The organism is Fibrobacter sp., from assembly GCA_024399065.1.
Lineage (GTDB): Bacteria > Fibrobacterota > Fibrobacteria > Fibrobacterales > Fibrobacteraceae > Fibrobacter.
On the sequence record JAKSIB010000030.1, the window covers coordinates 1 to 42,506 of the forward strand.

Annotated in this window: 38 protein-coding genes and 1 tRNA gene; 13 read left to right on the plus strand and 26 right to left on the minus strand. The window is 48.6% G+C overall.

The window, feature by feature from the left end; translation table 11 throughout:
- Positions 1-351 precede the first annotated feature (351 nt).
- From MJZ25_12615 to MJZ25_12625, 3 genes are all read right to left on the minus strand, one after another.
- On the minus strand, positions 352-765 hold the full coding sequence (locus MJZ25_12615) for a hypothetical protein (GenBank protein MCQ2125015.1): 414 nt from the start codon (positions 763-765) through the stop codon (positions 352-354).
- Positions 766-840: 75 nt separating this feature from the next.
- Complete coding sequence (locus tag MJZ25_12620) at positions 841-1,902, minus strand: S1C family serine protease (GenBank protein ID MCQ2125016.1); 1,062 nt, start codon at positions 1,900-1,902, stop codon at positions 841-843.
- 20 nt (positions 1,903-1,922) lie between these two features.
- Positions 1,923-2,498 carry a hypothetical protein gene (locus tag MJZ25_12625; protein ID MCQ2125017.1) on the minus strand — a complete coding sequence of 192 codons (576 nt, stop codon included), beginning with the start codon at positions 2,496-2,498 and terminating at the stop codon, positions 1,923-1,925.
- Between the two features lie 604 nt (positions 2,499-3,102).
- Between MJZ25_12625 and MJZ25_12630 the strand changes: the two genes are divergently transcribed.
- Positions 3,103-3,246 carry a hypothetical protein gene (locus MJZ25_12630; GenBank protein ID MCQ2125018.1) on the plus strand — a complete coding sequence of 48 codons (144 nt, stop codon included), beginning with the start codon at positions 3,103-3,105 and terminating at the stop codon, positions 3,244-3,246.
- Between the two features lie 27 nt (positions 3,247-3,273).
- Positions 3,274-3,657: a PIN domain-containing protein gene (locus MJZ25_12635; GenBank protein ID MCQ2125019.1), complete on the plus strand. Its 384-nt coding sequence runs from the start codon at positions 3,274-3,276 to the stop codon at positions 3,655-3,657.
- A gap of 176 nt (positions 3,658-3,833) precedes the next feature.
- On the opposite strand, the gene carB is transcribed toward MJZ25_12635, so the two are convergent.
- The 8 genes from carB to MJZ25_12675 form a co-directional block, all read right to left on the minus strand.
- A complete protein-coding gene (gene carB / locus MJZ25_12640) occupies positions 3,834-7,052 on the minus strand; it encodes a carbamoyl-phosphate synthase large subunit (GenBank protein MCQ2125020.1) in 3,219 nt (1,072 codons plus the stop codon).
- 16 nt (positions 7,053-7,068) lie between these two features.
- Positions 7,069-7,254: a hypothetical protein gene (locus MJZ25_12645; protein MCQ2125021.1), complete on the minus strand. Its 186-nt coding sequence runs from the start codon at positions 7,252-7,254 to the stop codon at positions 7,069-7,071.
- A 91-nt stretch (positions 7,255-7,345) separates the two neighbouring features.
- A complete protein-coding gene (locus MJZ25_12650) occupies positions 7,346-7,537 on the minus strand; it encodes a hypothetical protein (protein MCQ2125022.1) in 192 nt (63 codons plus the stop codon).
- A 241-nt stretch (positions 7,538-7,778) separates the two neighbouring features.
- Complete coding sequence (locus MJZ25_12655) at positions 7,779-8,087, minus strand: HU family DNA-binding protein (GenBank protein ID MCQ2125023.1); 309 nt, start codon at positions 8,085-8,087, stop codon at positions 7,779-7,781.
- Between the two features lie 116 nt (positions 8,088-8,203).
- The gene (locus tag MJZ25_12660; protein ID MCQ2125024.1) at positions 8,204-9,331 is read right to left on the minus strand and encodes an AI-2E family transporter; all 1,128 of its coding nucleotides are present in this window, start codon (positions 9,329-9,331) and stop codon (positions 8,204-8,206) included.
- Complete coding sequence (locus MJZ25_12665; protein MCQ2125025.1) at positions 9,331-10,050, minus strand: hypothetical protein; 720 nt, start codon at positions 10,048-10,050, stop codon at positions 9,331-9,333. Before MJZ25_12665 ends, MJZ25_12660 begins: the two co-directional genes overlap by 1 nt.
- Positions 10,051-10,053: 3 nt before the next feature.
- Positions 10,054-10,785: a hypothetical protein gene (locus MJZ25_12670; protein MCQ2125026.1), complete on the minus strand. Its 732-nt coding sequence runs from the start codon at positions 10,783-10,785 to the stop codon at positions 10,054-10,056.
- 5 nt (positions 10,786-10,790) lie between these two features.
- Entirely contained in the window at positions 10,791-11,306 is a 516-nt protein-coding gene (locus tag MJZ25_12675; protein ID MCQ2125027.1) for an rRNA adenine N-6-methyltransferase family protein, read from the minus strand.
- A gap of 91 nt (positions 11,307-11,397) precedes the next feature.
- Here MJZ25_12675 and MJZ25_12680 point away from each other — a divergent pair, with 91 nt between their 5' ends.
- The gene (locus MJZ25_12680; protein MCQ2125028.1) at positions 11,398-12,222 is read left to right on the plus strand and encodes a tetratricopeptide repeat protein; all 825 of its coding nucleotides are present in this window, start codon (positions 11,398-11,400) and stop codon (positions 12,220-12,222) included.
- Positions 12,223-12,505: 283 nt separating this feature from the next.
- Entirely contained in the window at positions 12,506-14,074 is a 1,569-nt protein-coding gene (locus tag MJZ25_12685) for a biotin attachment protein (protein MCQ2125029.1), read from the plus strand.
- 157 nt (positions 14,075-14,231) lie between these two features.
- Here the strand turns inward: MJZ25_12685 and MJZ25_12690 are convergent, their stop codons facing one another.
- The 4 genes from MJZ25_12690 to MJZ25_12705 form a co-directional block, all read right to left on the minus strand.
- The gene (locus MJZ25_12690) at positions 14,232-15,101 is read right to left on the minus strand and encodes a hypothetical protein (protein MCQ2125030.1); all 870 of its coding nucleotides are present in this window, start codon (positions 15,099-15,101) and stop codon (positions 14,232-14,234) included.
- A gap of 111 nt (positions 15,102-15,212) precedes the next feature.
- Positions 15,213-17,729 carry a hypothetical protein gene (locus MJZ25_12695; GenBank protein ID MCQ2125031.1) on the minus strand — a complete coding sequence of 839 codons (2,517 nt, stop codon included), beginning with the start codon at positions 17,727-17,729 and terminating at the stop codon, positions 15,213-15,215.
- The gene (locus MJZ25_12700) at positions 17,729-18,982 is read right to left on the minus strand and encodes a hypothetical protein (protein ID MCQ2125032.1); all 1,254 of its coding nucleotides are present in this window, start codon (positions 18,980-18,982) and stop codon (positions 17,729-17,731) included. Before MJZ25_12700 ends, MJZ25_12695 begins: the two co-directional genes overlap by 1 nt.
- A 190-nt stretch (positions 18,983-19,172) precedes the next feature.
- Entirely contained in the window at positions 19,173-20,366 is a 1,194-nt protein-coding gene (locus MJZ25_12705; GenBank protein MCQ2125033.1) for a histidine kinase, read from the minus strand.
- Between the two features lie 222 nt (positions 20,367-20,588).
- Between MJZ25_12705 and MJZ25_12710 the strand changes: the two genes are divergently transcribed.
- The 6 genes from MJZ25_12710 (at position 20,589) to MJZ25_12735 (ending at position 27,480) form a co-directional block, all read left to right on the plus strand.
- Positions 20,589-21,443 (plus strand): RNA polymerase sigma factor RpoD/SigA, encoded by an 855-nt coding sequence (locus MJZ25_12710; protein MCQ2125034.1) that lies wholly within the window; start codon positions 20,589-20,591, stop codon positions 21,441-21,443.
- A gap of 125 nt (positions 21,444-21,568) precedes the next feature.
- The gene (locus MJZ25_12715; GenBank protein ID MCQ2125035.1) at positions 21,569-23,392 is read left to right on the plus strand and encodes a S41 family peptidase; all 1,824 of its coding nucleotides are present in this window, start codon (positions 21,569-21,571) and stop codon (positions 23,390-23,392) included.
- Positions 23,393-23,413: 21 nt separating this feature from the next.
- The gene (locus MJZ25_12720) at positions 23,414-24,187 is read left to right on the plus strand and encodes an ABC transporter permease (protein MCQ2125036.1); all 774 of its coding nucleotides are present in this window, start codon (positions 23,414-23,416) and stop codon (positions 24,185-24,187) included.
- The gene (locus MJZ25_12725; protein MCQ2125037.1) at positions 24,187-24,513 is read left to right on the plus strand and encodes a DUF721 domain-containing protein; all 327 of its coding nucleotides are present in this window, start codon (positions 24,187-24,189) and stop codon (positions 24,511-24,513) included. The genes MJZ25_12720 and MJZ25_12725 overlap by 1 nt, the downstream gene beginning before the upstream one ends.
- A gap of 13 nt (positions 24,514-24,526) precedes the next feature.
- Positions 24,527-26,473 carry a DNA topoisomerase (ATP-hydrolyzing) subunit B gene (gene gyrB, locus MJZ25_12730; GenBank protein MCQ2125038.1) on the plus strand — a complete coding sequence of 649 codons (1,947 nt, stop codon included), beginning with the start codon at positions 24,527-24,529 and terminating at the stop codon, positions 26,471-26,473.
- Between the two features lie 2 nt (positions 26,474-26,475).
- Positions 26,476-27,480: a polyprenyl synthetase family protein gene (locus MJZ25_12735; protein MCQ2125039.1), complete on the plus strand. Its 1,005-nt coding sequence runs from the start codon at positions 26,476-26,478 to the stop codon at positions 27,478-27,480.
- Between the two features lie 74 nt (positions 27,481-27,554).
- Here MJZ25_12735 and MJZ25_12740 read toward each other — a convergent pair whose 3' ends face one another.
- The 4 genes from MJZ25_12740 to MJZ25_12755 form a co-directional block, all read right to left on the minus strand.
- A complete protein-coding gene (locus MJZ25_12740) occupies positions 27,555-28,490 on the minus strand; it encodes a magnesium transporter CorA family protein (GenBank protein MCQ2125040.1) in 936 nt (311 codons plus the stop codon).
- Between the two features lie 152 nt (positions 28,491-28,642).
- Positions 28,643-31,273 (minus strand): protein translocase subunit SecD, encoded by a 2,631-nt coding sequence (secD, locus tag MJZ25_12745; GenBank protein MCQ2125041.1) that lies wholly within the window; start codon positions 31,271-31,273, stop codon positions 28,643-28,645.
- A 76-nt stretch (positions 31,274-31,349) separates the two neighbouring features.
- Positions 31,350-32,648 carry a glycoside hydrolase family 13 protein gene (locus tag MJZ25_12750; GenBank protein MCQ2125042.1) on the minus strand — a complete coding sequence of 433 codons (1,299 nt, stop codon included), beginning with the start codon at positions 32,646-32,648 and terminating at the stop codon, positions 31,350-31,352.
- A 56-nt stretch (positions 32,649-32,704) separates the two neighbouring features.
- Positions 32,705-34,678: a 4-alpha-glucanotransferase gene (locus tag MJZ25_12755; GenBank protein ID MCQ2125043.1), complete on the minus strand. Its 1,974-nt coding sequence runs from the start codon at positions 34,676-34,678 to the stop codon at positions 32,705-32,707.
- 99 nt (positions 34,679-34,777) lie between these two features.
- Here MJZ25_12755 and MJZ25_12760 point away from each other — a divergent pair, with 99 nt between their 5' ends.
- The gene (locus tag MJZ25_12760) at positions 34,778-34,972 is read left to right on the plus strand and encodes a hypothetical protein (protein ID MCQ2125044.1); all 195 of its coding nucleotides are present in this window, start codon (positions 34,778-34,780) and stop codon (positions 34,970-34,972) included.
- A 261-nt stretch (positions 34,973-35,233) separates the two neighbouring features.
- On the opposite strand, the gene MJZ25_12765 is transcribed toward MJZ25_12760, so the two are convergent.
- Positions 35,234-35,827 carry a DNA alkylation repair protein gene (locus MJZ25_12765; protein MCQ2125045.1) on the minus strand — a complete coding sequence of 198 codons (594 nt, stop codon included), beginning with the start codon at positions 35,825-35,827 and terminating at the stop codon, positions 35,234-35,236.
- A 268-nt stretch (positions 35,828-36,095) separates the two neighbouring features.
- Positions 36,096-36,168, minus strand: a tRNA-Cys gene (locus MJZ25_12770).
- An 80-nt stretch (positions 36,169-36,248) separates the two neighbouring features.
- On the opposite strand from MJZ25_12770, the gene MJZ25_12775 reads away from it, so the two are divergent.
- Entirely contained in the window at positions 36,249-36,758 is a 510-nt protein-coding gene (locus MJZ25_12775) for a DUF374 domain-containing protein (protein ID MCQ2125046.1), read from the plus strand.
- A 56-nt stretch (positions 36,759-36,814) separates the two neighbouring features.
- Complete coding sequence (locus tag MJZ25_12780; protein ID MCQ2125047.1) at positions 36,815-37,462, plus strand: 3'-5' exonuclease; 648 nt, start codon at positions 36,815-36,817, stop codon at positions 37,460-37,462.
- Positions 37,463-37,659: 197 nt separating this feature from the next.
- Here the strand turns inward: MJZ25_12780 and rpmB are convergent, their stop codons facing one another.
- From rpmB to MJZ25_12805, 5 genes are all read right to left on the minus strand, one after another.
- On the minus strand, positions 37,660-37,881 hold the full coding sequence (gene rpmB / locus MJZ25_12785; protein MCQ2125048.1) for a 50S ribosomal protein L28: 222 nt from the start codon (positions 37,879-37,881) through the stop codon (positions 37,660-37,662).
- A 70-nt stretch (positions 37,882-37,951) separates the two neighbouring features.
- Positions 37,952-38,884, minus strand: coding sequence for a 4-hydroxy-3-methylbut-2-enyl diphosphate reductase (gene ispH, locus MJZ25_12790; GenBank protein MCQ2125049.1), 933 nt, complete (start codon positions 38,882-38,884; stop codon positions 37,952-37,954).
- Positions 38,881-40,071 (minus strand): 3-deoxy-D-manno-octulosonic acid transferase, encoded by a 1,191-nt coding sequence (locus MJZ25_12795; protein MCQ2125050.1) that lies wholly within the window; start codon positions 40,069-40,071, stop codon positions 38,881-38,883. The genes ispH and MJZ25_12795 overlap by 4 nt, the downstream gene beginning before the upstream one ends.
- Complete coding sequence (locus MJZ25_12800; GenBank protein MCQ2125051.1) at positions 40,068-40,682, minus strand: ABC transporter permease; 615 nt, start codon at positions 40,680-40,682, stop codon at positions 40,068-40,070. Before MJZ25_12800 ends, MJZ25_12795 begins: the two co-directional genes overlap by 4 nt.
- Positions 40,675-42,378, minus strand: a complete 1,704-nt coding sequence (locus MJZ25_12805) for an ATP-binding cassette domain-containing protein (GenBank protein MCQ2125052.1) — start codon at positions 42,376-42,378, stop codon at positions 40,675-40,677. The genes MJZ25_12800 and MJZ25_12805 overlap by 8 nt, the downstream gene beginning before the upstream one ends.
- Positions 42,379-42,506: the final 128 nt, after the last annotated feature.

Here is a 42,506-nt window from a genome sequence, read left to right on the forward strand (position 1 = left end):
CGGTACGGGATGCACGGGGGTTGGCTTCGAGAACGAAAACCTTGCCGTCTTCGATGGCGTACTGCATGTTCATGAGACCGCAAAACGCCGCAAGGTGTGTGTTGCGACAGGCCGCTTGCGGGCTGGCATGACCGAACCGAAGACGTTTCTGGAAACGTGGAGGGATTCTGTTTTGCGGGATAATGCAATCTCTTATTGGCGTTCCCCGCGCTCCGCACGGGTCGGGCTATATTTTATGGGGTGCCCGGTTCACTCCGTTCCCGCCCAACCTCATAAAACCGAGCCTGAAGTCTCGGCCCCAAGGGGTCACTATCCCTAACTCGGATGCATGGAAAGAATTATTTCAACATTTTAGGTATTCTTTGATTCCTGCCTTTTTTGTAGAAAATCAAGAATTTCTTCAAAAGACACTGATTTTGCCAAGAATGGTTTAAATTTAAACCCCGTCAGTTTATCTTTCCACTCACAATCTCGCCATAAAATTTGAACATTCAACTGCGTTTCATGAAAAGAAGTCAACTCTTTGCTCGATATACTATGTGGCAGGACACAAAAAATATGGAATCTCTTCGCCTCGGTATTTTTCAAAACAAACCACCACTCTTTTTCCAAAAACTTCTTCTGCGGAGCAAGCCAATAAACCTTTGAAGTTGTATTTAATGTTGCGAATGTATGTTCAGCCTCAGGTTTCAAAATATCCTGATTTATAAGGGAACACAGAGCTATTGCAAATTGTTTTTCAGAATATCCTCCGACTGAAATCATTTATCTCCTTGGTCATCTCCATCTTTTTTATTTCAGCGTTGCCAAATCTTCATCCTTGAAAAAATCAAGAATCTCCTATTTATTACCAACACTTTTCAGCCATTCTGCATCTGCTTTCATAATGGTATAAGTGCAATCTTTAGGCTTTGCTTTCCCAGTATTGTTTATTTTTAGGACATCCAATACACTTCCCAAAAAGTTACTCTTTATAGCATAATTCACATTTTGGGATTTTCCTTCTAGTCGAGATACAACTATTCCTATAATTTTATCTTTTCTAACCAACGGACCTCCTGAATTTCCAGGCTGTACAGCGGCATCAATTTGGTATGTTTTCACATCGTCTTGATAACCCTTACGTGAGGAAATTATTCCCTTTGTAGCCTTAAGACTAAATCCTTGTTTCAAAATTTGAGGATAACCATAAACCGTAACATCCTCCCCAATGTCATAGATTTTTCGATCAATGGCGCACGAAGTAAGTTTCTTGTCTGATTTTAGCACAGCAATATCCAATTCCAAATCTTCATAAATAACACTTAATGTAATATTGCTAGAATCATCCTGGTAATCATTCGTCGCAAAAATTGAATCAGCACCATCTACAACATGCTGATTTGTCACCATAGTCCTTTCATTAATCGCAAAACCAGAGCCAAAACCTGTATTTCCCAAGGACGGAATATAATTTCCCTCAAAGTCAAATAAAATTTTCCAATGATGTTCTAGATAATAGTATGCATAGTCATTTCCCATAATAAATTTTGCAGGCCATACACCACTATAACCATAATAAACTGTAATCCTTTCGTCATTATAATTTACAGTATCTCTTTTTTCTGTAACAACTAAATCATAATTTGAAGAATAATCTTGATCCCTAGTAGTATATCGTGTCGTTATCTTAATCGAATCTCTTTCCCCCGCAACGAACATCAATTCCATTGTTCCGCTAGCAAGGAACGATGATTCTCTTTCATAATTTTCCGTCCGAGTATTATAGTAATCAACAGCAAGCCCTTTAATTGCGTATGATTTATTTTGGTTCACCAGCCACGAAGTAGTTTCGTATGGCGAAGCATGCAGAATGCCAACTACAAAACCTATCAAACATAAATATTTCACGATTTTTCTCATTTCAAGCCCCATTGTTGAATTCAGACATCTTTTTCGCTAGGCAAATATTTATAAATCCCGACAATTGCAACAGAGAGAAGGATTATTGTGGCAAAAAATCCAAACCATTTTTCAACAGACCAATTACTAAACATGCTTTTTTCTTGTTGTAAATTCACAGAAGCTTCTTTTGAAGAGATGGACTCATTAACATGATCAATATTCAGTGTGTCCCTCGATTTATTTTCTTCCACAGAGTCCAAGTTTGCTTTTTGAAAGCTATTTTGAATAGAATCTACTTTAGAATCAATCACATCTTGCAAAGATGTAGGAACTCTTAAAAACAAATTTTCATGGGTATCAGCAACAAACGTTTCATAACGATTTCTTCTTAAAGAATCCCTAGACAACGAATCTATTCTATGGATATTTCGAATACCGGCTCTTGCTGCTCCAAACCCAAGATTCCAATGTTTACCCGCAGTATGCTCCGTGCCTTCAAAAATTCTTTTGACAACCTTCGTTGGAATACGAATCGCAAAAGCGTCCTCCGCAAGAAAAGCAACGCAACATGTAATAAAGACAATCATCAACTTACCCAGCTTCACTTCTCGCATACCTTTCCGTGATTATTTCGGACCCCGAACATGGTAATGTTCCTCGGGAGACTGATATTCTTGATAACGTTTCGTTTTGTCAGCTCGTAAATCCGCTTGGATTCGAACCGCATACGTTTTCATCGTCATATCGGACTCCATCGTTTACACCTATGGAGTCTTCCCCTTATTCAACAAGAAACCACATCTATTTTCTGGAAACGAAAAAAGGACGTGGATCGCTGCATTTACCTAAACGGGGCTCTAGACTGCCTCTAAATGATAAACGCAAACGACCCACGCCCCGAAAGGGCTGTTGCCCATGGCTAACACAACCAAAACACCAGCTTGAAAAAGCCGGAATAGCAAACTGAAACATACCGCGATAAACGGTATGCCTGCGTGAGCGCTCGCCTTGTCCTCATTTAGGTGAAACTGTCTAGATTTCGTTTAGAGAACAAGAGCAAAAACTCTATTTTTCTCCAAATATAACTTAAAACTCACGGATTCAACAATCTACCATTTAAATTTTATATCCAAAAGGCTTGTTTTTATAGCAAAACATCGTTATTTTTGAAAATCGTTCGTATATTTTACGGAAACATTGCCCCAAAAGGCTATAACAATGTTGCAACAGAAAGATGTTAACGAAAAACAGATTCCTCAAGATCAAGCCTTTGACGCTCTAGAAAGAATCATCAAGGCTGCTCCTGAACTGGACTACGAAAAGGAACTTGCATCTTGGCGTGATGAAAGGTTTGCCGGATGAGGGCTCTTATTGACACACAACATCCTAATGGATTACGTTGTAAAACGTGAACCATATTTTGCATTTGCAAGGTCTATTGTTGATGCGAGAAGGCAGAATGTCTTCGATGGCTGTGTCGCAGCCCATTCTTTCACAAACATGTTCTACATTCTCCGCAAGGTTTACGATGACGCCACAAGAAGGGCTGTTCTCTTAAATCTTACAGAGCTTTTCGATGTCGGAGATGTAAATAAGAATGTTATCGTGAAAGCTTTGGAGAATCAAAATTTTCCAGACTTTGAAGATTGTGTTCAAAGCGAGGTTGCTGAAAAATATCGAGCAGACTACATTGTTACTAGAAACCCGAAGGATTTTGAAAATTCCAGGATTTCTTGCATTTCTCCTGAAGAATTTTGCGCTTTGCTAAAGTGATTTTATTGAAATGCGTTAGGCGCCGCAGCCCGTATGGGTTCGGACGCGAAGCGGCTGAACGAAAAAAAGACCGAACTGGATTTTTCCAGCTCGGTCTTTTTATAGCGCAAGGCACCGGCCCGGCCCACTTCGGCAAGCTCAGTGGCCTTGGCCGGGCAACGCCCAGAAGAAGTTAATTAAACTTCTTCAATGGAAGCGTGATACTCTTGCAGAGACTTCACTTCGCCCTTGCCTGCCTTAGCAGCCGCAATGCCCTTGACGGTGTCGAGAGCGGCGGCCAGGGTGGTGATGTAAGGAGTCTTGTACTTGATTGCAGCCTTACGGATGGCGGATTCATCGGCAACAGCGTCGCGGCGAGCCCACGGGGTGTTGATGATGAGGTTCACCTGCTTGTTCAGGATAACATCCAGAACGTTGGGGCGGCCTTCGGCGATCTTGTTCACCACTTCGCACTTGACGCCAGCCTTTTCGTAGAACTTGGCGGTGCCTTCGGTAGCATAGATCTTGAAGCCCAGTTCCTGGAAACGCTGACACACTTCGATAGCCTGGTCGCAGAGGTTGGTCTTGTCGGACAAACTAATCAGCACGGCACCGGAAGACGGGAGGATAGAGCCTGCAGCTTCCTGGCTCTTGTAGTAAGCCAGGGCGAAGTCTTCGGAGAGGCCCAGCACTTCACCGGTGGAACGCATTTCAGGGCCGAGAACCGGGTCAACCTTGGGGAACTTGTCAAACGGGAACACAGCTTCCTTGGCGCCGTGGTGCTTGAACTTCTTGTCCTTCAGCTTCAAATCTTCCAGCTTTTCACCCATCATGAGGCGGGTAGCAAGGCGGGCCATCTGAGTGTTACAGACCTTGGAGACCAGAGGCACGGTACGGGATGCACGGGGGTTGGCTTCGAGAACGAAAACCTTGCCGTCTTCGATAGCGTACTGCATGTTCATGAGACCGCAAACGTGGAGGGATTCTGCAATCTTGCGAGTGTAATCCTTGATGGTCTTCAAGTTTGCTTCGGTAATGGTTACCGGCGGAATAATGCAGGCGGAGTCACCGGAGTGGACACCTGCAAGTTCCACATGTTCCATCACGGACGGAATGTAAACGTGTTCGCCGTCAGAGAGGGCGTCGGCTTCGCATTCCAGAGCGTTGTGGAGGAAACGGTCGATGAGGAGCGGGCGATCCGGGGTAACGCCAACAGCCTTGGCAACGTATTCGCGGAGCATGTTTTCGTCGTAGATGACTTCCATGCCGCGGCCGCCAAGCACGAAGCTGGGGCGGATCATCACAGGGTAGCCACCGATCTGCTTGACGCAAGCGAGGGCTTCGTCGATGTTCGTTGCCATGCCGCTTTCGGGCATCGGGATTTCCAGCTGGTCCATCATCTTGCGGAACAGGTCGCGGTCTTCAGCGATATCGATGGAATCGATGCTGGTACCGAGAATCTTCACGCCTTCGTCGGAGAGAGCGCGGGCGATGTTCAGCGGAGTCTGGCCACCGAACTGCACGATAACGCCAGCGGGCTGTTCCTTCTTGTAAATCTGGAGAACGTCTTCGAGGGTAACCGGTTCGAAGTACAGCTTGTCGGAAGTATCGTAGTCGGTAGAAACGGTTTCCGGGTTGCAGTTCACCATGATGGTTTCGTAACCCATTTCGCGGAGAGCCATTGCAGCGTGGCAGCAGCAATAGTCGAATTCGATGCCCTGGCCGATTCTGTTGGGGCCACCGCCGAGGATCATGATCTTCTTCGGGTTGTTGGTGGCGGTAGATTCGTCCTTGCAGTTGTAGGTAGAATAGTAGTAGTACTGGTCCTTCACGCCGCTAACAGGCACTGCGCACCAGCCTTCAACCATGCCAAGTTCGATACGCTTTGCACGAACGTCCTTTTCGCGGATGCCGAGGATCTTTGCGATGTACTTATCGCCAAAGCCGTCCTTCTTGGCCTGGATCAGGAGTTCGTCAGAAGGCATGCGACCCGGAGTCTTGAGCATCTTTTCTTCAAGTTCAACCAGTTCGCGCATCTGCTGCACGAAGTAAGCCTTTTCGTAAGTTGCTGCGAAAACTTCTTCGTCGGTTGCACCCTTACGGATGGCTTCGTACATCTGGAAGTGACGTTCAGAGGAAGCAGTCTTCATCATGTCGAGAAGTTCTTCCTTGGTCTTCTTGTTAAAGTCCTTAGCAAAGCCAAGACCTGCACGGCCATTTTCCAGACCGCGGATTGCCTTCTGGAGGGTTTCCTTATAGGTCTTACCGATAGCCATGACTTCGCCCACAGCCTTCATCTGGGTGCCCAGGCAGTCATCAACGCCGCGGAACTTTTCGAATGCCCAGCGAGCGAACTTCAGCACAACGTAGTCACCGCTCGGAGTATACTTTTCGAGGGTGCCGTCGCGCCAGTAGTCCATCTGGTCCAGAGTCATGCCAGCAGCGAGCTTTGCAGAAACCAGAGCGATGGGGAAACCGGTTGCCTTGGAAGCAAGAGCAGAGGAGCGAGAGGTACGGGGGTTGATTTCGATGATCACCACGCGGCCAGTCTTCGGGTCGTGTGCGAACTGAACGTTGGTACCGCCGATCACGCCGATAGCTTCAACGATCTTGAAAGCGTCGGTCTTCAGCTTTTCTTCAAGCTTCTTGTCGATGGTGAGGAACGGAGCGGCGCAGAAGGAGTCACCAGTATGAACGCCCACCGGGTCGATGTTTTCGATGAAGCAGATAGCGATCATCTGATTCTTGGAGTCGCGAACCACTTCGACTTCCAGTTCTTCCCAACCGAGAATGGATTCTTCGATGAGGCACTGGTGAGTCATGGAAAGTTCAAGGCCGTTACCACAAATGGTACGGAGTTCTTCGACGTTGTAGCAGAAGCCGCCACCTGCACCACCCATGGTGTAAGCCGGACGAACTACAACAGGGTAGCCGATCTCAGCAACGATCTTTTCGGCTTCTTCAACAGAATGGCAAATGCCGGAGCGCGGGGTGTCGATGCCCAGCTGCTGCATGGTAGCCTTGAAGATTTCACGGTCTTCGCCGCGTTCGATAGCGTCCAGGTTCACGCCGATCACCTTAACGCCGTACTTGTCCAGGATGCCAGCCTTGTTCAGGGCGGAAGACAGGTTCAGGCCAGTCTGACCACCAAGGTTGGGGAGCAATGCCTGAGGACGTTCCTTGGCAATGATCTGCTCCAAGCGTTCGAGGTTCAGCGGTTCGATATAAGTAGCGTCAGCCATGACCGGGTCGGTCATGATGGTTGCCGGGTTAGAGTTCACCAGCACGATCTTGTAACCCTGTTCGCGCAGAGCCTTACAGGCCTGGGTGCCAGAGTAGTCGAATTCGCAAGCCTGGCCAATAACAATAGGACCAGAGCCGATGATGAGAACCTTATCGATACCTTCGATCTTCATTTTTTATCTCCGTGTGTTAACAACTAAAATTCGTGCGGTTTTCGCCGCATAAAAAGAGAGCTGAACCAAAAGGTCCAGCTCCAATAAAATCAACAATCTTGGAAACAGAAAGGGAATGAATAGAAACAGAAGAAACACCAACAGCGGCGGTTCGCTTCGCAGCGCACTTAGCAATGTCTTGGGTCTTCAGAATTTCCATCATCTCTAACTAAAATTCACAAGGTTTAAACTTGCGCAAATATAGTTAGAAATGTAAAACCATTCAACAGTTTTTAACAAAAAATGTAATGCCGTTAATCTTCCCCGGCAGTATCTTCCCTAAAGGAGTCATTCATTCCAGGATCATTACGATCCTTACAGATGGAAGAATCGCGATTATTAAGGCAATCATCATCTTCGCCATCAACCGCGCCCGTGCCACCACATGCAGTAAATCCGGCAACAAGAGCAAACAACAGGAACAATCCCAAGAACTTCTTCTTCATAGGTTTCTCCTTCTTTATAACTTATTGATACACAGCAAGTTATATATAACAAAATATTTCTTTTGTCAATGGGAGATACCCCCCAAAAAACTTTTGAAGACAAAAAAAACGCCCACCCGAAGGTGAGCGTCATAAAGCTTTTTAGGCTAAATAAGGATTACTTGCCTGGCACTGCTTCGCAGCGCCTCGCAATCGGTTCGGTCATGCCGACCATGCGAGCATGGTCGTCGCGACGCCCTCCTTACTTGCTCTTCTTAGCAGCCTTCTTAGCAGAAGCGGTAGCCTTGAGAGCTGCGCCAACCTTGAAGGAAACAGTCTTGGAAGCCTTGATCTTGATGGTAGCACCAGTCTGCGGATTGCGGCCAGTACGTGCAGCGCGTTCCTTAACCTGGAAAGTACCGAAGCCGATCAACTGAACGTTGCCGTCCTTCTTGATGCCAGCAGCGATGCCGTCGAGCACAGCGTCAACAGCGCGGCCTGCAGCGGCCTTGGATTCAATGCCAGCTTCCTTGTTAGCGAGGATAGCTTCGATCAATTCTTGCTTATTCATTTTATAACTCCTTGAGTTGGTTTAAGAATTTATGACTTTATTATACTTTTTTTTTGAATGATAAGTGCGAGTCTTTCAAAAAAAGATGCAAAAAAAACGACACAATCGTTGTAAAATCAAGCCTCGGGGCTAGGTTCGCCCTCGTCCTCCGCAATCTCGTCAGCTTTTTTCTGAATCTTTTCCAAGTAAACTAAGCAGATACAAGTGAACGGAATTGCAACAATCAAGCCAAGGAAACCAAGCAACTTGCCCCAGATAGAAAGGGAAAGCAAAATGCCTACCGGCGGCAGATCCATTGAGGATCCTACGATTTTTGGAACGAGGAAGAAGTCCTGAATAACCTGGACAAGACCATAGATTGCAAGGACAATCACAGCCACTTCCCAGAAAGGCATTGCAGTATCCAACGCATAGACCACCGCCAGCAGCAAGGCCAAAGGAATGGTCGTCAACTGCAAATAGGGAATCATGTTCAACGCACCTGAGAACAAACCGAAGGCAACTCCCATAGGCAGTCCAATGATTCCAAAGCCAATTGCGTACAGGACTCCCACCGTCAGTGCCACCAAGGACTGGGCACGGAAGTAGCTTCCCATGAAGCGATCAACTTCTTTTCCAAAATCAGCTGCATCAATCCTGAACTTTCTCGGAACCAAGCTCTTAGCTCCGCGGCGAAGTTTCGGCATATCCAACATAATGAACACGAGATACATGAAAATCAAGGCCGCACCAGACAACCAGGCAATCAAGTGCGATGTCTTAGACAACAAGCCCCAAGCACTTGGAAGAACGCGGTCAGCCACAGATTGTGCAGACTGCCAAAAGTCAAGGCTACGCATGGACTTCGCAATCTGATCCCACGAAATCATTCCCTTCACAGATTGCCACATGTCTTCAGGAACGAACACAGAAATTCGAGACACCCAGGTGGAATCACTGAACATCTTCGGGATAAGTTCACCCAGGTGTCGGACTTCGTTTACCACCATAGGAACAAACACATAACCGGCCCCAGTAACAATCAAAGCCAAAGCAAATATCACAAGGACAACAGCAATGATGCGATGTTTCAATTTTTCTTGAAGTTTGCAAACCACAGGGTCCAGGATGTAGGCCAACAAGAATGCAGCAAAGAACGGGAACAAGACTCCGCTCAAATAGTTCAGCACCCAAAGCATGGCTCCAATACCAAGAACCACAATAAGGTTACGCATAATTCTATCAATAGTCCATGCGCGTCTCATCAGCGTCTCCTTATCCAAATCAGCGAAGCAATCCACAGCAGAAGCATCAAGCCAAGAACTACGTACATTACCGTAACGAAGCTGTGGTTCTCGCCCCACAGTCTCACACCTCGCAACTTAATTTCATCAGGAATGCCAAGCATGGTTCCTTCGCCGCTGGACACTTCCAGCATCACACCACGCTGAAGGTATTTCATGCCATCGTCCTTATCAAGACCTCGGTCGGCAAACCAACGGTCAGGCACATTCAAATCCTGCAAGGACAATGCGACAACGCCCTTGCCCACTGCAGTTGATTTCTGCAGCGGTCGGTAGCTTGCATACAAGTTATCCTTACTGTATACCGGATCGTTGTTCAGCATGCGGGTAGTCACGTTACGCATGCGTCCTGTTTCAACAAGAACTTCTATGGAATCAAATCTTGAGAAGTCAAAGAAATCTGCAGACGGCCTTTTGTTTACCGACATCAAGTTGAAACCAATGCCAGCATAGGGATAAGCCATTCCAGAATGAATGTTCACATCCGCCGTAATCACGGAATCCGTCTGCTTCAAGTCGCAAACAGAAAAGCCACCCAGGTCGCGGTCCGTCAACGCATAGACTTCATAAACATTAGACGGAAAGATTGTCAGTTCATTGGAGTGAAAACTAAAGAATGCAGCAACCCACAAGGATGCCAAGATTGCAAGTATGGTTGTCGGAGCTGCAAATGATTTCACGTTTTACTTTCCGTCAGATTTCTTTTCGCAGGAATTCTTGCGACCAATGGCAACAACAGTCAAACCAAGAATAATGAACAACACCACACCGAAGGCAAAGTTGCTCACACCCTTAGCGGTTATCTCGTGAATAACCAAGGAATACTTTTGGCCGCGTTTCTGATTCCAACCCGGAGCAATTTCCAAACGGGCAATAGTTTCCTGATGGCGACGGTTCATGGAAGGGTCAACCTTGCCGTCAGTATACCAGAAATCGGGAGTGTAGAAATGCTCCATGGGAACAACAATACGCAGACGTCCATCCTCGAGAGGCACTTCCTTCAACAACAAGCGGAAGGAACGGAGGTTTTCCGGTTTTGTAACATCGGGATCAAAGGCCCAAATCTTGACAAGGACTTCCTTTGTTCCATGAGATTCCACATCAAAAACAACAGAGTCCACGAAAGTCCAGTTACGGTATTTCCCCTTTTCACCCTGACTCAGGTCAAAAACCAAGCCACACCATGCACCGCGCGCCGTATCAGCGCCAAGGGTACAGGAAAAATCCAGAACAGAATCTTTCGCAGAAAATTCAACTTCAGACAAACCACCATCGGCCTTGTCATCATAAGCAACAACAGTCATTCCGTCGGTCAACGGAAAGACGCTTTCAGTAAAGTAACGGTTGGGCAAGGCGAAATACACGCCAAGAACAACAGCAACTATTGCAGCGAGAACTGCATAAGTTTTAGCCATAAATTCTACTTGTCTTCGGGTTCGAGAATCGGTTTCAATCGCAGGTTATACTGCAGCAAATCCATCGGATCCTCATCCGGCATCTTTTCGCCAATAAACTTGTCTACAAGATTGAAAAGCCAGCGGATGAAGAAGAAATGGTGCTTTTCCTCTTTGCCAGGCACCTGGAACGGATGCTCCAGGGTACGCTTAAGCAACGCCACCGTCATGGACGGAGTAAAGTGGAACATCTTGCAGCAAGTCGTCACCTTACCATCGGTACCATAATCCGGAAGCTTACCCTCAACTAACGGTTCCCCATGGTCAATACAGCAAACATTATCGCAAACCGGGTCCTGCACATTCTTGGCAAGCAAAGCCTTCAGCCAAAGTTCACGGGACTTGTCCGAGAGGTCAGAACGGAAAGCCATAGTCTGATCGCAGGGGAAGAACGTGGAATAGCAGTGAGGACAAATGCGGAGGTCGAGATGGAGGATCTTGACTTCAGCAACTTCGGACTTACAATAAGGACATTGACTCATGAAAATGAATATAGCAAAAGGTTCCCACGCGGGGGTAGTTCTCACAGGTCCGGCGGCATCATTTTCAGTCCATTTTTTTATATTAGCAGACATGGCTAAAGTAGTACAAATCACCCCCGAAAATTTTGAAACCGAAATCGCCCAGGCCTCCGAGACCAAGGCCGTGGCCGTTCTTTTCTCTTCCGCCGAATACCCCGACTGCGCACCTTACGCCCAGCTGGTCGGCTCCTTCAGCACCAGCATGGACTTCACCCTGGGCGTCGTCAGTTGCGACGACCGAGCCAACATGCAGCTCATCCAGGCCTTCCGCGTCCGTTCCGTTCCCGAAGTTCATATCGTGGACAAGGGGCAGATTGCAGACGTTATCGCAGGAGTGCTCCCCGAAGCCGACCTCAAGAAGCGCCTGGAAAAGTTCTACACCTCCGACGAAACCCGCACCCAGAATACCCTGGAAGAAGCCATCGCCAACAAGCAGTTTGACGAAGCCCTCCCCCTCCTGAACGAAGCCTTGCAGAAGACTCCTGACGACAAGAAGCTCCTTCTCCTTTGGGCAAAGGCAAGCCTCGGCATGGGCGACACCGAGAAGGCCAAGGAAATTTTGAACAAATTCACAGAAGCCGACGACCAGTACAAGGAAGCCAAGTCCCTGCTGGAACTTCTGGATTTCCACGCCGAAGCCGCCAAGAAGGACGTCCAGGGCAAGGAAGCCATCGTCTATCAGCAGTGCTGCATCCTGGCCGCAGGCGAACAGTTCGAAGATGCCCTCCAGGCATTCCTCAACCTGTATGTGGAAGCTCCGGAATGGAACGACGGGGCAGCCAAGAAGGCCATGCTCACCCTGTTTGGAGTCCTAGGACCCAAGCACGAGCTCACTTGGAAGTACAGAGCCAAGCTGAATACGATTATGTTTATTTAGAGGTTCCAGGCTCGAGGTTCGAGGTGTAGCTTTTCATAATTTGTAACTTCGCGCGACTATATTTTCAAAAGGAGCGTTCCATCCGGAGCGTTCCTTTTTCTTTTTCCCGTTTTTTTTTCAAAATATCGCCCTTATCTTTTTAAAACAATCTTTAAAAACCTCATTTCACGCTTTTAAGGTCACTTATCTCTCGCCTCTCGTCTCTCGTCTCTCGTCTTTACTATATTCACTAGCGTATTTTATTGAATTAATACACCCGGGGTCTTACCCCATAGGATGACACATGAAAAAGATCAAATTCCAGGACACCTCCTTCCGTGATGGTTTCCAGTCTATTTTCGGTGCCCGCGTGTTCGCTAAGGACTTTATGCCGGCTGTTGAAGCAGCATGCCACGCAGGTATCACCCACTTTGAAGCAGGTGGCGGCGCCCGTTTCCAGGCCCTCTACCAAAACTGCGGCGAAGACGCATTCGACATGATGGACGAATTCCGTCGCGTTGTCGGCCCGAAGGCTCGCCTCCAGACCCTCGCCCGCGGTATTAACGTTGTGGCTCTGGCTCCCCAGCCCCGCGACATGATCAAGCTCCACGCTGACATGTTCAAGAAGCACGGCATGACCCGTATCCGTAACTTCGACGCCCTCAACGACGTGAACAACCTGATCTACTCCGGTAAGTGCATTACCGACGCCGGTCTGGAACACGAAGTCGTCGTTACCATGATGGAACTTCCTCCGGGATGCTCTGGTGCACACGACCCCGAATTCTACGAACGCATCCTCAAGAACATCCTGGATGCAGGCGTTCCCTTCGCTTCCGTTTGCTTCAAGGATGCTTCCGGTACCGCAAACCCCAACAAGGTTTACGAAACCTTCAAGCGCGCCCGTAAGCTCCTCGGCGACGACGTAGAACTCCGCATCCATAGCCATGATACCTGCGGTACTGGTGTAGCTCAGTACGTTGCAGCTATCAACGGTGGTGCAGATGGTGTTGACCTGGCTCGTAAGCCCCTCTCTGGTGGTACTTCTCAGCCGGACCTCTTCTCCATGTTCCACGCTCTCAAGGGCTCTGAATTCCAGCTGGCTCTTGGCGAAGACGGCATCGTCGACGATCACATCAAGGAACTCATGGACGCAAACAACGTCGCAGTTGAATGCCTCAAGGACTACAACTTCCCGCCCGAAGCTCGTCAGATCTCTCCGGACGTGATCTTCTCCCCCATGCCGGGTGGCGCACTTACCGCCAACACCCTCATGATGCGCGAAACCAAGACCTTCCACCTGTACGACAAGGTGATCAAGAACATGAGCGAATGCGTGGCTCGCGGTGGCTTTGCTTCTTCCGTGACCCCGGTTTCTCAGTTCTACTTCCAGCAGGCCTACATGAACACCATCAACGAAAACGCTGGTCGTGATCGTTGGTTCAAGATGACTGAAGGCTACGGCAAGATGCTCCTTGGCTACCAGGGTAAGACTCCTTGCGAACCGGATCCGGAACTGGTGAAGATCGCAGCAGACCAGTTCAAGATGGAACCGTTCTCTGTGGCTCATCCGGGCGTTCAGTGCGCAGAAGAAATCCTTGAACCGGGTATTCCGGCTGCAAAGAAGCAGCTTGAAGAAAACGGTCTTCCGGTTAACGATGAAAACATCTTCATCGTCGGCTGTCTCCAGACCAAGGCTGGCAACAAGGGTATCGAATTCCTCAAGGGTAACCGCCACATTGGCGTTCCCAAGAAGGACCCGAACGCAGCACCGGCTGTGGACACCAAGAACATGAAGGCTGGTCAGGCTTCCACTTACCGTATCGCCCTCGGCAACCAGAGCTGGGACGTCCAGGTAAGCACCCTCAAGTAAGGTGAAAGCCACAAAATTCCAGGAGCCACAAGGTTCCTATGGATGCAAGAAGCCCCGCGAATCAAATCGCGGGGTTTCTTGTTTTTTATTAAGCGTGCTAGCGAAAAAAAAACTCGCGACAAGCACGAGTTTTTCGGCAATCAATTTGCGCAACTAATCAGAAAGCGAAGGTTTTGCCAATGTACGCCGTGTAGTTCAGCAAGTCACCCCAAGCCGCACCGCCGTAAAATCCTGTCGGATGCCAATAAGTCAGCTTCCAAGAACGCGTCCACATGCCAGGTCCACCTTTAAGGAACGTGCTTAACTCCAAAGACAAGTTTCCATACTCAGATTGCTTACCAAAGCGAGCCCCCAACCAGGCGACCGTTGCTACGCCAAAGCCATAACGACCATCGGCATCACGAATAATGGGTGCATTGATCGTAATGGGACTAGTCTCTCCAGTTTCCTCATCTATCCCATAAACAACAACGGTGTCTGCGGCCAAATTCCCCCTCTTCTTGTCGTAGGAACCTCCGCCCTGAAACGCCTGTCCTCCAACGGCAAGGCCTGCAAAGAGGTAGGAGCCCATATTGAAATCAAAGCCTATCAATAAGCGTTCCTGCAAATTGGTGAAGTCATAGCGGTCTTTTCCGTCCGAGGTTTTAAGCCATTTTTTGTAGGCCCTATAATAAGTATCGGTCGAATCTAAGCAATCCTCGTCAGTACATGCAAAATTCAACTTACCATGAAAGCCAGACAACGCTGCGTTGAAGAACAAAAAAGAAGCCCCGCCACCCATTCTGTAGGTAAGGGATGCAGTACCACCTGCAGCACCAACATCAGAAACGTTCTCTGTCGCATCAGACAAGGAAACAAAGCCCGTCGCATCCAGAGTCATTTGAGAATCCTTATTGCTAGCATCAGCACGATGAGTAACAGGAGCTGTTTCAACCGCAGCACCCATAGAACGCATTCTCGGCGTACACCCAGTCAGGGATGCAGCCATCAACGCCAGCGTAATCAAAGGCACAATAGATTTAAACATACCATTTCCCCTTTTTATATAGCGTATAGAGAAGGTGTTCCTTTTTACAAAAGCGCACCTTCAACTAAACTATAAATAAATTGGGATTTGAGAAATGTTTTTTTCGCTTATTCAAAAAAACACCTGATTAATTATACACACTTCAGTACTCAATGTGCTCTGGAACACTAATCTTGATGCAGAAAATTTGTTTTGAGGAGTAATAGTCGTGTCAATAACGCTAGACAAGGGTATTTCCTTGCTCACAAACAAGCCATCAGCGGTTCCTCCCTTCAAAGAATACTGCCCCTTTTTGTAGGAGTCAAAGTATAGGGATGTTCCCTGACAAGTTCCTGGCCAATAAGAAACCTTCATTCTTGCATATTTCTCCAAATTTTTCTTTTCATTAAAATCCAAGTAAAATGCGGATCCTATGGCATTGAAATCAGCTCGCAAACCAGTCCCCAATTCATCCGCATACGGAGACAAAACAGTAGATTCCTGCCATGGTCGTGCAAGTACATTTGTATTGGGGTATATGAACTTATCAATCAAAGTCTCGGGTTGCTCTCGATCGTAAGCCTGTCTTTCGAATCGCGGATTTAGAATCGTCACATGGCCGCCGTCTGAATTCAAGACTAGACGGAACCATCTATAATGAGTGCTTACATCTTCGGCAAAATCAATTGGCCACTTCAAGGTATGCATATTCCCATCAACAGGAACATCGACTTCCTGCAGCTGCAATTGACCAGAACCAGACTTGCTCTTCAACAAAAGCAGTTCAGCCTTCATCCAAGACGACTTGGACGAATATGCCGAAATATCAACGACAAAATTTCCGTTGAACGAAACATTCGATCCATTATCAATCAACGCCACCTTATGCCACCCTGCAGGAACATCAAATGAAACCGCCTCGTTCATTTCCGTAGCACTGGTATTGTAATCATACCTTGCATATGCAAATTTGCGAGTCTTAACCAATCCCGCATTTCGAATCGCTTCCGGCATATTTGAAAGGTCCATGCAACTACCATAGGGATTAAACACACCTGTCAAGTTTTCATTGCGGAACGCAGACTTTTCAAAATCATAATCATATTTTGCAACTTCGCACATAAAGCGCCAAATATCGACCTGCATGCCAAGCAAGACATTAGTATCCACTTCACCTGAAGAATGAACAGGCAATTCAATATGACGTCCATTTGTGGGTTCATAAAAACGAGGGTGGGTTGGATCCACAGCAAACATCGCTGTTGCAGAACTTCTCGCTCCAGGATTTTCAAAAGACACATCTGTGTACTTTTCGGTGAACGCACAATTTCGTCTAATGGAAAAATCGTTATTGCAATACAAGTCCATGGCACTGACTGTTGGAATAAACGTACTGTTCTTTTGAAACAGCGTATCATCTTCCCAAGAGGTATTTATGCTAATCTTGGTAGAAGATCCAAATGGTAACGATTGTTTCATATTTTCAGGCATCGCATCTTTAAAACCGTTCCTCAGACTCTCATATATTTTTTGTGAGAACGGATAAGTACTTCCCTGAACAAAATCAAAAGCATTTTGGCTGGAAACTTTTTTTTTCGCATCCATATCATTAAACTTGTAAACCCTATTAAAAGCGATTTGTTTAGAATCAATTTGTTCAGCAGTACTCATTTCACTCTGAGCTCTTCCCAGAACGACACCTCCCTTTTTGGCAATCCTATCTAATTCATAGTATTTCGAAGGATGTACGTCGGAAATACCTTTCAACTGCCCCTGGGCAATTAAAATCGACGGATAATTTCGATGTTCCGCAGCCTTTCTATATTCGCTGAACAAGAAACGACTATCAGACAAATCATCTTCATACGTTGTATCACCCGATTCTTTCGTAATCTCATTGGTCAGCAGCAATTCACTGGCTCCAGGACCTTTAATCAAGTCAGCAAAAGCTTCAGCATCTGCAGAGCCTCCTTTTTTTGACCAGAAATCGATGGTGTGGAAAAGTCCCTTCGGCATCACAGCCCCTTGATGGGGCGAATCCAAGGAACCATAAATACGAATTGGCGCCTCAAGAAAATTACGCTCGATATCATACCTATAGGCTCCATAACGTCCTATGATACCGCCTTGACTTACACCCAAAACAATGATTCCGTCCTGCTGCATATTCGGAAATCCAAAATACCTGTTACCACATACAAAGTGCAGAAGATTTGCGAAATGGAAAGAATTTTCCACCAAGGATTTTCGAACTGTTTCCGAGAATTGAACAAGAATTGGCGTATATCCAAATTCAACAAGCATATCTGTAAGCCCAAACTGCATTGTCTCTTCATAAAAGGACTCCAATGTTCTCAGCGTATCCGTGCCTAAATATATCCCGTCAATAATAAAGATCGGCCGAACAATGTCAAAACCATATCTTTGATTCTTATTTTCCTTGGGGTTTACAACTCGAATTCGAATATCATTTGTAAAAGACGTTCTGCACTGGAATATGTCATAACGATCTCTTCTGGTATTGCCCCTAGGATTTTTGCTCACGCACAATCCTTTGTCTCCATCATCATGAAAAAACAAATCATAACTTCTTGCAAAGACAAAATCTGATAAAACAAATAAGCATAGAATCAAACAAATCTTTTTCATTACCTAACCTCAACTAAAATATCTTGCTCAACCATATAGCCGCCCTCGGCAAGCCTCAACTGAATTTTTTGCTCCCCTGCAGCGGGAAATTCATAGTCAAAATGCGACGCTGGAGCTACAGAATTCCATTTCCCGTCAAAAAAGATTTCTAAGGAAGGCAAATCATTCCTATTGGTGCTGACAAAATACGGATCATAGAACAGACGAATTTTTGAACCCCGTACAAATGCCGTAGGCAGCCCCGCCTGAAGCATTCTTGACTTAGACATTACAGTAGATTCACAAGAAGAATCTGCGCAGAGTCGGTAGGCGTAGTCAACATTTCCCACAAGAATCGGCATTGAACGATTGTTTTCTTCTGACGCAAATATTTCTGCCTCATAAGCTAAAGCTTTCGGATTTGCAATAACACTATCCCGCAAGCGATTTCGATCTAGATAGTACATATTACGAAACCAGCCCTTTCGAGAGCGCAAAGGTGTCAGAGATTCATCACCGACAAATGACTGAATCTGCATATGCTCAATTTCACTTAGAACAATTTGAGCGTCTGTTGAATCTGATATTTTATTGCGTTGTTCTGCGGTGTATGCGGCGCTTGTTTGAGGATACCCACTCTTAGAGAATTTCCCTTCGCGAGCTGCGATTCTTGGACTTATATTTGAATAAACATATTCTGAATCTAGCACCTCATTTTCCGTACGAATCGCAACATTTTTTCCACAAGAAAGTTCGATGTCATCAATAAAGACAATTGTATATTGAAATGCCGGAACATCAAAAATTCCCAAACCAATTTTATCAATTTTCGCAGACGCATCTCCAACAAGATTTGCCACAGGGATTTCAATCAGAGTCGTCGTATTTGCTTCAACAGTCTTGAACGAAACAGCACTTGTTCCAAAGTTTCCCTGAAGCCACAAGCCCACCTTACTCTTTTGCGAAGTTCGAACTTTCGCCTTCAGCAAACCTCCCGTCACCATTTGAGGCAAGGCATCAAAGGAAAGCAAGCCCGTCCAGTCACCAATTTTATCTTTCATTCCAGAGAAACGAATATAAGGCGGATTCATTCCATCCATATCGCCCCAATTCGTCAACCACTCAGGTTTTTCCGGAAAAGTATTCAACGTTCCTTCGAGCGTTCCAACCTCGCCATCTTTGTATAGCGAAATTTCTTGACAATCTTGTGCAAAGCTTGATAAAGACAATACGGTCCCTATCAAGGTTGCGCACCTTGACATCCAATTTTTCATTGGACCTCCAAAAACAGTTATGTGGATCTATCAAAAAATGGCCAACACTCGTTGCACCAATCGCATATAAAAAATGGACTTCAAATAAAAAAAGTACACCCGTTCTTGGCGGCTGTACTTAACAAACTATTTAAATTCCTTGATTAAAGTTAAACAAAGAATTTCACTTTGTAAAGGGACGATGATAAAATTATTTTAAGGTCAACTTTAGCTCGCAAATGTACACATCGTTTTCAACTTTTGCTTCGTACGAGAAATTATTCTTATAAAGTAAGTTCAACCGCTTTGCAAAAGTAGACAAACCTAGCCCACCCACATCATTATGCGATTTACGAGGAAAATTACTGTTTTCCATGCGAACATAAAGTTGGTCATCAATTTGGGCGATGTTTACATGGGCAAAGCTTTTACCAGCAGGATTGACGCAATGCTTCATGGTATTTTCCAATAACGGCATCAGCAAAAGCGGTTCAATTAGTCTAGTCGGATCTTGCAGGTTCTTGCTAAAGGAAAATTCAAAATTATCATCGTGGCGAAGTCTTTCAAGGTCCGCATACTTTTCAAGAATTTCAATTTCTTCCTTTAGCGTAATAAACTTGTCTTCCGTTTGGTACAAAGTAACACGTAACAGCTGAGAAAGCTTTGTCATTGATTTTTCAGCTAATTTCGGATCAATCGAAATCAGCGAAGAAATATTATTCAAGGTATTGAAAAGAAAGTGCGGACTCAACTGCTGTTTCATAAAGTTCAGTTCATATTCAAGATGGGCTCGGCCTCTTTCTCGAATCACAAAGGCCCGCATCGTTTGGCGCGTAAAAACAGAAATCAAGATACTGCAAAGACACACCATGAAAAGAATAAGCAGAAAACTTACAATGCTAGGCAAAGTAAAATGGTTTGGAGATGTTATATAGTCAGAGAAAAAATCATGTATACCCATGCCAGGTCTTCTTGTCAAGAAGAATCCCGCAAACTCTCTGCACACGAAACTCAAGAAAACAAGAATAGCGTTGCCCGCAAAAAACTTCACATACTTTTTTCCAAAAAAGAACTTTGGCACAAACAACTTTTGATTTATCCAAAAAATCAGGCATGTGGCAAGCAGCGGAACATAGTAACCCAAGACACTATGCATTTCAAAATTCTTCGCATAGTAATTACTGGGGTCCAAAAGAAGAACCAAAGGAAACAACAGGATAAAGGCCCAGACAAGCAGGGCAATAATGGGAATTGGCGCCGGGAAGGTATCCTTGATCTTATCATCGTTCATTATCTTGGCCAACTCCTTTTCCCCACGATCAAAAGTGGCTTCCTGAAGTTCGGCAAGACGATTTCGGTGATTTTCCAAAAAACTGACGATTTTTTCCTTTAAATGAACTTTCATGACAAAACCCCACGGTATTTCCACAATTTAGCCTTAAATTCGCTCAAAAAACGGATTTCATGACAAAAACGTGACAAAACTGGATAAAAATCCGACAAACGGTTACAAAACTCCGACAAAACTTTTATAAAACTTTTGCGAAGACTATACCAAACAGTGACACTTCTAATTTGCCTTTAAGGTATCTTTACTTACGTAAACGAGTTATGCTAGGAGGCAATTATGACTAAGAATTCTAACGTTCGCGCTGAAAGAGATGTGTATTTTCAGTACCTTAATGACATTTCTAAATACCCTCTTTTGACCAAGCAACAAGAAAAAGTTTTGCTCATTAAGGCCCAGGCAGGCAGCAGAGCAGCTATGGATCTTTTGGTAAAGTCCAACCTGCGTTTTGTGGTGAACATCGCCAATCTTTACAAGGGTCAGGGCCTCGATGTCAACGAACTGATTAACGAAGGCAACATGGGTCTCATTGATGCGGCCAAGCGCTTCGATCCTAATCAGAAGATCAAGTTCATTAGCTATGCCGTTTGGTGGGTTCGCCAGAACATCACCCGCGCCATTGCAGAACGAGGTCGCTTGGTACGCATTAGTGCAGAAAAGGAGCTGGTTCTCCGCCGCTTCGGTAAGCACGGCGGTAAGCTTCGTCAGGTTATCGGCGGCGGTCTCATGGTAGATCCCGCAAGCCTCGAAGGCCTTACCAAGTACAAAGCTCACGATATCGAAAAGATTTTGATGTTGGGTGGCCGTTCTTCTTCCCTTGACGCTCCCGTCGGCGAAGATGGCGACACTACCATTGGCGACACCATCGCTGCTGAAAACTCTGTTACCGACGCCCTCACCGAAGGCAAGGATCGCAGAAAAGTTTTCAACAACGTTATGAAGCAGAACCTTTCCGAACAGGAAATGCAAATCATCAAACTGTATTTCGGCTTCAAGATGGATGCAGACCTGAATCTCAAGGAAATTGCTCCCATGGTGGGTCTCTCCAAGGAACGCGTCCGTCAGCTCAAGGAAACTGCTCTGGAAAAGTTGAGAAACGACCAGATTCAGCGTGCCTTGTACGACGCAGCCTAATAGGCTACCCCCTATTCACTTTGTTTTTCTTCTCTCTCTCCCATAGTATCAAAAACCGGCCCTAATCGGCCGGTTTTTTCCGTTTTTCCCAAATCCTGAACAAAATCTTATTGTATCTTTAAGGTATGAATTTCTATAAGCCGAATTTTCGCAGTCTTTTTGTAGCTTCTCTTTCTGCCTTGTGCCTTGCAAACGCTTCTTTTGCCGCCAAGGACAACAAGCAGACCCCTCCGGGCGACTTCTACGACGAAGTTTCCCGCTTGAACAAGGTTCTTTCCGAAGTCAACCGTAAGTATGTGGAAGATGTAAACCCCACAGAACTTACCGATGCAGCCCTCAATGGCATCCGCGACATTCTGGACCCCCATACCACCGTGTTCAGCCCCAAGGACTACGAAAGCCTGAAGATTTCCATGGAAGGTAAGTTCGGCGGCGTGGGCATCACCATCAGCCTCCGAGATAACGTCCTCACCGTGATTTCCCCCCTTTCCGGCACCCCGGCCTTCCGCCTGGGCATTCGCGCTGGAGACAAGATTCGCAAAATTGACGGCAAGGACACCAAGGGTCTCTCTCTTGACGACGCTGTGAACAAGCTCCGCGGCAAGATCGGCACCGACGTTACCGTTTCTATTGAACGTGAAGGTGTACCCGACCTGATGGACTTTACCATCACCCGCGCAGAAATCATCGTCCATGCAGTGCCTTACTACGGCATGGTCACCAATGACATCGGCTATATCAAACTGGCTACCTTTAGCGACAAGACTACAAGCGACGTGGTGAACGCCATCAACGCCCTCCAGAAGCAGGGCATGAAGAAGATCATCCTCGACATGCGCTACAATCCGGGTGGTCTTTTGAACCAGGCTATCGATATTAGCGAACTCTTCTTGAAGAAGGGAAACACCATCGTCAGCACCAAGGGTCGCACCCAGCAGACCGAAAGCCGCGCCCGTAAGGACGGTGTGGTCAAGCAGGACATTCCCATGGTCGTTCTCGTAAACCAGGGTTCCGCAAGCGCAGCAGAAATCGTTTCCGGCGCACTCCAGGACTGGGACCGAGCCCTCATTATCGGCAAGACTTCCTTCGGTAAGGGTTCCGTACAGACAATCTTCCCGCTGGACAATCAGGGCAACGCCCTGAAGCTCACCACCGCCTTCTACTACCTCCCCTTCGGCCGTTGCATCAACAAGCCGGAAAACGGAATCAAGGGCCTGAAGCTTCAGGAAGAAGAATACGAAGCAGAAGCCAACGGTGACGAAGCAAAGATTGATTCCCTCAAGAAGGACACCGTCGCACGCGACACCTTCTACACCAACAACGGCCGCATGATGTTCGGCGGTGGCGGCATCACTCCTGACGTTGAAGTTGAACTTTCCCCCATGCCTTGGGTCGTCCAGGTCCAGGAACGCATGGCAATGTACTTCAAGTTCGCAGTCAAGGCCCGTCCGGGTCTTGAAAAGAGCGGCGTGAAGATCGACGCCAACTGGGAAGTCCCCGACTCCCTGTTCCAGCAGTTCCGCGATTACTGCATGAACGACACCAACTTTACCAAGGTCAAGAGCAACGCATTGGTGGGCGTGGATCAGCTTGAAAAGAGCATTATCCGCGAACAGAACTACATGGGCGACTCTTCCAAGACCGTTTCCGACTCCCTCCTGGCACAGCGTATTGCCGAAATGCGCGCCGCCCTGGAAAGCAACAGAAACGCTCAGTTTGACGAAAACAAGGAATACATCAAGGACGGCATCAAGCGCGAGCTCCTGACCTCCTTCATCAACGATTCCGTAAGTACTGCATTCTCCCTGAAGCGTGACGAACAGCTTAAGGAAGCCATCAAGTACCTCAGCGACATGAACCTTTACAAGAAGGCCATCAGCGCACCGGACAAGAAGGCTGCCAAGAAGCCTGAACAGGCTAAGCCCGTCAAGGACGCCAAGAAGAAGTAAGGATCCAACTTGATTAGAACGATGAACAAAATTGCGGAAAGTCTGGGTAAGTTTATCCGGAAGTTCCTGCATACCGTCATCAATTATCTGCTATTCGTATGGCAGATGTTCAAGAGCATTCCTGGTGCCTTCAGCAATTTCCATACAACCGTTGAACAGATGCAGCACGTGGGTGTCACTAGTATTCCCGTGGTGTTGGCTGCATCCCTTGCAACGGGTGCAATCATGTCCTGGCAGCTGGCTTACCAGTTCGCAGACATGATTCCCTTGATGTTTGTAGGCATGGCCGTTGGTAAGTCCGTGATGGTGGAACTCTGCCCCATCCTTACTGCCATGGTGCTTGCCGGACGTATCGGAGCCTCCATGTGCTCTGAACTTGGTACCATGGCTGTGACAGAGCAGCTTGATGCGTACAAAGTATTAGGTCTTAGTCCACATAAGTTCTTGCTCGCACCAAGACTTATCGCTACCGTCATCATGCTCCCGACCCTCACGGTTATCAGTATTTTCGTGGGTATCCTAGGTGGCTACGCTGTGGCCGCCCTCTATAAGGACGTGTCTTTCTCCGTATTCTTCTACGGTGTCCGCATGTTCTACGCAAACTGGGATTTGGCTGTGGGTCTGATCAAGGCATTTGTCTACGGTTACTTTATCGCTAGCTACGCTTGCTTCTTTGGTTTCAACACCACCAGTGGTGCAGAAGGCGTCGGTAAGAGTACAAAGTCCACCGTGGTGGCCGGTATGACCAGCATTTTGATTGGCGGTTTCGTTCTCTCCAAGCTGCTCCTTCTTTAATGGAAAATTTCGAGAATAAAAGACGCAAAAAGAACGTCTGTGGGGGCGACCTCACGGATATCAGCGTGCTTTTGAAAATGGTTCTGGACAAGAACAATATTTCAGAAGATTTGACCTTCAAAGCCATTTGCGAAGGCTTTGAAAACATCGTGGGAACCTTGCTTTTACCCCACGTAAAACCGGTCAAAATGGACAAGAATATTTTGGTGCTAAAAGCCGCCAATTCCGCATGGAAACAAGAGTTATTCCTGCAAAAAAAAGCTATTATTGACAAGTGTAATTTAGTGTTGGGCAAGCCAGCAGTAAGGGATGTCCGACTCATTTGAGTAAGGTTAAAAGATGGCAGAAAACGTAGAAGAAGAAAAGAAGAACGAAGACTATAGTGGTTCCAGCATTACCGTTTTGGAAGGTCTGGAAGCGGTCCGCGTTCGCCCTGCAATGTACATCGGTTCTACCGACATCCGCGGTTTGCACCACCTCGTATGGGAAGTGGTTGACAACTCCGTCGACGAAGCATTGGCTGGTTTCTGCAACCATATCGAAATTTCCATTTTGCCGGGCAACGGCATTCGCGTCACCGATAACGGCCGCGGCATTCCGACTGATATCCACCCCAAGGAAAAGGTGGGCACTCTTGAAGTCGTCATGACCAAGCTCCATGCCGGTGGTAAGTTCGACAGCAATTCCTACAAGGTTTCTGCAGGTCTCCATGGCGTGGGCGTCAGCTGCGTTAACGCACTTTCTACCAAGCTTGTCGCCACTGTACGCCGCAACGGCAAAATTGTGACCCAGACTTTCAGCAAGGGCATTCCTTGCGGTCCCCAGCAGGAAATCGGCACCTGTGCTGCAGATGATCACGGAACTACCATTGAGTTCTATCCGGACGATACCATCTTCAGCGAAACCGTCTACGTCTACGACACTCTCGCAACCCGTTTCCGCGAACTGGCTTTCTTGATGAGCGGCCTTCGTCTTTCCCTTACTGACGAACGCGAAGAAGCTGGCGAAGAAAAGCCTTCTGAAACCTTCTGCTTCCCGGGTGGCGTTTCCGAATTCGTCCGCTACGTGGACGAACATCGTACCCCGTTGTTCAACGAACCCATCCACTTGGTATTGCCCGATGGTCAGTATCCTCTTGAAGTGGCTATGTGGTACAACGACGGCTACCAGGAAAACTTCTTTAGCTTTGTGAACAACGTGAACACCTATGACGGTGGTACCCACGTTACAGGTTTCAAGACCGCTCTTACCCGCGTGATCAGCAAGTTCGCACAGGACATGCCCAAGGGCAAGAAGGACATCAACATTACAGCTGACGATATCCGTGAAGGTCTTACCGCTGTTATCGCCATCAAGGTTTCTCAGCCTCAGTTCGAAGGCCAGACCAAGCGTAAGCTGGGCAACTCCGAAATCGCAAGCTATGTGGCTTCTGCATTCGGTGCAAAGCTGGATGAATACTTCCAGGAAAATCCGGCTGCAGTGAAGGTCATTCTGGACAAGGTCTACTTCGCAGCTCAGGCTCGTGAAGCTGCCCACAAGGCTCGTACCCTCGCTCGCCGCAAGAACGTTCTGGAAAGCGGCGGCCTTCCGGGCAAGTTGGCCGACTGTAGTAGCCGCGACCCGAAGGAATGCGAAATGTTCATCGTGGAAGGTGACTCTGCAGGTGGTTCTGCAAAGCAGGGCCGTAAGCGTGAATTCCAGGCTATCCTTCCCCTCCGTGGTAAGATTCTTAACGTTGAAAAGGCAAGCCTCCACCGCGTGCTTGATACCGAAGAAATCCAGAACCTGGTGAACGCCATCGGTTGCGGTCTCGGTACCGAATGCAAACTTGAAAAGCTCCGCTACAACAAGATCGTCATCATGACCGATGCTGATGTGGACGGTTCTCATATTCAGACTTTGCTCTTGACTTTCTTCTTCCGCTACATGCGCCCGCTTATCGATGAAGGCCACGTGTACCTGGCAATGCCTCCTCTGTACAAGTTGAAGGTGGGCCTCAAGGAACGCTACCTGTTCGATGAAAAGGAAAAGGAAATCGCCATGGCCGAACTGGAAGACAAGAAGAACGTAACTATCACACGATTCAAAGGTCTTGGCGAAATGTCCCCGGAACAGCTGTTCGAAACCACCATGGATCCGGAAAAGCGATTCCTCAAGCAGTGCTATGTGGAAGACGCCGTTGTCGCAGACCAGATCTTCAGCATGCTCATGGGTGAAGATGTGGAACCTCGTCGTAAGTTCATCGAGACCAACGCTTACAAGGTCTTGAACGATCTGGATATCTAATTATGATTCCCAACAAGGACGACTTTCAATCTGTACTGAACCAGGCCCGCGACCTCGTTGAAGACCATCTCCAGCTGACCGAACAGGTCATTATGGACGTGGCCAAGAACGCTCCTGCAGGTATTGCAGAACGCTTGGAATCTCTGTTCCTGCGTAAAGGTAAGCGCATCCGTTCCACCCTGCTTTGCCTGATTGCAAAGAGCGGCGAAAAGCAGCCCGACGCGTCCCGCGTTGCCCATGCCTGCGCCGGCGTTGAATTGCTGCACTTGGCAAGTCTCGTACACGACGATATTATTGACGGAACAGATATCCGCCGCGGCCAGAAGACTGCCCATAAGGAATGGGGAACTCAGGTTGCCGTTCTTATCGGCGACTACGTTTTAAGCCAGGCCATGCGTTGCGTGATTAACGAAGAATCCCGCGACGTGCCGGTAGCCCTTTCTGACGCTGCAGACAAACTTATCGCTGGCGAAATCCTGGAGCTGGACCACTCCGGCGACATGAACTTGTCTTTTGAAAAGTATGACGAAATCATCGACGGCAAGACCGCCGCATTGATCGATGCCGCAGCACGCATCGGTGGTGTGCTGGCAGGTTTCGACAAGGAACAGGCCGACCGTTGCGCCCAGATGGGCAGCCACTTCGGCATTGCATTCCAGATTGTGGACGACCTGCTGGACTACGGCTTTGGTAGCAAGAACCTGGACAAGGCCAAGTTTACCGACCTGAGCAACGGCTTGATCACCCTTCCCCTCCTCTACTACTTTGACGCCTGCAACACCGAAGAACGAGCCGAAATGGAAGGCTTGATTGCTAAGGCTTCTGAAGCTGGCGTACCCGAAAAGATCATCGACCTGATGAACTCCAAGGATGCTTTCAAGAAGGCTAAGGCAAACGCCCAGGAACACTTGGAAAAGGCCCTGGAAATTGCCCAGAGCTTGCCTGCTGGCAAGTTTACCGACGAAATCGTGGCTATGTTCGCTTCTATGAGCGATCGTGGTAATTAATGCTGCAGCAGTGCCACTAATTAAAAAGTCTCGGTTTTCGCCGAGACTTTTTCTTTTTCGCATAAAGTATCAGATTACTTTCTCTTGCCCCAGATTGCCATGAAGACAAGCACGGAGAGGAAGCAGACCGCGATAATAATCCAGAAGGCCAGTTCGCTACCGCCGGAGGCGTCACCGTTCATGCCGAAGGGCAGACGCACATTCATGCCGAACAAGCTAGCGAAGAACGTCGGGAGGGAAATAGAAATGGTCACGATGGTCAAGTTCTTCATCAGCGTATTCACGTTGTTGCTGATGACGCTTGCACGGGCATCCATCATGGACGTCAAAATGTTTGCGTAGATTTCAGCTTGCTGGAGGCTCTGACGGTTTTCAATGACGATATCGTCCAGCAGTTCACGTTCGGCCTCGGACCAGTTCATGCTGCGGCCAATCTGCAGTTTCTTGAGCAGGGTGTCGTTACTGTTCAACGCACTGACGTAGTAGATCAAGCCCTTGTTCAAGCTAAACATGGAAAGCAGGTACTTGTTTTCCATAGCGGTGCGGAGCTTCTGTTCCAATTCATCGTTGATGCGATTGATGATCTTCAAGTGTTCGTTGAAGTGGAAGATTGCGTAGTTCAGCACGCGGAGCACGAAGGTGTTCAAGCTATCGATTTTGGAGAAACGCTTTTCATCAAGGATAGGAAACTCAGAGTCGGTCAGCAGCAGAACCCAGTCTTTAAAGATAAAGATACCGAAGGATTCCACACGGAACTGGAAGTTGTCGCTGGCAGAATAGTTCTTGGGCTTCTTAAACACGATGGTGGTAAAGTCGTCATCGTATTCAATTCGGGAAAGTTCGTCCGAGTCGAATGCGGACGCAATGGTATGCTCAGTTATTTCGTATTCCTTAACCAGGACGCTTCGTTGTTCCTGGCTAAGAGAACCCATCATGACGATATCGGCTACGTCTTCGTTCTGGGCACTAGCGAGGCGCCCTGATTCGATTTTATAGTACTTCTTGAGCATAGAGCCCCCTTGATCGAACGGGGACAAATATAGGAAATAGACGAGAGACGAAAGACGAGAGACGAGAGAAAAGTACCTTTTTCAAACAAAAAAAAGTCCCAGCTTTAGGCTGGAACTTTTTCAATAGAGAACCTGTGGTTTTCTACAATCTGTTATACACCGCCCTTGAAGCGCTTGGAGTACCAGAGCACGAAGGGAGAGCAGACGCAAACGGAAGAGTAGGTACCGATCAGCACACCGAAGACCATCACGAGACCGAAGTCACGGATAGAGGAACCGCCCATAATAGCGAGAACCAAGCAGACGAACAAGGTCGTAAGAGAGGTAATCACGGTACGGCTGAAGCACTGATTGATAGAGCTATTCAAGGTCTTGTCGAAACCGGAGGTTCCGTAGATTGCAGTGTTTTCACGAACGCGGTCGAACACCACGATGGTATCGTTAACGGAGTAACCGATCATGGTGAGGAGAGATGCGATCAATGCACCATCGAAGGAGAGACCGAAGATGGAGATGAAACCCAAGGTAATGATGGAGTCGTGGATAAGGCCAACGACAGCACCGATACCGAAACCAAGACCCAGCTTACCGAATCGGAACCAGACGTAGAGACCGATGGCGAGCCATGCCAAGATGATAGCGAGGATTGCATCGTTACGGAGTTCCTTACCGATGGTCGGACCAACGCTGTCCTTAGCAACAATTTCAACCTTCTGGTTTGCAGCTTCGAAGGCCTGAGCCATCTTAGCTTCGAACTGAGTATCGTCAGAAGACTTCATGCTGATCTGGTAGGAGTTAGCAGAAGTACCACCCAAGGAACGAACCTTAGCACCGCTAATGCCTGCAGCAGAGAGAGCCTTGTTCAAGTCAGTTTCGTGCTTGCCGTCGTCCTGGTACTGGACAGTGTAAACCTGACCACCAGTGAAGTCAATGCTGAAGTCGAAGCCCTTGATTGCGATGGAAGCAATGCTTGCCACGATGAGGACGAGGGACAGAACCTTGAACTTACCGCGGTTCGGAATGATAGCGAGATTTGCGTTGTTGAGAGCCTTGAAGCCGCCACCAATGGAAAGGGTGGTCGCATCACGCTTAGCAAGCTTGAAGTCGAACACGGCGCGGGTAACGGTAAGAGCGCAGAACAAGGAAGTGATAATACCGATCATCAAGGTAAGACCGAAACCCTTCACGGAGCCGGTACCAATCTTGTACAAAATAAGTGCGGTAAGAACGGTGGTCAAGTTAGAGTCGAAGATTGCGCTGAATGCACGTTCGTAACCCTTAGCCACAGCTGCGCGAGCAGTGAGGCCAGCCTTGATTTCTTCACGGATACGTTCGTAAATAATGACGTTAGCGTCGAGAGACATACCAAGCACGAGGATGAAGCCTGCAATACCCGGGAGAGTCAAAGTTGCGTTGAACACGGACATCACTGCTGCAGTGACCAAGGTATTGATGATCATACCGAGGCTAGCAATGAAACCACCGAGGCGATAGTAACCGACCATGAAGACCAAGCAGAGGACGAGACCGACAGCGCCGGAACCGAAGCCCTGAACAATGTTTTCTTCACCGAGGGTTGCACCGACGCTACGAGATTCGATGATCTGCATCGGAGCCTTGAGAGCACCAGCGCGGAGCACGACAGCAAGGCGGTTTGCTTCCTTCATGTCGTCGAGGCCGGTAATCTGAGCTTCACCGTTCGGGATACGTTCGTTAATACGCGGAGCAGAAATAACCTGGTTGTCAAGAACGATAGCCATCTGCTTGCCAACGTTTGCAGCGGTAACAGCAGAGAACTTCTTAGGGCCGATGCCGCCGAACTTCAGGCGAACAGCAACTTCACCAGCGCTCATACCATCGGAAACACGGTGCGGACGAGCGTCAACAACATCATCACCACCCATTTCAGCACGACGCTTCAGGAGGTAAAGGCGCTTAGCCTTGATCTTGGAATCACGCTGGACAGGTTCGAGACCGCTACCGAATGCGAAAGCAACATCACGGGGAATGAGCTTCTGGACGCCTTCGGTTTCGAGGAGCTTCTTGACCTTTTCAACATTTTCTTCAGCGATGAAGCCACCGTTGCCGAAGTTCATGTAGTAAGCGGAGAGAGCTACGCCAACTTCGCTTGCCGGTTCAGCCTTGACTTCTGCAGCGGAATCCTTGGCGGGTTCAGCCTGAGCAGTCTGGGTTGCGCCACCGAGAAGTTCTTCGTCGGAGAGAGCCTTTGCAGTGTCCTTGGCAGGAGCAGCGGCAGCAGCAGCGGTATCGGTTGCCACAGAGTCGGTAGCAGCGATATCGGTGGTCTGACGAGTCAGGTACTGGTCGATCAGCAAGACAATCTGCTGGAACTTATCAGATTCAGCAAGGATCTTGAATTCGAGCTTAGCGGTAGAACCGACGAGTTCCTTTGCAGTGGAGTCATCCACACCTGCCAGTTCAACCAAGATACGGTCGTCACCGCTGGGGGAAATCTGGGGTTCAGAAAGACCGAACTGGTCAACGCGGTTACGGATAATTTCCAAGGATTCTTCCTGGATATCCTTCACATCTTCGTTCTTGAGGTTAGACTTGTCGATCTGAAGGGTAAGGCTAGTACCACCAGCCAAGTCCAAGCCGAAGTTGATGGACTGAGATCCCTTCTTCGGATTTTCCTTGAGGAAGGTTTTCTTAGCTTCGCCGGTCTTGGAGTGGACTTCGATAGAAGGCCAAACCGTGTAAGCGGAGAGGACAATGACGAGAAGAATGATAATTTCTCGCAAACCGAATTTGTTCTTGTTCATTTGTAATCCCTTAATATTACGATCTCTTTGGCGACGGAACTCTCATTCCAGCCACCAAATCATAAGGCACTATTATCTAGTTGGGCGCAAAGATAGTAAAATCGGGGGTAGAAGCGTGGACGTCAAGCTTCAAAGTCCTGCCATTCAAGGTGCGAACAATGGAAAAACCGTCAGAACGCTGTTCCACGGCAAAAGAGCCCGTCCTGAGGGCCGGTTCTGCGTTTCTAAGGGCTATCAGCTCCCGAACCCAGTGGTAAATCGGGCTCTTCTGGAGGTCCTTAAGCTTTTCCCAGGGGATGGTACGGCGGTTGTCGGGGTCCTTACCGCCTTTTAGGGCCAGTTCGTCGCCATAATAGACGCAGGGAGCGCCTGGCAGGAAGAACATTAGGGCGTAGGCAAGGCGCACGCGGGCCTCGTCGGAGCAGGGCTGATTCTGCAGGCGGCTCGTATCGTGACTGCCCAGCAGATTCATGGGGACGTCGCCACAAGGCAACTGCCCGAGGGAGCTATAGCGGAACTGCGGGAAGGCGCCCTTGAGGCGGTTGCAGAACTCTTCCGTAGAAATCGGGTTCTCGTCGAAGAGGTAGGCCATCACCGCCTTACGGAACACATAGTTCATGACGCCATCGAACTGGTCGCCCTGAAGCCAACGGCTGGGCTCATCCCAAATCTCGCCAACGATGTACGCCTCCGGATTGATAGCCTTGACGCGTCGGCGGAATTCCTGCCAGAAACTGTCATCATCAATTTCATTGGGAACATCAAGGCGCCAGCCGTCAATACCGCGTTTCATCCAGAACTCGCCCACACTCATCAAGTATTCGCGAACATCCGGATTGTTTGTATTGAACTTGGGAAGCGCAGGCATTCCCCACCAGCATTCATAATTGGGCTTGCGATCGTAGGCATGAAGAGGCCAGCCCTTCACATGGAACCAGTCCACGTAAGGAGAATTCTTGCCCAGCTCCATCAAGCTATTGAACTGAAAGAAACCGCGGGAGCAATGATTGAACACTCCGTCAAGAATCACGCGGAGTCCCAGCTTATGGGCCTTCTTGACCAAACGATCAAAATCAGCAAGGGTTCCAAGAACCGGATCGATTTCGAAGTAGTCCACCGTATGGTAGCGGTGGTTGGAATTGCTCTTAAAAATCGGGCAAAGGTAAATAGCGTTTACCCCAAGGCCAGCGATGTACTTTAGCTTGTCTTCAATACCCGCCAGGTTACCGCCGAACATATTTTCGCGAGTGGGCTTGGAATCCCAATCCACAAACTTTCCCACGGCATTGTACCGAGGAGAACGGCAAAAGCGATCTGGAAAGATCTGGTAGAAAACCGCGTCCCTAACCCATTCTGGAGCAAATAATTTATTCATAATTCCTTCTCGGATTTAGGGAACGGGGAGTTCGAGGGGTTTCCCCTCGCATCCTATTAGATCTTCCACATGGGACGGCGCTTGCGCACATCCACCAGCTTGCGGATTTCAGAGCTGAGAGAAGAGTAATCCAGCAAGTCATCCACAGAACAAGGCAGACGGTAGCACCAGTTGGAGGCGCCAACAGTACCCGGCACGTTCACACGTTCTTCATCAGCCGGCACCTTGGAAAGATTTGCAGACAGGGCAAAGTAATCCTGGGCAGGCAAGATACAGAACATACTGTTAGAAGAGAACACGTGAGTCAACACGGTACGTGCCACAGAAGGAGTCATCTCCTGAGGAGCTGTTCCCGGCAAGTGGGCGTGAGACCAGTAAAGATCCTTGTCAAAATCCTTTTCCTGCCAGAGGCCGCGAAGAGTAGAAGTATCGTGGCAGCTGGTGGTGCAGACGGAAAGTCTCGGGTATTCGTCCATGTCGTAGTACGGAGAGTACGGAACATTCCAGTTACGTGCCCAGCGTTCAATACGCAGAGACAAAATGTTGAGTTTGTTCAAAACGGTGGGAACGCAGCTGGGCACAGCGCCCAAGTCTTCGGCGCAAACCAGCATATCGGTTTCGTTGGCGAGAACAGACAGGAGCTTGGTAGCGTTTGCTTCCCACAAGCCATTCTGACAATCTTCGTTATGCTTGAGGATTTCCTGAAGTTTCTTTTGTTCGTATTCCGGCAAGGTGAACAGCACCGGCTGATTGTACCAGTACCAGAACGGATAGAAAGTATTTTCGTCGCCAGACGGGATGAATACTCGGTTCCAGTAAACCTTCAGCATTCCATCCTTCACTTCCTGAGGTTCGTCCAGGGAAGTGATTGCCTTTTCGCAATCGTATTCCGGCTTAATGACAAAGCGGTCGAATTCGTTGGGCAGGTTCTGGAAGTACAGAGCCATGACGCGTTCGGTTTCTGTACCAAGGAAGGAGCGGAGCTGATCCACAGAGTAGTTGGGACGACGGAGGTATTCCAAAGTCTCGGGAATGAAACCAGCGTTCATCAATTCGGTCTTGGTCAGCGGCACGCAAGGATTGAATCGGCCCATGATACCGGTGACTTCCTTCTGCGGGATAGACCAAATGCGGAAGAAGCCCAGCACGTGGTCGATACGGTATGCGTGGTAGAACTTGCTTGCCTGAGCCAGACGGCGGCGCCACCAGTTGAAGTTGTCCTGTTCGAGGACATCCCAGCGGTAAGTGGGGAAACCCCAGTTCTGGCCGCTGTAGCTGAACATGTCAGGAGGAGCACCAGCACGGTCATCCAGGGAGAAGAACTTGCGTTCAGACCAGACGTCTGCGCTGTCTTCGTTAATAAGAATAGGAATGTCACCCTTGAGGCGAAGACCCAACTTGGAAACTTCTGTTACGGCGGCGTTGAACTGCACTTCGGCGTTGTACTGCATCCATGCCTGGAACAGGCAGTCCTTGGCGTACTTCTTCCAAAGCTTTTCCAAATCCTTTTCGGTGGGGTCGCGGAATTCAGACCAATCCTTCCAGCTGGATTCGTTGTTCATGGCCTTGAGGGTGCAGTACACACAGTAGGGCTTTGCCCAGCTGTTTTCATCGATCCAACGGGAAAGAGCCTTGTCCTTCTTGAGGGAGTCGTAGCTGTTATCAAAAATCTTGCGGAGAATAGAACGCTTCCAGGTGGAAATCTTGTAGTAGTCGATCTTTCCCAGCTTTTCAAATTCTGCCTTGCCAGCCTTGATGTCGGAAGCGAATTCAGAAGAACCTTCCACAGACTGGATGTTGATGAACACCGGGTTCAAGGCGAAGGCACTGCGAGCACTGTAGGGACTGGATTCAGCACCAGTATCATTAACCGGCAACAGCTGGATAATGTTGAAGTCGCAGAACTGAGCCCAGCGAGCAAAGGGAATCAAGTCCAGATATTCACCGATACCGATGCTCTGCTTGCTGTAAAGGCTGAAAAGGGGAACGGCTACGCCGCTCTGAAAGAATGATAATTCACCGTAACGCATGTCGCGAAAGATAGCATAAGACAGATTTTAATTCAAGAAACCCCTATCACAACAGGCTTTTTTAGCACGTTTTTCGCCTATTTTTTTAGATTTGTGAATATGAGTTACGAATGCAAACATCTTAGGAATACTTTTTGCGACAAGCGAAAGAAAGAATGCGACCCAGGTTCCCCGGGATGCGTTCTGCGCGGCCGCTTCGTATTCCCCTTCAGCGAATCCGCACAAGGTAAAGGCAGCGCCCAGCCCGCCGACAAAAAGCAGCGGATCTTTCTAGAAAACGAATACAAGAAGTAAGGTTCGAGGTTCCAGGCTCGAGGTTTCAGGTTTCAGGTTCCAGGCTCCAGGCTCGAGGTTCCAGGCACCAGGTTCCAGATCTAGTGCCAGTAGGTCAGAAAAAAAGCCCGTCGCGAATTGCGAGCGGGCTTTAAATTTTACAGAACTTATTTAATCAAGTATTGCCAAGCAGAACAAGGAACCGAGCGCCCGTAGCGTATAAGAATACGTGAGGGCGCGAGTGACGAGGTTATGCGCAGGCAAGACGCCGATTAACGCAGATTAAATCATGCGCAAGATTTCTTGTGCAGTCTGTTCCGAGAACGTATTGTCCAGAACAAAACGGCGGACTTCCTGCGGATTGATTCGGGCGTATTCGGAAAGAGCGCGGCCAATGCCATTACGAATGTAATAGTCATCGTCCTTGGCGCAGGTCAGGCAGAACTGACGGAGCAAGGGCCAGTCGGTACGATCCTTGTACTGAATCTGGAAAATGATGGCGCTGCGACGAACCCAGACATTGGGGTCGCGAATCCAGGAAGCGATCTTGGTACGGAGTGCCGGAAGACGCAAAGCCAAGTCACCAAGGATACAGGAAGCCAAGGTGTCCACAGTGTCGCGCCATGCACGAGTCTTGATCAACTTCTTGAGGAATGCCAAATGCTGACCGCCCAAAAGAGCGCGGTGGCGGAAGAGATAATCGCAGGCGGCGTACTGAATTTCACGGTACGGCTGAGCCCACATATCTTCCACTCTGGCAACCAATTCGTCGCCATCTTTCGGAGGGTTCTTGTCAAACAAAGGATAAGTAACTTCACGGCGGGGGACCAGTCTGATTCCGAGGAAGTCAAACTGTTCACGAGCCTTCTTAGACATTTCGTGCGCTTCCTCCTCATTGGAGATAGCACGGAGAGCAAGCAATATATCTTGTGTAAAACGAAGCATTGTAGGCCAAAAATAGTCCTAAAAAAAAGAAATTTCTAGACCTTGACAAGCACTTTTTTCAATTTTTTTCAAAATATTTTCACTTTTTTTCGTCAAAAAAATGAAAAATCCCTCTTGACAAGCCCCAAAAAGCCGCGTCCCCGCACCCAGATACAAAAAAAAGACCTGAGATGAACTCAGGTCTTCTTTTACTTTTTAGAGGCAACGATCAGACTCGAACTGATGAATAAGAGTTTTGCAGACTCGCCCCTTACCAACTTGGGTACGTCGCCAAAAGTGAGTCCCAATATAGGTAAAACTTTTCACCTTTTCAAGGGATAGCCCGCAAATTTCATAATTTTATACACGAATTATGAAGATTTGCTCCTGGAAAATCAAAATCGGCGCCACTTTGGCCGCACTCTGGATGCGTAGTTTGCGCATCCGGGTCCACACCCCCGCCGATTTTCGCCCGGGAGTTCTAGGTTTATGGCACCAGGACCTGCTGGCCAGCACCGCAGCCTTCAAGGACAAGGGCGTACACATTCTTGTTTCTGAATCAGGGGACGGGGAATTTTTCGCCCAGGCCGCCCAAAAACTGGGCTACACCGTGACCCGCGGCTCCGACACCCACGGCGCCACCAACGTCCGCCACGTCCTGAAATCCTTGAAAAACGGCACTTTTGTAGGCATGGCCCTCGACGGTCCCCACGGCCCCGACCACCAAGTGAAGCCCGGTTCCGTCTGGCTATCCAAGTCTAGCGGCACTCCCCTATGGCTTTTCGAGTTCAAGTACGGCGCCCATATTAAACTAAAGGGGTGGGATAAGTTCATAATTCCCCTGCCACTGTCAACTATTGACCTAGAAATTAAGTATCTTTGATTTTGCAAAAAATTCAGCCAAAGTAAAGCGTAATAAGATTAAAAAGGATAAAGACAATGATTATGATGCCGCCGAAATTCGTGGCTTTCGACTTGGAAACCACAGGCCTTAACAACCAGAAAGATGAAATCATTGAAATTGGTGCTGTAAAATTTTCCGTCACTACCGAAAAGGGCGTTGTGGTTCCCAAGCTGGAAAAGGAATTCCAGACCTTCGTCAAGCCCAACATGATGATCCCGGCAGAAGCCTCCAGCGTGAACCACATCTACGACAAGGACGTGGAAAACGCCCCCTCCGCAGGCGACGCCATCAAGGCATTCACTGCATTCTGCGGACAGTCCTCCATCCTGATTGCTCATAACGCAAACTTCGACGCCAGCTTCCTCCGCGCCGCCTACCAGAAGAACCCCCAGATCATTCCGGGCAACCCCATTGTCGACAGCTTGGCCATCGCAAAGTCCATTCTTCCCGAAGCTAGCTCCCACAAGCTGGGCATTTTGGCTAAGATGTTTGAACGTCGTGGCGAAATCGGCATGAAGATCGAAACTGAAAAGGCTCACCGCGCCGTTTACGACTGCGAAATGCTTATGGAAGTGTTCGTTGCCCTCCTCCGCCGCCGCTTCAAGGAAAAGGACTGGGAAATGGCAACCATCATGAAGAACCTTGAAAAGTACAAGGGCACTGCCCAGTTCTTAAACAAGTAGCTTTTTAAATAACTTTTCCACAATTAAGGGTCTCGCAAGAATTTGCGGGGCCCTAATAATTATAAGGGCTCGGGACGCGTTTTGCATCTCGGGCCCAAATTTATCAACAATTTACAAACATTTGTAAATAGAAAAGACCACCTAGCGGAAGGTTATTCCGTTAGGCGGACTTAAAGTCTAAACTCTACAAGAAAGAATTAGATTCCGAGTTCCTTAGCAACAGCCTGGATACCGCGCTTATTGATGGTGCGGAGACCAGCGTTGGAGATGCGAAGGGTAACCCAACGATCTTCTTCAGGAATGTAGAAGCGCTTCTTCTGAAGGTTCGGCAGCTGCTTCATCAACTTCTTGCGGTTAGAGTGGGAAACCATGTTGCCCACGAGACCGGCTTTGCCGGTAACTTCACAAATGCGGCTCATAATAAAACTCCGTTGTTTATAACGAGAACCAATTTTAGAAAAACTTTATGGTTCCGTCAAGGTTAAATTGTTAATCTTGTAGCGCCTTTGGCACGCTAAACTTGGTAGATTCCACTAATTTTACGAAATTCTCGATTTCTACCCCCTCAAATTTCGCTTTTATCCAGTCTACAACCTCCTGAACCAGCACTTCAGGAGCACTTGCACCGCTGGAAATACCCACCACTTCGTGACCTTCGAACCATTCCGGCTGGAGATCGTTGACCGTATCGATCAAGTGGCTGGGGATACCCTGTTCAAGGCCCAATTCCATCAGACGGCTGGAATTGGAGGAATTCTTGGCACCCACCACCAGAAGCATGTCCACCTTGGAGCAGAGGTCCAGCACGGCGGACTGGCGGTTTCCGGTAGCATAGCAAAGGTCGCCGGCATCGGGACCGATGATATTGGGGAAGCGCTCCTTCAAAGCCCTGATAATTTCACGAGTTTCTGCAACGGACAAGGTGGTCTGGGTAATGTAGGCCAGCTCCTTGTCTGCGGGAACCTGAACCGTGGCAACGTCAGCTTCGTAGCGGACCAGGGAGATGGCGCCTTCCGGCAGCTGTCCCAGGGTACCTTCCACTTCGGCGTGGCCAGCATGGCCAATCATGATGATATGGCGGCCGGCGTTGTAATGACGGGTTGCACTGTAATGGACCTTGAGCACCAGAGGACAAGTGGCGTCCAGCACCTGAAGTCCGCGTTCCTCGGCTTCCTTGTAAATGCGTTCTGCCACACCATGGGCAGAGAAAATCACCACGGAACCAGAGGGAACTTCGCACAAATGATCCACGAAGATAACGCCCTTGTTCTTCAGGGTTTCCACCACGAACTTGTTGTGGACAATTTCGTGACGCACGTAAATCGGGGTTCCAAACTTTTCGATAGCCTTTTCAACGACGTGGATTGCACGGTCTACGCCAGCGCAAAAACCGCGGGGGGTCGCAAGAATCACTTTTTTCATTTTAGCAAATCCTCCAGGAAAAGCAGCAACTGCCGGTAGGAATCAGAAACTTTCAACTTTTGCACAGACAAACATGCCTGGGCTTGGTTTTCGTCCACCAAATCTAGATTTTCAAAATCACTTGCGGAAGCGAGCTGGGCAAGAACACCCTCGCGAACAAGATCTTCCACCATATCTTCGTGGCCAAAGGAATAGGGACCGACGCAAGTGGGCACTTCAGCCTGGATAGGTTCCCAGAAATTATGGACACCGGGCTTGGGGCAGAAGGATCCGCCCACGACAGCCTGCTTGGAACGGGCAAGAATTTCAGAGGTCAGGCCGAACTGGTTTATAAGGGTTACGGCACCCGGGCGGGCCTGAGGCCAGTCCACGGTTTTCACATTGTTCTGCTGAAGTTCGTGACGGAAAATTTCCACTTCCTCCAGACGGCGGGGCATCAGCACCACGGACTTGTTGCGAAGTTTGCAGTTACGGACGATTTCCCACAAGGATTCCCACTCCGCAAAATGGACGGAAAGCATGGCTACGTCGACATCCTTTGCAGAAGCGCACGCATGAGAAGCCGCGCCACCCAAAACCCAGGGCAAGATTTTCCAATCGCCACCGATGCCGGGATTGAACTTAGGGCGACCCGCAGCGGCGACAATTCTTTCCTGATCCGCCAGAGTCTGCATGCAGGCAAAACCCAGAGCAGAGAAATCCGTTCCCGGGAAAGCCCTGCGGAAACGGCCTGACACCAAAGCCACGGAAGGCTTAAGGGAAGTGCGGGACATGGTGGAAAGGTAACCCGGCCACAATTCGTTTTCAGCCAGGATCAAAGCAACGGGCTGAACATTTCGAACAAACTTTGACATGGACATGGGCGAATCCGCAGGAGCCATAGCCACATCAACCACACCGGCACCACGGTCTTCCAAATAAGGAACCACTTCAATTTTCTGGGTGGTGATCAAAAGCTTGGGACAATGGGGAATATCGCGACGGAGAAGTTTTGCAAGGTCCAGCAGCATCTTGCATTCACCAAGGCTTGCCCCGTGAAGCCAAATGTACGGGCCCTTAGGCCAAGGTCCATCCAGACGTTCGTTCAGATGATATTTATGATCCAAGGGGGAAACGGTCGCCACAGTTTTCGCCACGGCGCCCAGGGCAAAACGACCCACATCCAAAATCGTACGAATACCAATCATAGGAACTTACGCAAAAGAATTAATGCAAAGAAGGCGCAAAGCCAAATCCAGGTGGACTTATCGGACTTGAAAGATTCTACGAAAGATCGGGCGGGGCCACGGTGGCATTCATGCTTCGGAGCAATCCAGGGAACGAAGGCCGGGGTCACGGATTTCCAGGCACGCCATTCGTCCTGAAAACGATTTTCAAGGAAGGAATCTTCCATGCGGGAAAGGACAAACTCATACACCACGAGGACCGCAGAAATTAGCGCGGTTTCCCAGGCAAAGCCCAAGTGGATAAGGGCAAAGGAAATTCCCACGCCGGTGTTGGACAAGTAAAGGGGGTGGCGGATTTTGGAATAGACGCCCCAGGTCACGAGACGGTCCGCGGCGTGTTCAGAACCGCGAGTATGTTCACCGATGGAACGACGGGCCTGAATTCGAAGCAGCACCGAAAGGAGGAAAAGAGTTTCAGCCAAGACAAAGGGAGCCCACAGCATAAAGTAATAGAAGGAGCCTGTGGACTGATCCAGCGTTTGCTTGGAAGGAAAACCCACACCAGGCATGGCCAGCAAAAGAATTGCCAAGAGGCCAAGAATGTAGCCTCGGAATTTATAGAGGTTATTCACGGGAGCCTCCATTACTGCCGACGCATCCGCCGGCGTAAGCAGACGCGCCACCAAAGCGGACCACGTTGAAACGAGATTCCAGTTCAGGAGTAAGTACGTCGTGGCTTACAATGACAGTCCATTTGTCCAGAGCCGCGGCGCACTCCAGGAATTCAGAGAGCAGAGGTTCGCGGGCGGCAAGAGCGACGGATGCGAAAGGTTCATCCAGAAGGATGGTTTTGCTGGAGGACGCGAGTGCCCAAAGGAGCGCGACCTTGGCGCGTTCACCACCGGAGAGGGCAGGCTTTTCGAGAAGAGGCTGCAGGTTCGCAAAATTCAAGAAGCGGGAAACGGCTGAACTTTTCGCAAAAGAATCCGCCGCGTCACATTTCGATTCCAGCAATTGCAGCAAAAGTTTACGAGGAGGAAGTTCCAAATCCTGGGCAACAAAGAAAACATCCCCAAGAGCGTTCGGAACAGCGCCATCATTTACTGAAGTTTCACCGACGCCCCATTGCTCAAGGCCAGCAAGCAACCGCAAGAAGGTAGACTTCCCTGCCCCATTTTCACCACGCACCAGCACAGGTTTTTCGTGAGACCAGGAGGCACTGAAATTTTCAAAGACCGGAGCTTCGCTTCCGTCATATTTGAAGGACTGATTCTGAATGGAGACACCCTTGTCAGCGTCGTTGTTCGCACCGCGTGCAACCTGAGATGAACCGCGCGCGACATCCCCTTTCTTGGGCATTTCCTCAAAGGATTTCAAAACGTCCAGTGCACTCAACACAGAACGGAACTGGGGCATCACGCGGGCACATTCCTTCACAGGTTTGTAACTCAGCAAAACCGCAGAGCAGAACAGCACCAAGTCCGCTCCAGCCATCAAACCTTTGCTAATCAGAATTGCGCAGAAACTCAGCACAAAAACCATGGCCAAAACAGAAACCGCTTCCGTCACCAGGGACAATCCGTTTTTTTGCACAGAGGTTCGCAGGCCATCATCGCGGAGTTTGCGCACCGACATCAGCAAATCATCGGAAACAGCCTTGCGTTCAGAAGCGGAACTCCACTGACGGAAAAGGCGGCGGGCCAAATTCAAGTCGCCGCGGAAATCGGAACGTTCGCGAAGCAGGGATTCTTCGGCAGGGCCCAACTTGTGAAGCTTGCGCTGCAGCAAACTGACGAAGGGCACCACGAACACAAAAAGGAACAAAGTCAACTGCCAAGATATATATAACAGGACCGGCAGGAAAACCACCAACTGCAAAACCGCCTGCACCGCCTGGAAAAGCACCGCGCCATTATTCTGCAGAACCACCGTGGATTCGTAAGCGGCCTCCACCTGGCGTTCCCCTTCCGCCGTATGGAACACCCGGGGGGCTAAGTTCCGGAGGCCATGAAGGAACCAGGCATTCACCCGGCCGCTGGTATTGTACAGCCAGCCCTCGGAAGTTTTCGTCTTTAAATAAAGGGAAACCAGGCGGATCACCGTCAGCAAGACCATCAAGCCAATCCAAATCGGAAGGCTTAACGCGGGGTGAGCGACAGGGGCCCCCGCCGCATTTTCACCTGCGGCACCTCCGCCGGAAACGATATCCATGAAGGCGCGAATCCCCCAGAGAACGGCCGCGTCAGCCCCGCTGGCCAGCAAGGCCAGGGGGAAAAAGCGCAAAATTCCGCCTAAAAAGGATTTTTTTAACCATTTTCGCAGGGACATCAAGGCAAATGTAATTTTTTTTGATTAAGCACCCTTTACAAAATTACAAAGCATACCTATATTTGGCCTACCTTACGCCTCCATCGTCTAGTGGCCCAGGACTCGGGATTTTCATTCCCGCAACAGCG

What these genes read in the sequence shown, in the direction of transcription:
- MJZ25_12735 (MCQ2125039.1), top strand. Translation starts at nt 26,476, where the DNA reads ATGATTCCCAACAAGGACGACTTTCAATCTGTACTGAACCAGGCCCGC.
- MJZ25_12695 (MCQ2125031.1), bottom strand. Translation starts at nt 17,729, where the DNA reads ATGAAAAAGATTTGTTTGATTCTATGCTTATTTGTTTTATCAGATTTT.
- MJZ25_12715 (MCQ2125035.1), top strand. Translation starts at nt 21,569, where the DNA reads ATGAATTTCTATAAGCCGAATTTTCGCAGTCTTTTTGTAGCTTCTCTT.
- MJZ25_12775 (MCQ2125046.1), top strand. Translation starts at nt 36,249, where the DNA reads ATGAAGATTTGCTCCTGGAAAATCAAAATCGGCGCCACTTTGGCCGCA.
- MJZ25_12660 (MCQ2125024.1), bottom strand. Translation starts at nt 9,331, where the DNA reads ATGAGACGCGCATGGACTATTGATAGAATTATGCGTAACCTTATTGTG.
- MJZ25_12675 (MCQ2125027.1), bottom strand. Translation starts at nt 11,306, where the DNA reads ATGAGTCAATGTCCTTATTGTAAGTCCGAAGTTGCTGAAGTCAAGATC.
- MJZ25_12760 (MCQ2125044.1), top strand. Translation starts at nt 34,778, where the DNA reads ATGAGTTACGAATGCAAACATCTTAGGAATACTTTTTGCGACAAGCGA.
- MJZ25_12755 (MCQ2125043.1), bottom strand. Translation starts at nt 34,678, where the DNA reads ATGCGTTACGGTGAATTATCATTCTTTCAGAGCGGCGTAGCCGTTCCC.
- MJZ25_12650 (MCQ2125022.1), bottom strand. Translation starts at nt 7,537, where the DNA reads ATGAAGAAGAAGTTCTTGGGATTGTTCCTGTTGTTTGCTCTTGTTGCC.
- MJZ25_12795 (MCQ2125050.1), bottom strand. Translation starts at nt 40,071, where the DNA reads ATGATTGGTATTCGTACGATTTTGGATGTGGGTCGTTTTGCCCTGGGC.
- MJZ25_12710 (MCQ2125034.1), top strand. Translation starts at nt 20,589, where the DNA reads ATGACTAAGAATTCTAACGTTCGCGCTGAAAGAGATGTGTATTTTCAG.
- MJZ25_12615 (MCQ2125015.1), bottom strand. Translation starts at nt 765, where the DNA reads ATGATTTCAGTCGGAGGATATTCTGAAAAACAATTTGCAATAGCTCTG.
- MJZ25_12625 (MCQ2125017.1), bottom strand. Translation starts at nt 2,498, where the DNA reads ATGCGAGAAGTGAAGCTGGGTAAGTTGATGATTGTCTTTATTACATGT.
- MJZ25_12630 (MCQ2125018.1), top strand. Translation starts at nt 3,103, where the DNA reads ATGTTGCAACAGAAAGATGTTAACGAAAAACAGATTCCTCAAGATCAA.
- rpmB (MCQ2125048.1), bottom strand. Translation starts at nt 37,881, where the DNA reads ATGAGCCGCATTTGTGAAGTTACCGGCAAAGCCGGTCTCGTGGGCAAC.
- ispH (MCQ2125049.1), bottom strand. Translation starts at nt 38,884, where the DNA reads ATGAAAAAAGTGATTCTTGCGACCCCCCGCGGTTTTTGCGCTGGCGTA.
- MJZ25_12780 (MCQ2125047.1), top strand. Translation starts at nt 36,815, where the DNA reads ATGATTATGATGCCGCCGAAATTCGTGGCTTTCGACTTGGAAACCACA.
- secD (MCQ2125041.1), bottom strand. Translation starts at nt 31,273, where the DNA reads ATGAACAAGAACAAATTCGGTTTGCGAGAAATTATCATTCTTCTCGTC.
- MJZ25_12740 (MCQ2125040.1), bottom strand. Translation starts at nt 28,490, where the DNA reads ATGCTCAAGAAGTACTATAAAATCGAATCAGGGCGCCTCGCTAGTGCC.
- MJZ25_12635 (MCQ2125019.1), top strand. Translation starts at nt 3,274, where the DNA reads ATGGATTACGTTGTAAAACGTGAACCATATTTTGCATTTGCAAGGTCT.
- MJZ25_12720 (MCQ2125036.1), top strand. Translation starts at nt 23,414, where the DNA reads ATGAACAAAATTGCGGAAAGTCTGGGTAAGTTTATCCGGAAGTTCCTG.
- MJZ25_12750 (MCQ2125042.1), bottom strand. Translation starts at nt 32,648, where the DNA reads ATGAATAAATTATTTGCTCCAGAATGGGTTAGGGACGCGGTTTTCTAC.
- MJZ25_12620 (MCQ2125016.1), bottom strand. Translation starts at nt 1,902, where the DNA reads ATGAGAAAAATCGTGAAATATTTATGTTTGATAGGTTTTGTAGTTGGC.
- MJZ25_12805 (MCQ2125052.1), bottom strand. Translation starts at nt 42,378, where the DNA reads ATGTCCCTGCGAAAATGGTTAAAAAAATCCTTTTTAGGCGGAATTTTG.
- MJZ25_12705 (MCQ2125033.1), bottom strand. Translation starts at nt 20,366, where the DNA reads ATGAAAGTTCATTTAAAGGAAAAAATCGTCAGTTTTTTGGAAAATCAC.
- MJZ25_12685 (MCQ2125029.1), top strand. Translation starts at nt 12,506, where the DNA reads ATGAAAAAGATCAAATTCCAGGACACCTCCTTCCGTGATGGTTTCCAG.
- MJZ25_12670 (MCQ2125026.1), bottom strand. Translation starts at nt 10,785, where the DNA reads ATGGCTAAAACTTATGCAGTTCTCGCTGCAATAGTTGCTGTTGTTCTT.
- MJZ25_12655 (MCQ2125023.1), bottom strand. Translation starts at nt 8,087, where the DNA reads ATGAATAAGCAAGAATTGATCGAAGCTATCCTCGCTAACAAGGAAGCT.
- MJZ25_12700 (MCQ2125032.1), bottom strand. Translation starts at nt 18,982, where the DNA reads ATGAAAAATTGGATGTCAAGGTGCGCAACCTTGATAGGGACCGTATTG.
- MJZ25_12680 (MCQ2125028.1), top strand. Translation starts at nt 11,398, where the DNA reads ATGGCTAAAGTAGTACAAATCACCCCCGAAAATTTTGAAACCGAAATC.
- MJZ25_12690 (MCQ2125030.1), bottom strand. Translation starts at nt 15,101, where the DNA reads ATGTTTAAATCTATTGTGCCTTTGATTACGCTGGCGTTGATGGCTGCA.
- MJZ25_12765 (MCQ2125045.1), bottom strand. Translation starts at nt 35,827, where the DNA reads ATGTCTAAGAAGGCTCGTGAACAGTTTGACTTCCTCGGAATCAGACTG.
- carB (MCQ2125020.1), bottom strand. Translation starts at nt 7,052, where the DNA reads ATGAAGATCGAAGGTATCGATAAGGTTCTCATCATCGGCTCTGGTCCT.
- MJZ25_12645 (MCQ2125021.1), bottom strand. Translation starts at nt 7,254, where the DNA reads ATGATGGAAATTCTGAAGACCCAAGACATTGCTAAGTGCGCTGCGAAG.
- gyrB (MCQ2125038.1), top strand. Translation starts at nt 24,527, where the DNA reads ATGGCAGAAAACGTAGAAGAAGAAAAGAAGAACGAAGACTATAGTGGT.
- MJZ25_12725 (MCQ2125037.1), top strand. Translation starts at nt 24,187, where the DNA reads ATGGAAAATTTCGAGAATAAAAGACGCAAAAAGAACGTCTGTGGGGGC.